This window comes from Flavobacterium piscisymbiosum, assembly GCF_020905295.1.
Classification (GTDB): Bacteria; Bacteroidota; Bacteroidia; order Flavobacteriales; family Flavobacteriaceae; genus Flavobacterium; species Flavobacterium piscisymbiosum.
The window spans coordinates 1,210,500-1,268,170 of the sequence record NZ_JAJJMM010000001.1 but is presented as its reverse complement, the minus strand read 5'-3'; the positions used below and the strand labels follow the sequence as shown (position 1 = coordinate 1,268,170).

The 57,671-nt window shown below is 31.1% G+C and carries 55 protein-coding genes and 1 tRNA gene (2 of these 56 cut by a window edge); 27 read left to right on the top strand and 29 right to left on the bottom strand.

Features of this window, described 5'->3' with window-relative positions; all coding sequences use genetic code 11:
* The 3 genes from porW to LNP81_RS05735 form a co-directional block, all read right to left on the bottom strand.
* Nucleotides 1-2,451, bottom strand: partial view of a type IX secretion system periplasmic lipoprotein PorW/SprE gene (gene porW / locus LNP81_RS05745; protein WP_230034120.1) — the 5' portion only. 162 nt of this gene lie to the left of the window's left edge; only the first 2,451 of its 2,613 coding nucleotides appear in the window; it begins with the start codon at nucleotides 2,449-2,451; its stop codon lies beyond the left edge, outside the window.
* A gap of 89 nt (nucleotides 2,452-2,540) precedes the next feature.
* Entirely contained in the window at nucleotides 2,541-3,236 is a 696-nt protein-coding gene (locus LNP81_RS05740) for an ABC transporter ATP-binding protein (RefSeq protein ID WP_065451766.1), read from the bottom strand.
* A 112-nt stretch (nucleotides 3,237-3,348) separates the two neighbouring features.
* Nucleotides 3,349-4,809, bottom strand: coding sequence for a DUF5687 family protein (locus LNP81_RS05735; protein WP_230034119.1), 1,461 nt, complete (start codon nucleotides 4,807-4,809; stop codon nucleotides 3,349-3,351).
* 128 nt (nucleotides 4,810-4,937) lie between these two features.
* On the opposite strand from LNP81_RS05735, the gene LNP81_RS05730 reads away from it, so the two are divergent.
* From LNP81_RS05730 to LNP81_RS05720, 3 genes are all read left to right on the top strand, one after another.
* Nucleotides 4,938-5,990 carry a ferredoxin--NADP reductase gene (locus LNP81_RS05730; protein ID WP_230034118.1) on the top strand — a complete coding sequence of 351 codons (1,053 nt, stop codon included), beginning with the start codon at nucleotides 4,938-4,940 and terminating at the stop codon, nucleotides 5,988-5,990.
* 358 nt (nucleotides 5,991-6,348) lie between these two features.
* Nucleotides 6,349-6,657: a hypothetical protein gene (locus LNP81_RS05725; RefSeq protein ID WP_230034117.1), complete on the top strand. Its 309-nt coding sequence runs from the start codon at nucleotides 6,349-6,351 to the stop codon at nucleotides 6,655-6,657.
* A gap of 146 nt (nucleotides 6,658-6,803) precedes the next feature.
* Nucleotides 6,804-7,199, top strand: a complete 396-nt coding sequence (locus tag LNP81_RS05720; RefSeq protein ID WP_230034116.1) for a hypothetical protein — start codon at nucleotides 6,804-6,806, stop codon at nucleotides 7,197-7,199.
* Nucleotides 7,200-7,281: 82 nt separating this feature from the next.
* Here LNP81_RS05720 and LNP81_RS05715 read toward each other — a convergent pair whose 3' ends face one another.
* Both LNP81_RS05715 and LNP81_RS05710 read right to left on the bottom strand, forming a co-directional pair.
* Nucleotides 7,282-8,289, bottom strand: a complete 1,008-nt coding sequence (locus tag LNP81_RS05715; protein ID WP_230034114.1) for a glycosyltransferase family 9 protein — start codon at nucleotides 8,287-8,289, stop codon at nucleotides 7,282-7,284.
* Between the two features lie 236 nt (nucleotides 8,290-8,525).
* Nucleotides 8,526-9,131, bottom strand: a complete 606-nt coding sequence (locus tag LNP81_RS05710) for a DUF4254 domain-containing protein (RefSeq protein ID WP_194615027.1) — start codon at nucleotides 9,129-9,131, stop codon at nucleotides 8,526-8,528.
* Nucleotides 9,132-9,242: 111 nt separating this feature from the next.
* Between LNP81_RS05710 and upp the strand changes: the two genes are divergently transcribed.
* Nucleotides 9,243-9,896: a uracil phosphoribosyltransferase gene (gene upp, locus LNP81_RS05705; protein ID WP_230034112.1), complete on the top strand. Its 654-nt coding sequence runs from the start codon at nucleotides 9,243-9,245 to the stop codon at nucleotides 9,894-9,896.
* Here upp and LNP81_RS05700 read toward each other — a convergent pair.
* The gene (locus tag LNP81_RS05700; protein WP_230034110.1) at nucleotides 9,891-10,820 is read right to left on the bottom strand and encodes a DUF6427 family protein; all 930 of its coding nucleotides are present in this window, start codon (nucleotides 10,818-10,820) and stop codon (nucleotides 9,891-9,893) included. The genes upp and LNP81_RS05700 overlap by 6 nt on opposite strands.
* A gap of 141 nt (nucleotides 10,821-10,961) precedes the next feature.
* Between LNP81_RS05700 and LNP81_RS05695 the strand changes: the two genes are divergently transcribed.
* A complete protein-coding gene (locus LNP81_RS05695) occupies nucleotides 10,962-11,192 on the top strand; it encodes a DUF6341 family protein (RefSeq protein WP_041519835.1) in 231 nt (76 codons plus the stop codon).
* Here the strand turns inward: LNP81_RS05695 and purD are convergent.
* Nucleotides 11,184-12,458: a phosphoribosylamine--glycine ligase gene (gene purD, locus LNP81_RS05690; RefSeq protein WP_173971312.1), complete on the bottom strand. Its 1,275-nt coding sequence runs from the start codon at nucleotides 12,456-12,458 to the stop codon at nucleotides 11,184-11,186. The two genes, LNP81_RS05695 and purD, sit on opposite strands and share 9 nt — an antisense overlap.
* Nucleotides 12,459-12,553: 95 nt before the next feature.
* Here purD and LNP81_RS05685 point away from each other — a divergent pair, with 95 nt between their 5' ends.
* The 6 genes from LNP81_RS05685 to LNP81_RS05660 all read left to right on the top strand — a co-directional run bounded on the left by LNP81_RS05685 (nucleotide 12,554) and on the right by LNP81_RS05660 (nucleotide 17,658).
* Nucleotides 12,554-12,835 carry a type II toxin-antitoxin system RelE/ParE family toxin gene (locus LNP81_RS05685; RefSeq protein ID WP_230034108.1) on the top strand — a complete coding sequence of 94 codons (282 nt, stop codon included), beginning with the start codon at nucleotides 12,554-12,556 and terminating at the stop codon, nucleotides 12,833-12,835.
* Nucleotides 12,836-12,845: 10 nt separating this feature from the next.
* The gene (locus LNP81_RS05680; RefSeq protein WP_230034106.1) at nucleotides 12,846-13,148 is read left to right on the top strand and encodes a HigA family addiction module antitoxin; all 303 of its coding nucleotides are present in this window, start codon (nucleotides 12,846-12,848) and stop codon (nucleotides 13,146-13,148) included.
* Nucleotides 13,148-14,458, top strand: coding sequence for a phenylacetate--CoA ligase family protein (locus LNP81_RS05675; protein ID WP_230034104.1), 1,311 nt, complete (start codon nucleotides 13,148-13,150; stop codon nucleotides 14,456-14,458). Before LNP81_RS05680 ends, LNP81_RS05675 begins: the two co-directional genes overlap by 1 nt.
* A 45-nt stretch (nucleotides 14,459-14,503) precedes the next feature.
* Complete coding sequence (locus LNP81_RS05670; RefSeq protein WP_230034102.1) at nucleotides 14,504-15,034, top strand: ORF6N domain-containing protein; 531 nt, start codon at nucleotides 14,504-14,506, stop codon at nucleotides 15,032-15,034.
* A 348-nt stretch (nucleotides 15,035-15,382) separates the two neighbouring features.
* A complete protein-coding gene (gene wecB / locus LNP81_RS05665; protein ID WP_230034100.1) occupies nucleotides 15,383-16,471 on the top strand; it encodes a non-hydrolyzing UDP-N-acetylglucosamine 2-epimerase in 1,089 nt (362 codons plus the stop codon).
* Nucleotides 16,471-17,658 carry a glycosyltransferase family 4 protein gene (locus LNP81_RS05660; protein WP_230034099.1) on the top strand — a complete coding sequence of 396 codons (1,188 nt, stop codon included), beginning with the start codon at nucleotides 16,471-16,473 and terminating at the stop codon, nucleotides 17,656-17,658. The genes wecB and LNP81_RS05660 overlap by 1 nt, the downstream gene beginning before the upstream one ends.
* Before the next feature lie 56 nt (nucleotides 17,659-17,714).
* Here the strand turns inward: LNP81_RS05660 and LNP81_RS05655 are convergent, their stop codons facing one another.
* The 3 genes from LNP81_RS05655 to LNP81_RS05645 all read right to left on the bottom strand — a co-directional run bounded on the left by LNP81_RS05655 (nucleotide 17,715) and on the right by LNP81_RS05645 (nucleotide 20,985).
* Entirely contained in the window at nucleotides 17,715-18,698 is a 984-nt protein-coding gene (locus tag LNP81_RS05655) for a UDP-glucuronic acid decarboxylase family protein (RefSeq protein ID WP_230034098.1), read from the bottom strand.
* Between the two features lie 74 nt (nucleotides 18,699-18,772).
* Entirely contained in the window at nucleotides 18,773-19,885 is a 1,113-nt protein-coding gene (locus LNP81_RS05650; protein ID WP_230034097.1) for a glycosyltransferase, read from the bottom strand.
* A complete protein-coding gene (locus LNP81_RS05645) occupies nucleotides 19,882-20,985 on the bottom strand; it encodes a glycosyltransferase family 4 protein (RefSeq protein ID WP_230034096.1) in 1,104 nt (367 codons plus the stop codon). Before LNP81_RS05645 ends, LNP81_RS05650 begins: the two co-directional genes overlap by 4 nt.
* Nucleotides 20,986-21,117: 132 nt before the next feature.
* On the opposite strand from LNP81_RS05645, the gene LNP81_RS05640 reads away from it, so the two are divergent.
* Genes LNP81_RS05640 through LNP81_RS05625 form a run of 4 tightly spaced genes read left to right on the top strand, consistent with a single transcriptional unit; the run spans nucleotide 21,118 to nucleotide 24,757 of the window.
* Nucleotides 21,118-21,366 (top strand): hypothetical protein, encoded by a 249-nt coding sequence (locus tag LNP81_RS05640; RefSeq protein ID WP_230034095.1) that lies wholly within the window; start codon nucleotides 21,118-21,120, stop codon nucleotides 21,364-21,366.
* An 18-nt stretch (nucleotides 21,367-21,384) separates the two neighbouring features.
* Entirely contained in the window at nucleotides 21,385-22,641 is a 1,257-nt protein-coding gene (locus LNP81_RS05635) for an oligosaccharide flippase family protein (RefSeq protein ID WP_230034094.1), read from the top strand.
* On the top strand, nucleotides 22,638-23,540 hold the full coding sequence (locus tag LNP81_RS05630) for a hypothetical protein (protein WP_230034092.1): 903 nt from the start codon (nucleotides 22,638-22,640) through the stop codon (nucleotides 23,538-23,540). Before LNP81_RS05635 ends, LNP81_RS05630 begins: the two co-directional genes overlap by 4 nt.
* Nucleotides 23,537-24,757 carry an O-antigen ligase family protein gene (locus tag LNP81_RS05625; RefSeq protein WP_230034090.1) on the top strand — a complete coding sequence of 407 codons (1,221 nt, stop codon included), beginning with the start codon at nucleotides 23,537-23,539 and terminating at the stop codon, nucleotides 24,755-24,757. Before LNP81_RS05630 ends, LNP81_RS05625 begins: the two co-directional genes overlap by 4 nt.
* Here LNP81_RS05625 and LNP81_RS05620 read toward each other — a convergent pair.
* The 6 genes from LNP81_RS05620 to LNP81_RS05595 form a co-directional block, all read right to left on the bottom strand.
* Nucleotides 24,701-25,891 (bottom strand): hypothetical protein, encoded by a 1,191-nt coding sequence (locus tag LNP81_RS05620; protein WP_230034088.1) that lies wholly within the window; start codon nucleotides 25,889-25,891, stop codon nucleotides 24,701-24,703. The genes LNP81_RS05625 and LNP81_RS05620 overlap by 57 nt on opposite strands.
* A 42-nt stretch (nucleotides 25,892-25,933) precedes the next feature.
* Nucleotides 25,934-26,905, bottom strand: a complete 972-nt coding sequence (locus tag LNP81_RS05615; protein WP_230034086.1) for a hypothetical protein — start codon at nucleotides 26,903-26,905, stop codon at nucleotides 25,934-25,936.
* A gap of 8 nt (nucleotides 26,906-26,913) precedes the next feature.
* Nucleotides 26,914-28,593, bottom strand: coding sequence for a DUF6909 family protein (locus tag LNP81_RS05610; RefSeq protein WP_230034084.1), 1,680 nt, complete (start codon nucleotides 28,591-28,593; stop codon nucleotides 26,914-26,916).
* Between the two features lie 121 nt (nucleotides 28,594-28,714).
* Nucleotides 28,715-29,104 (bottom strand): hypothetical protein, encoded by a 390-nt coding sequence (locus tag LNP81_RS05605; RefSeq protein WP_230034082.1) that lies wholly within the window; start codon nucleotides 29,102-29,104, stop codon nucleotides 28,715-28,717.
* A gap of 11 nt (nucleotides 29,105-29,115) precedes the next feature.
* Nucleotides 29,116-30,600, bottom strand: a complete 1,485-nt coding sequence (locus LNP81_RS05600) for a GH3 auxin-responsive promoter family protein (RefSeq protein WP_230034080.1) — start codon at nucleotides 30,598-30,600, stop codon at nucleotides 29,116-29,118.
* 11 nt (nucleotides 30,601-30,611) lie between these two features.
* On the bottom strand, nucleotides 30,612-31,112 hold the full coding sequence (locus LNP81_RS05595) for a peptidase (RefSeq protein ID WP_230034078.1): 501 nt from the start codon (nucleotides 31,110-31,112) through the stop codon (nucleotides 30,612-30,614).
* A gap of 211 nt (nucleotides 31,113-31,323) precedes the next feature.
* Between LNP81_RS05595 and LNP81_RS05590 the strand changes: the two genes are divergently transcribed.
* A complete protein-coding gene (locus tag LNP81_RS05590; RefSeq protein ID WP_055096778.1) occupies nucleotides 31,324-31,512 on the top strand; it encodes a Sec-independent protein translocase subunit TatA/TatB in 189 nt (62 codons plus the stop codon).
* 107 nt (nucleotides 31,513-31,619) lie between these two features.
* The gene (locus LNP81_RS05585; RefSeq protein ID WP_230034076.1) at nucleotides 31,620-33,017 is read left to right on the top strand and encodes a glycosyl hydrolase family 8; all 1,398 of its coding nucleotides are present in this window, start codon (nucleotides 31,620-31,622) and stop codon (nucleotides 33,015-33,017) included.
* A gap of 107 nt (nucleotides 33,018-33,124) precedes the next feature.
* Here LNP81_RS05585 and LNP81_RS05580 read toward each other — a convergent pair whose 3' ends face one another.
* The 6 genes from LNP81_RS05580 to LNP81_RS05555 form a co-directional block, all read right to left on the bottom strand.
* Nucleotides 33,125-33,955, bottom strand: coding sequence for an HNH endonuclease family protein (locus LNP81_RS05580; RefSeq protein WP_230034074.1), 831 nt, complete (start codon nucleotides 33,953-33,955; stop codon nucleotides 33,125-33,127).
* Nucleotides 33,956-33,963: 8 nt separating this feature from the next.
* Entirely contained in the window at nucleotides 33,964-35,292 is a 1,329-nt protein-coding gene (locus tag LNP81_RS05575; protein ID WP_230034072.1) for an AAA family ATPase, read from the bottom strand.
* A 40-nt stretch (nucleotides 35,293-35,332) separates the two neighbouring features.
* Complete coding sequence (locus LNP81_RS05570; protein ID WP_230034070.1) at nucleotides 35,333-37,456, bottom strand: Tex family protein; 2,124 nt, start codon at nucleotides 37,454-37,456, stop codon at nucleotides 35,333-35,335.
* 124 nt (nucleotides 37,457-37,580) lie between these two features.
* Nucleotides 37,581-38,399, bottom strand: a complete 819-nt coding sequence (locus tag LNP81_RS05565) for a BRO family protein (RefSeq protein WP_230034068.1) — start codon at nucleotides 38,397-38,399, stop codon at nucleotides 37,581-37,583.
* Between the two features lie 35 nt (nucleotides 38,400-38,434).
* Nucleotides 38,435-40,354, bottom strand: a complete 1,920-nt coding sequence (locus LNP81_RS05560; protein WP_230034066.1) for a DUF3857 domain-containing protein — start codon at nucleotides 40,352-40,354, stop codon at nucleotides 38,435-38,437.
* Entirely contained in the window at nucleotides 40,354-42,222 is a 1,869-nt protein-coding gene (locus LNP81_RS05555; RefSeq protein WP_230034064.1) for a DUF3858 domain-containing protein, read from the bottom strand. Before LNP81_RS05555 ends, LNP81_RS05560 begins: the two co-directional genes overlap by 1 nt.
* A 123-nt stretch (nucleotides 42,223-42,345) precedes the next feature.
* Between LNP81_RS05555 and LNP81_RS05550 the strand changes: the two genes are divergently transcribed.
* A complete protein-coding gene (locus tag LNP81_RS05550) occupies nucleotides 42,346-42,654 on the top strand; it encodes a DUF1294 domain-containing protein (RefSeq protein WP_230034062.1) in 309 nt (102 codons plus the stop codon).
* Nucleotides 42,655-42,782: 128 nt separating this feature from the next.
* Here LNP81_RS05550 and rpiB read toward each other — a convergent pair whose 3' ends face one another.
* Nucleotides 42,783-43,214 (bottom strand): ribose 5-phosphate isomerase B, encoded by a 432-nt coding sequence (rpiB, locus tag LNP81_RS05545; RefSeq protein WP_230034060.1) that lies wholly within the window; start codon nucleotides 43,212-43,214, stop codon nucleotides 42,783-42,785.
* Between the two features lie 212 nt (nucleotides 43,215-43,426).
* Here rpiB and LNP81_RS05540 point away from each other — a divergent pair, with 212 nt between their 5' ends.
* Nucleotides 43,427-44,029, top strand: a complete 603-nt coding sequence (locus tag LNP81_RS05540; protein WP_230034058.1) for a hypothetical protein — start codon at nucleotides 43,427-43,429, stop codon at nucleotides 44,027-44,029.
* Between the two features lie 630 nt (nucleotides 44,030-44,659).
* On the opposite strand, the gene LNP81_RS05535 is transcribed toward LNP81_RS05540, so the two are convergent.
* The gene (locus LNP81_RS05535) at nucleotides 44,660-44,893 is read right to left on the bottom strand and encodes a DUF2007 domain-containing protein (protein WP_072957625.1); all 234 of its coding nucleotides are present in this window, start codon (nucleotides 44,891-44,893) and stop codon (nucleotides 44,660-44,662) included.
* A 199-nt stretch (nucleotides 44,894-45,092) separates the two neighbouring features.
* Between LNP81_RS05535 and rnr the strand changes: the two genes are divergently transcribed.
* From rnr to LNP81_RS05520, 3 genes are read left to right on the top strand one after another with little or no spacing between them, the layout of a single operon-like run.
* Nucleotides 45,093-47,273, top strand: a complete 2,181-nt coding sequence (gene rnr, locus LNP81_RS05530; protein WP_131421900.1) for a ribonuclease R — start codon at nucleotides 45,093-45,095, stop codon at nucleotides 47,271-47,273.
* Nucleotides 47,274-47,297: 24 nt separating this feature from the next.
* Nucleotides 47,298-47,966 (top strand): head GIN domain-containing protein, encoded by a 669-nt coding sequence (locus tag LNP81_RS05525; RefSeq protein ID WP_230034056.1) that lies wholly within the window; start codon nucleotides 47,298-47,300, stop codon nucleotides 47,964-47,966.
* Between the two features lie 14 nt (nucleotides 47,967-47,980).
* Entirely contained in the window at nucleotides 47,981-48,658 is a 678-nt protein-coding gene (locus LNP81_RS05520; protein ID WP_230034053.1) for a LysE family translocator, read from the top strand.
* 61 nt (nucleotides 48,659-48,719) lie between these two features.
* Here the strand turns inward: LNP81_RS05520 and LNP81_RS05515 are convergent, their stop codons facing one another.
* The 3 genes from LNP81_RS05515 to folB form a co-directional block, all read right to left on the bottom strand.
* Nucleotides 48,720-49,256, bottom strand: a complete 537-nt coding sequence (locus LNP81_RS05515) for a hypothetical protein (RefSeq protein ID WP_230034051.1) — start codon at nucleotides 49,254-49,256, stop codon at nucleotides 48,720-48,722.
* 455 nt (nucleotides 49,257-49,711) lie between these two features.
* Nucleotides 49,712-49,782 (bottom strand) — tRNA-Cys (locus tag LNP81_RS05510).
* 93 nt (nucleotides 49,783-49,875) lie between these two features.
* The gene (folB, locus tag LNP81_RS05505) at nucleotides 49,876-50,235 is read right to left on the bottom strand and encodes a dihydroneopterin aldolase (protein ID WP_230034049.1); all 360 of its coding nucleotides are present in this window, start codon (nucleotides 50,233-50,235) and stop codon (nucleotides 49,876-49,878) included.
* Nucleotides 50,236-50,342: 107 nt separating this feature from the next.
* On the opposite strand from folB, the gene LNP81_RS05500 reads away from it, so the two are divergent.
* From LNP81_RS05500 to LNP81_RS05480, 5 genes are all read left to right on the top strand, one after another.
* Nucleotides 50,343-52,460: a glutamine--tRNA ligase/YqeY domain fusion protein gene (locus LNP81_RS05500; RefSeq protein ID WP_230034047.1), complete on the top strand. Its 2,118-nt coding sequence runs from the start codon at nucleotides 50,343-50,345 to the stop codon at nucleotides 52,458-52,460.
* A 1,225-nt stretch (nucleotides 52,461-53,685) separates the two neighbouring features.
* A complete protein-coding gene (locus tag LNP81_RS05495) occupies nucleotides 53,686-54,165 on the top strand; it encodes a hypothetical protein (protein WP_230034045.1) in 480 nt (159 codons plus the stop codon).
* 91 nt (nucleotides 54,166-54,256) lie between these two features.
* Nucleotides 54,257-54,583 carry a YtxH domain-containing protein gene (locus tag LNP81_RS05490; protein ID WP_173973362.1) on the top strand — a complete coding sequence of 109 codons (327 nt, stop codon included), beginning with the start codon at nucleotides 54,257-54,259 and terminating at the stop codon, nucleotides 54,581-54,583.
* 126 nt (nucleotides 54,584-54,709) lie between these two features.
* Nucleotides 54,710-55,060, top strand: a complete 351-nt coding sequence (locus LNP81_RS05485) for a competence protein (RefSeq protein WP_230034043.1) — start codon at nucleotides 54,710-54,712, stop codon at nucleotides 55,058-55,060.
* 2 nt (nucleotides 55,061-55,062) lie between these two features.
* Nucleotides 55,063-55,317 (top strand): DUF6327 family protein, encoded by a 255-nt coding sequence (locus LNP81_RS05480; RefSeq protein WP_121317973.1) that lies wholly within the window; start codon nucleotides 55,063-55,065, stop codon nucleotides 55,315-55,317.
* Between the two features lie 19 nt (nucleotides 55,318-55,336).
* On the opposite strand, the gene LNP81_RS05475 is transcribed toward LNP81_RS05480, so the two are convergent.
* A complete protein-coding gene (locus LNP81_RS05475; protein ID WP_230034041.1) occupies nucleotides 55,337-56,323 on the bottom strand; it encodes an SPFH domain-containing protein in 987 nt (328 codons plus the stop codon).
* Between the two features lie 189 nt (nucleotides 56,324-56,512).
* Nucleotides 56,513-57,671 carry the 3' portion of a glutamate--tRNA ligase gene (gene gltX / locus LNP81_RS05470; RefSeq protein WP_230034039.1) on the bottom strand. 347 nt of this gene lie beyond the right edge of the window, so 1,159 of the gene's 1,506 nt are visible here — the last part of the coding sequence; its start codon lies off the right edge, out of view — the gene reads right to left on this strand; its stop codon occupies nucleotides 56,513-56,515.

Here is a 57,671-nt window from a genome sequence, read left to right as displayed (position 1 = left end):
ATGAACAACTATAAAACTTTCTGTTTTGTTGTATCTGTCGAAAGAAGTGGTTAATCTCTCATAATTTTCAACTAACAAAAATACTTTAATTGCTTCTTCGATTTTTTTACGGGTTTTTGAATCGTTATTAGGAACTAAATATAAAATTTTCCAGTTTTTATTATCAACTGTTGTAAAATCCATTTTTTCTAAACCAGGAATTTGCTTCTCTAAAATTTCTCTTGCATTTTTCCCTTCATCACTATTTGGATAATTATCCGCAACGTTCTCTAAACCGCTTTTATATGCTGCAAGACCATTTACTTTTCCTAAAGTATTTGCTTTTAATAATTCATATTTAGAAACAATTTCATCACCAGAATATTGATTGATCAGATTGTCAATATTATCCAAAACGGTATCAAACTGTTCTTCCTGAAATAGTTTGTACCATTTTTGATACTCTTTATCTGCAGATGCTAAATCTTCTGAGTTGGTATTGTTTAAAATTTGTGCATATCTTGAATTTGGATATTTAGAACTAATATCCATTTTTATAGCTTCTGCTTTTGCCGGATTTGTAATCTGGTATATTTTATACAAATTATACATCGATGGCAAAATCAATTTTTCTTCCGGATTGTTTTTTAATAATTGCTCTAGTTTGGCACTTGCCAAATTATATTCCTTAAATTTCTCTTTATATATAAGTCCTAATTGGTAATATGCAAAATTACGTTCCACACCAATACTATCTATTGCTAACTGTGTTTTTGGAAGCTGTTTTTCGTAAAAATCTGTTGTATATTTTTCGACAACAATAGAATCTTTTAGTTTATCTGCCGCTTCCTGAGCAATACTTAATGAATCGTTCATTGCAGCATTATTAGCCGATTTTATTCCAGCCAATCTCCAGTTTCCGCCCAAAGTCCTGTTACCCCACAATTTCTTGAATTGCAATTTTCCGTAGGCAACTGTTGTTGGATTATAAAAATAAAAAGTACTTGCAGTATTGTTTCCTGACGGAGGTATAATTCCTTCAGGATCAGAAGGTGGTTTCCCAATCGAGTTTGGATTTACAGCTGTTGGCTCATTACCCAAATTTGTATTACGGTCTATATTGGCCAATCTTTCCTTTTCTTTTTCTTCTAAAATACGTTTTGCTTCATCTTTCTTTTTAAGCTCTGCAATGTAATTTTCAAAGTATAATTTTCTGTCGGGTGCCGGTAAACCGTATACTTTAATTATACTATCGTTACGTTTTGCAATTCCTTCGTACTTAATTACGTTATCCAGATTTTTTCTGTTTTTTTGGATAAACGCATATTCCCTGGTTTTAGGATCCAGTTTTACCAATGTACTGTCATAATATTTGGCAGCCATTGTATAATCTGTATTTTTAAAATACATGTTACCAATATTTCGATAAGTCGAAGCTACTAAATACGGATCTTTAGATTTCCTGAACAATGATTTATTATAAAATATCAGCGCACTATCCTGTATTTTATAGTTATCATAAAAAACACCCATTTGATAAAAAAGAATATCATAATAAGGTCGGTTTTCACGGTCTGTAACTAGATTATTAAATGCCTTAAGAAACAGTTGCTTATTATCCTTATTGTAATCAAACATTTCGGCTTTTTTAGCATAAGCATGCATCATATATTTACGATCGGCTTTTCGATTCATATCGATTACGCCATCATAAAAATAATTTGCACTGTCTTTTTTTCCGGAGTCCTGATACATTTGGCCTAAAATAAAGCGGTAACGCGCTCTGTCTTCGTTTACTTTTGTAAATTCTTCAGCGATTCTAAGTTTGGCAACGGCACTGTCTTTTTGTTCTAAATTTAAAAAAGCTTCCGATAATAAAGCATTTGCGTCTGAAAAAGTCTGTTTATCTAAATCTGTATTTTTTAATAAAAGTTTAATGTTCTTTAAAACAATAGCGTCATTTCCTAAACGCATATTTGTTTTTTCGCGCCAGATTTTTGCTGTATAAATATTACTGCTATTAGGATATTTATATAAGATATAATTGAATGCTTCAAGAGCCGGAATAAAGCGTTGATCATAATATCGCGCTTTTCCGAGCATTAAATAAGCTTCGTCGATTTGTGAATTTCGCTCTCTTCCTCCAATATTCATAGAGTGTTTCTGAATAGCTTTTGTTGCCTTGGTTTCTGCCCTTTCAAAATCAGGATTCTTAGCTTTTTCTTCTTCAGAAAAATTTTCATCAACCTGCATTTTTTCGATAGGCAAAGTCTTCCAGAAATTATCCTGATCATTGGCCTGTATGGATTTTAATCCTTTATCAAGGCCAATACCGCCGTTGTACAAAATATTATATTTTGTACTTAAGGCATGTGAGTTTCTGGCCAAAAAAGTGTTTTTCTTGGTAGAACAGGCTATCAAAAGAAACAAAAAGACCAGAAAAAAACTATATTTAAGAGTATTCTTTTTCAATAGAAAAGAGTTTAAATCAATTAACTTCTAAAATGTACTTTTAGTATATTGACTTGTAAAAATACGCTTCTTTTTGAAATATAGAATATTTAAACCGCAAAAAACGATTCCAGTTCTTGTAAGGTTTCTTTTGAAGTTTGAATATCCTTCACCACTTCGCCTTTATTAAGAGCCACAATTCTATCGCAAACCTCTACTGTATGCTGCAAATCATGACTGGAAACCAGCACTGTAACATTTGGATTATCGGCTAAATCTTTTATTATTTTTTTTAATCGGCTTACGGTTGTTGGATCTAAATTGGCAAAAGGTTCGTCTAAGATTACCACTTCAGGATTTCCTATAAGTGTGGCAATAATCCCCACTTTTTTCTGATTCCCTTTTGATAAATCTCTTAAATATTTTTTATTGTTCAGAATCTCTCCATTAAAAAATTCTTCATGTTGCTTTAATAAAGCATCAATATCGGCTTTATTTTGATGACGCAAATCTCCAATAAAATAAAAGTATTCCTCTGGTGTTAAGTAACCTATCAGAAAACTTTCATCAAGAAAAGATCCTGTAAAAGATTTCCAGTTTTCGCTCGTATTTACCTGAATAGAATTACTTGTAATATTTCCTGTCGAAGGCTGAATAAGATCTAATAACAAACTAAAGAAAGTTGTTTTTCCTGCACCGTTATTACCCACTAAGCCAAAGCTTTGTCCTTTTGGAATTTCAAGGTTGTTAATATTTAAAACTGTAGTTCCGTTATATTGTTTTGAAAGTTGATTTACTTGTATCATGGTGATTTTAGATTTTAGATGATTGATTTTAGATTAAAAAATCTCTTGCTTGTTGTTTAAGTTTGATGTCAATTGGATAAAATTTTCATTATCAAATTGGCACATTCTCTAATTAGTTCTTTTGTTTATAAGCACTTATCGTACTGTATTTCTCGATTTTATATCTTTTTTCGATTAATGAAAAAACTTTGTCTTTTAAGATAAAACCTAAAACTCCGGCTCCGGCAACTAACGCTAATCCGATGGTTTTGTTTCCTAAATAAAGACCGATTGCATAAAGTCCTAATGGCAATAATAGTTTTGGTAAAGTCAATAACATCGCACTAACATTAAAGGCTTTTTTATCTCCAAAAGCACCGCCGGCCGAACTTAAATCGATAGGAGTTTTGGTAAATGCTCCGCCTAAAAGTACTAAGTGCGAGTTTACTCCAATATTATAAATGGCTCCAATAACAATAGTTAAGTAAATTTCCCATCCGAAAAAAAGATAAAACGAAGCGATAATGGTTGAAATAATAGTACCAATAACAATAAGCCACCATTTTGAAGTAATATAACCGCGATACGGAATATTTTGTGTCATCATTAATTGATAATATGAGCTGTCCCAACTTGGTACAAACTGACCAAAGACGAATAGAAATCCTCCGGAAACAAAAATCCCTGCAAAAATATGCATTACCTCAGGCTGATGTGTGTTTCCGAAAAAGATGAATCCGTAGAACAAAAAGAAAACACTCATAAATATCGTCGTTTTTGATCTTTTGTTCCTCTTAATCAGTTTGATATCATTTTTTAGAAAGGTTCCTAAAGTTCCAAACTGATTGAGCCAGGAAAGATTTTCGGTTGTTGCGATATCTTCTTTTTTAGAAAGTCCGGCATCTAAAAACAGATTGTTTTTGAAATACTTAACCGTAAATACATACAGTCCGGCTAATGCCAAAATTGGAATTATAAACAATCCTTTTGTTTCATAGAATCCCTGAAAAACAGGCGTTGTAAAAGTCGTAATATCAAATACTTTATAATATTGTGCTGCTCCCAAAGCCATAATAACTCCAATAAAAACAACAAATAATTTATCGATATTACTTAAAATAATATTCAGGAAATTATTGATATAGACTAAAGAAAATGCCGCTAAAAGCCAAAAAATAATTCCTGTAACATCATAACCTTCCATGGCTAGCACAATCGAAAAAGGGATGAAGAAAAGGGCATGAACCCAATTAAAAAAAGACAAAGCTGTTTTGCCTAAAGAGAAATGAACAATGGTTGGTTTTTTGAAAGGTAAAACCAATAATGGTTTTATATTCAATACCGGAATTGCCTGCATTAACAAGCGCACTACAAGATCAAAAAGAAAATAATAAATTAAAAATTGATTGATAGTCGATAAGGGTTCGAGATTCATTTTTCGTAATACATAAAATGCTCCAACGCCCATCCCGATAAAAAGTACCGAGAAATAGACCATCAAAAAACCTATTAAAATTTTCATTGCCACATTTGCACCAAAGGATGCAGATCTGGTAAAGGCTTTCCATTCGAGATAAATAAACTTTTTAATCATGGTTATTTGGTTTTCAGTTTTGTAGTAAGAGATCAAATGTAGGGAAACGTTACAAAAAAAGTTAAAAATAATTATTTCGTGCCTGACATTTAATCTCCGTTTGCTACTTTTGCATAAAATATACAATCATGCCTTCATTCTTAAAACTTATAATTAAAGAGGTAAAACGCGAAACAAACGACGCGGTTTCTGTACTTTTTAATGTTCCCGAAGAACTAAAACCTGACTATAAATTTATAGCCGGGCAATACATAAATTTAAAATTAACTCTTGATAATCAAGAAATTCGTCGTGCATATTCTATTTGTTCTGCACCAGAAAGCGGCGAATTGCGAATTGCAGTAAAAGCAGTAAAAAACGGTTTGTTTTCTCAGTTTGCAAATACCAGACTTAAAGCAGGCGATGTTCTTGAAGTTGGTCATCCGGAAGGAGTTTTTACTTTTGAACCAGATGCTGAAAGACAAAAAAACTACGCAGCTTTTGTTGCCGGAAGCGGAATTACTCCTGTGCTTTCGATCATAAAATCGGTTTTGAAAAGTGAACCAAAAAGTTCATTTGTATTGGTTTACGGAAATAAAACTCCTGAAGAAACTATTTTTTACCAGGAATTGCATGATTTGCAATTGCAATATGTAGGTCGTTTTTTCGTGCATTATGTTTTTAGTCAGGCTAAAGCCGAAAATGCTTTGTTTGGGAGAATCGAGAAATCTTCAGTAAATTTTGTGCTGAACAACAAACACAAAGAATTACAATTTGATAAATTTTTCTTGTGCGGACCAGAAGAAATGATCAATACTGTTTCTGCAATTTTGAAGGAGAAAAACGTAAAAGAATCCGCTATTAAGTTTGAGCTTTTTACTTCTTCATCTCAGGAAAATGAAATAAAAGCTTCATTAGAAGGACATACAAAGATTACTGTTTTAGTAGATGATGACGAAGTTTCGTTCGAAATGTCTCAAAAACAAACGATATTAGATGCGGCTCTTAAACAAGGAATCGACGCTCCATATTCTTGTCAGGGCGGAATTTGCAGCAGCTGTCTTGCTCGTGTAACTTCAGGAAGTGCCGAAATGACCAAAAACTCAATTTTGACAGATAAAGAAATCGCTTCAGGTTTAATCTTAACGTGTCAGGCGCACCCAACATCAGAGTCTATTTATGTAGATTATGATGATGTTTAGTCGTTAAATTCCAAAAATATTCAAATTCCAAATTCCAAACTTACAATTGGGATTTGGAATTTTTTTTGTTTGAATATTACTTTTTTTAATCTTTGTCAAAGTTTAAAAATATTTCACACGAAATAGCCATAATTATTGTCATCCCGAGGAACGAGGGATCTCCGCAAGTAGCTCGACAAAGATTGGCGATTTTGATTGCGGAGTTTCTCGCGGAGATCCCTCGTTCCTCGGGATGACAAAAAATGCGCAGCTAGGTTTAACAAAGACGAAACCCAAATTTACACCTTCCAAAATTGGAATTTGTACCCAAGCGTTAGCGAACAGGCGAAGCAATTTTTAAAATTGTAATTTATTTTTTATGAAATCAGTACGAGAAATTTTTAAAAGCAAAGAATATCTTTTAGACGAACCTGAAGTTGAGAAACTTGTAGAATATTGCGAAGAATTGCAAGATGAAATTGTTGATCTTAAATTTCAGAAAACGAATAATAAGGAACTTGCGATGCTGGACATGCTCAAAGAAGTTATAAAAGGCTGCAATGCTATCGAAAAAGAACAAATGGAACACGAACGATTTGGTTACGAAGCGCCAAATTATGAAGCAACAATTTCGAATCTTAAAAATTATATTTACAGCAGATGTAGAGACGAGAAAATTTGGCTTTAATTGGTATTGAAATAAAACCAAAATATTGCTAAAATATTGCCGATTTTTTATTATATTAGAAGTGAAATTACAGTAATCGCAATCTCCCCTTTTGTGAAATTGTAGAGCTAAATAAGATTTGTCAACGCGTTTAAATATTAAATATCATGGCAATGCATCATTACCTCCGCCTCTCTTTTATCGTACTTTTTGTAATAACCTCTTGTTTTTGCATTTACTTTATAATTAAAAAAAGAAGAAACAGAAAAGCTCCTAAATTACTTTCGGCAGAAAAATATCGTTCATCAATGACTGATGGAATGAAAGAAATATCATCTAATGACAGTTTTTTTAATATTTGGCCTTACGTGAGTGAATTAAAAGCGGCTAAAATTTTATCAAAAAAAATTAAGGAATCTGAATTAGTACATAAAGTTTACAGAAACTCAACTGAAGATTTTGAACATATTTTACTCGCTACTGAAAAAGAAAATCATTTTGTAAAAGTGGTAGTTGATAGAAACAAAAAGAAAGCAATGGGCTATCTTTTTCTTGAGTTATAAAAAATTAAATTTCAATAAAAAAAAAATCCAAATTCCAACTTTTACAATTGGGATTTGGAATTTTTTTATTTTGGAATTTCTACTACAACTGCGACTGAATACTGAAAACTACTTTCTCCGGAGAAATACTTCTCATCGCATCTTCGTAACCTTCAATTATTTTATTCCCATAGACAGAGGTTGGTAATTGTGGATATTGATTTCTCTCTGAAGTTAAAGCATTTTCCATCGTTTGATTGAAAGGCAAAAATCCTGCGTACGGATGTGTTGCACCCCAAAGTGTAACAACTTTTACTCCTAACATTGCTGCAATATGTGCGTTTCCGGAATCCATAGAAAGCATTACATCGAGATTACTAATTAGTTGTAATTCCTGCTGAAACTTTATTTTCCCGGCCATATTGATTACATTTTCAAATGGTTGAGAAAGTGAATCCAAAATTTCGATTTCTTTCTTTCCTCCTCCAAAAAGTAATATTTTATACGACTTATTCTCAGCTAATTTTGTAATTACTTCCTGCATTAAATCCTGCGGATAAACCTTAGAATTGTATTGTGCAAAAGGCGCAATACCAATTAATTTTTGGTTTTGACTGCCAATAATTTCGAGGATTTCTGAGCTTAAAGTTGCCTTTTCAGGGAAATCAGAATTCGATAAATCTAAATAAAAACCAAGTTCCTGAAACACTTTTGCGTGTCTTTCGAACATTGTTGGCAATTGTTTGAAAATCTTGTTTTCTGATCTTGTCAATTCTTTTTTGCCTTCTCTTCCTTTATCAACCGTGGCTCTTTTTTTTCCGCTTAAAGCGAAAAGTAAACTCACGATTTTGGATCTTAAAACATTATGAAGATCTGCAAAAGCATCGATTTTGAGTTTTTTGACATCGCGGAATAATCTCAAAAGTCCTGAAAAACCTTTATGACGTTCTTTTTCATCAAAAGCAAAAAAATCAAGATTTGGGATTTCGTCAAAAAATGGCTTGAAAAACGGACGTGAAATGACGGTGATTTTTACCTCTGGATACTGTTTTACAAAGGCGCGTAAAACAGGAACCGTCATGGCGACATCTCCCATTGCAGAAAGTCTCATGACGGCTATATGTTTAATTTTATTGGACAATTTTTGACTTTTAAAAATTAAATTCTGCTCTTTTCTGGTCTGTTTTTTAGCCCAGATTGAAATGAAAATCCCGGAGCAAAAAAAATAAAGTTTCTTGTTTAAAAAAAGCGACCAACGGAAGCTCTTTTTTGAACAATAGAAACTCTATTTTTTTGTGTCCCGATAGCTATCGGGATGAAATGGAAAGCTGGAAATAGCTCCAGAAATTATTTCTTATTTTGGTATAAAACAGGATTCAATTCATCGTCATTGTACATTTTCATTTGTTTGTACACTTTCATGAATTTATCTCCGTTTTCGATATCAGCAAGCAAATCATCAATTGCTGTTGATAAGTCGCTTCTTTGTTCTAAAAGGATGTTTAGTTTCTCCTGACATTTATCTCTGTGCTCTTGCGAAGCCTCTGCACGAGTAGCTTCTTCATGCATATGATAAATTTTTAGAGCCAGGATAGACAATCTGTCAAAAGCCCAGGCTGGACTTTCAGAGTTGATTTTTGCACCGTCTTTTACTTTTACATCGCTGTATTTTTGTAAAAAATAGCTATCGATATATTCTACCATATCAGTACGTTCCTGATTTGATGCATCGATTCTTCTTTTTAAGGTAAGAGCTGCTACCGGATCAATTTGCGGATCACGAATAATATCTTCAAAATGCCATTGAACAGTGTCAATCCAGTTTTTTAGATATAATAAATGTTCGAATTTATCTTTAGGATAAGGATTGTTTATAGGCTGATCTACATTATCAAACTGGTGATAATCTTTGATGCTTTGTTCGAAAACAGAATATGCTAATTTTGAAAACATGTCTTTATTTGTTAGAGTTACAAAGATACTTTTTATACTTTTATCGTGCGAATAAAACGATGAAAAAATCGTTATCGTACTGTAACCCATTGATAATTCTAAATTTTTATTATGAAAATCCATTATATTTCTGAAAATAATAGCGTTTTAAATCACTTTTTAGGTCAAATCAGAAACATAAACGTTCAGAACGACAGTATGCGCTTTCGAAGAAATATTGAGCGAATTGGCGAAATTATGGCTTATGAACTGAGTAAAGATTTATCGTATAAAGAGGTTGAAATTGAGACTCCGCTTGGCATAAAAAAAACAACCGAAATTGAAAGTGATTTGGTTTTATGTTCGATTTTAAGAGCCGGATTACCGCTTCATAACGGCTTTTTGAACTACTTTGATCATGCTGAAAACAGCTTTGTTTCGGCTTGCAGATATCATCCTAATAATGATCATGAGTTCGAAATTCGGGTTGAATATCAGGCTGTTTCTAACATTAATGATAAAACCGTTTTATTGCTTGACCCCATGTTGGCAACCGGTCAGTCTATTGTGGCGGTGCATGAAAAATTAATTCAGAATGCAACTCCCAAAGAAATTCATATTGTGGTGGTGATCGCTGCTCCTGAAGGAATTGCTTTTCTTGAAAAAAGCCTTCCTGAAAACTGCCATTTATGGGTAGCTTCTCTCGACGAGAAACTAAATGATAAAAATTACATTATTCCCGGTCTTGGTGACGCAGGTGATCTTGCTTACGGAAGCAAATTATAGTTGAGAGAAAAACGTAAATAAACTACACAAAATTAGTACATAAAAAACAATTTCGTTGTTGAGTTTTTGCTGCATGTACTCTACGTGGCTTGCTGCCATAATAGTCAAAGGAGCAATGCTAAACAACAGTAAATCGTTGCTTTTATCTGGCGAAACAATGTAAACAAGTGCGGCTATAAAAAAACAGGCTACAACTTTTTTGTATGAAGAATGCACGATTTGAGGTCTGTTTGACAACGTTGTTAACATTGATGTTACAAAAAACAAAGCGACTGCAACATATATGGAAAGTGCTCCATTTTCGTAATTATTTTTGAAATAAGTAATATCAAAATCGATTACGGCACGTTTCTGAAAAAATTCTATTATATCGATATGAAAGATCAGGGAGATCAATAAAAAGATTATTGATACTGCAAAAAGCGCTATAAAAGGTAAAATCCAGTTTCTATAATCTCTCGAAGCATGAAAAACAATCGATATAAATACTACTATTAGGAAAAGAATACACCAAAATTGAAATAAAGCGGCTATTAAAATCCAAAAAGAAGCATCGAATATTTTTTCTTTTGACGCTTTTAAGGATTGTAGCGAAATTAATCTTCGAAGTGCTAACAGAATAAAAAAGTTAGCATATATGACATTCGCATTATTAAAAATTGTGGGGAAGAATAATATAAACAATAAGTAAAAAAATATCGCGTAACCATTGTCTTTACTGAGTCCGTTCTTTTTTACGATAAAATTAACCAGGAAAAAAGAGGCTAAAATAAAGAGCAATAAACTTACTTTTTGGAACGCCAAAAAATAAGAACTCACCCATGATGGATCTTTAATTTGAAAAATAAAAAAGAAAACCAGTATTAAAATTACGACCAATGAATAATTTAATGGCGTAGATTTTTTAAAAACACTTGTTATCATAAGGATATTTTATACTTTTGTGATTGTAAATATAATACTTGTTTAAAAAGGAAAACCCAACAAGTTGAAAAAAGATTCTATTATCTGAATTTTAACTTCAATGCGTTACACAACAATAAATAACATATAATTTTATAAATTATGACAGCTTTTTTCGAAGGAATACAATACTTATTCGTTAACATTTTATTTGCTCCACTTGACTTTTTACGTCACCTAGAACTTATTACTTGGTTTGGTGCTAATACTATTAACTGGATTTTTATGATCATCTGCGCATGCGCAATCGTTTATTGGATTAAACAATTACGCATTTTTGATGACGCCGGAACAGAAAATCAAGATACTACAGCTCACTCTTTCTTAAAGTAAGTCGAAGCCAATATCTTTTCTAAAATACATCTTATCAAAATTTAGTTTATCTATATTTTGGTAAGATTTTTTTATGGCCTGTTGAAAATCGTCTCCGTATGATGTTACTGTCAATACACGTCCTCCATTACTAACGACATTATTGCCATCTAATTTTGTTCCCGCGTGAAAAACTATCGAATCGGTAATATTTTCTAAACCTGTAATTACTTTTCCTTTTTCGAAATCTTCAGGATATCCTCCGGAAACTACCATAATTGTAGTTGCACTTCTTGGATCTACTTCTAACTCGAAAGTATCTAACTTTTGATCTGCTACCGATTGGAACAACGCAACTAAATCAGATTTTAATCTTGGTACTACAACTTCAGTTTCAGGATCTCCCATTCTCACGTTGTATTCAATAACGATTGGCTCGTTTTTTACATTGATTAAACCAATAAATACAAAACCTTTATATTCGATTCCGTCTTTCTGGAATCCTTCGATTGTTGGTTTTACAATACGAGTTTCGATTTTTTCCATCAAAACAGCGTCAACGTAAGGAACCGGAGAAACTGCTCCCATTCCGCCTGTATTTAATCCTGTATCTCCTTCTCCAATTCGTTTATAATCTTTCGCTGTTGGAAGAATTTTATAGCTTTTTCCGTCAGTTAAAACAAAACAGCTTAATTCTATTCCGTCCAGGAATTCTTCGATAACTACTTTTGAACTTGCTGCTCCAAATTTTTCGTGAACCAACATGTTTCTCAATTCGGTTTTCGCTTCTTCAAGATCCTGAATGATTAAAACTCCTTTTCCAGCAGCTAATCCATCAGCTTTTAAAACGTACGGAGGTTGTAATGTTTCTAAAAAATCACATCCTTTTTCAACTGTTTCGGCAGTAAAACTGTCGTAAGCAGCTGTCGGGATGTTGTGTTTCATCAGGAATTCTTTAGCAAACTCTTTACTTCCTTCAAGTTGAGCTCCTAATTTTGATGGTCCGATAACCGGAATATGCTGTAAACTTTCGTCGTTTTTAAAATAATCGTAAATCCCTTTTACCAAAGGATCTTCTGGCCCTACGACCACCATTTTTACATTTTCCTGAATTACAAATGCTTTTATGGCATCAAAATCGGTTGGAGACATTGCAACGTTTGTAGCAATTGCTGCCGTTCCCGCATTTCCTGGTGCAACAAAAAGTTTTTCGCAAAGCGGACTCTGAATCATTTTCCACGCAAAAGCATGTTCTCTTCCGCCTGATCCCAATAGTAAAATTGTCATGTGTTGTTGTATTTAGTTGTGGTGCAAAAATAGTGGGTTTTAACCTTAAATAATAATTTTTTTTACTTACTTTTGACGTTAGTAATGCGAAAGGTATGATAATCTCATTTGGATCTAAAGAAACTGAAAAAATTTGGAATGGTATTGTGGTCAAAAAACCTTCGATTGAGATACAGCAAATTGGCAGAAGAAAACTCAGAATGCTGCATAACTCTCAAAATTTAACCGATTTGAGAATTCCGCCTTCTAATTGTTTAGAAAAATTAGCAGGCAATTTAAAAGATTTTTACAGCATTAGAATTAATAATCAATGGCGAATAATTTTTATTTGGGAAAATGGAAATGCGTTAAATGTAGAAATTGTCGCTTATCATTAAAATATTAAAAATGGAAAAATTAAAAAACATACATCCCGGAGAAATTTTATCGGAAGAATTTTTAATTCCGTTAAATATTACACCTTATCGTTTATCTAAAGATTTGAAAATTCCGCAAACCAGAATTTCTGAAATCATTAAGGGAAACCGCAGAATTACTGCTGATACCGCTTTGCGATTAAGCCAATATTTTGGAAATTCAGCTAAATTTTGGTTGGGACTTCAGGACGATTTTGATATTGAAGAAGAAGAATCAAATAAAAGCGACGAACTAAAATCGATTAAACGTTACGATTTAAAAGAAGCTGTTTAATGATTTCTATTTTTGATATTTCGCTCAAATTAAATGGTTTTCCTATAAAGAAAGCCAAAGCTGAATTGAATGAAATCGTGAATTTATCTCAAGAAGAATATGCTGTTTTTCTTGAGAATAAAAAAGAAGAAATTGTTGATTTTCATCTTCAAAACAACTCATTTTATGCCAATTTAGTTGGGAATAAAACGGATTTGAAATGGGAAGACTTACCTATTCTGAACAAACAAAATCTACAAAAACCTCTTGAAGAAAGACTGTCAAAAGGCTACTCGCGGAAAAATATTTATGTCAACAAAACGTCCGGATCCAGCGGAACTCCGTTTGTTTTTGCCAAAGATAAGTATTGTCATGCCTTGACCTGGACTTCGATTTTTATGCGTTTTGGCTGGTATAAAATAGATTTTAATCATTCGTATCAGGCTCGTTTTTATGGTATTCCTATGGATTTTATTGGATACAAAAAAGAACGTTTTAAAGATTTTTTAACGCATCGTTTTCGTTTTCCGGTTTTCGATTTATCTGATGAAATTCTGGAGCAATTCCTTCAAAAATTTAAAACTAAAAAATTCGATTATATTAATGGCTATACAAGTTCGATTGTTTTATTTGCTAAATATTTAGAACAGAAAAACATTCTTTTAAATGAAATTTGTCCCACTTTGAAAGCTTGTTTTGTGACATCTGAAATGCTTTTTCAATCGGATAAAAAATTGTTAGAAAAGCAATTCGGAATTCCGATTATCAATGAATACGGCGCTTCGGAACTCGATTTGATAGCTTTTGAAAATCCAAATGGAGAATGGCAAATCAATGCAGAAACACTTTTTGTCGAAATTTTAGATGAAAATAATAAAGTGCTCCCTTACGGGGAAGAAGGCCAGATTGTGATTACTTCTCTTTTCAATAAAGCGCATCCGTTTATAAGATATGAAATTGGCGATATTGGTATTTTAGACGAAAAAAGTACTCCTCAAAAGCCAATCTTAAAAAAACTAATTGGCAGAACTAATGATATTGCAATTCTCCCAAGTGGAAAAAAATCGCCTGGATTAACCTTTTATTACGTTACCAAAAGCATTGTTGAAGATGACGGAAATGTAAAAGAATTTATTATTAAACAAACGCAATTAGATCGCTTTGAAATTGAATATGTTTCTGATAAAGCATTAGATAATGGCCAAATTCAAAAAATAGAAAAGGCTATTTCTTTATATTTAGAATCTAATTTAAACTTTAGTTTTACCCGAAAAACAGTTCTAGAAAGAAGTAAAAGTGGAAAGCTAAAACAATTCAAGTCTTATTTATAATATAAATAAAATCTTACATTTGTTTTTTTTTAAAATTAAAAACTTATGGACGACCAATCTTTACTTTCTGAAGAAACTATTTCAGACAAAATATATTTTATACGTGGCCAAAAAGTGATGCTTGATCGTGATTTGGCTTCACTTTATGAAGTTGAAACTAAAAGGTTAAATGAACAAGTAAAAAGAAATTTATCGCGTTTTCCAGAAGATTTTATGTTTCAACTAACTGAAATTGAGTATAATTCTTCAAGGTCGCAAATTGCGACCTTGAAGAATGCTAGAGGATCAAACCTAAAATATTTACCTTTTGCGTTTACTGAACATGGCATTTTAATGTTATCGAGCATTCTAAAAAGTGATAAAGCAATTCAAACCAATATTCAAATTATGCGAATTTTCACAAAAGTGAGACAAATGCTTTTGGATACAACAGAAATTAAAGTTGATATTCTTCAGATTCAAAAGAAGTTAGAGAATCACGATAAGAATATTGAACTAGTTTTTTCTTATTTAGATGAATTGACTGAAAAGAAAAAAGATGAAAATGAAAGAGTGAAAATTGGATATAAAAAATAGTATTTGATTTTCAAGGTCACAAATTGTGAGCTTGAAACTTGAAGTCGCAAATTGCGACTTCAAGTTTTAACTTGTTGAAAATGAATACAATTATTTAAGGTCATCTTAGAGAATTGCAAAAAACAATCTTGATGTCACAAATTGTGACCTCAAGTTTCCTAAAGCTTCCTCTTTAAATATTAAGAAATAATTGGAGGTCACAAATTGTGATCTCCAATTCTGACAAGATAAGTTTTGATATACTCAAAAATCATTTAAACATTCAAGAAAGTATCTCAATTTATCCAGATTCCAATTTAAACTTTACTTTTGCCAAAAGAAAGTTTTTAGACAGAATCCAATCTACTTATGAAAATCACCATAATCGCGGGTGCGAGACCTAATTTTATAAAAATTGCCCCCATTATTAATGCTATAAAAAACAAGCAAAATCAAGGTTTTGATGTTTCATTTCGATTGGTTCACACGGGTCAGCATTATGATAAAAACCTCAGCGATACTTTTTTTGAAGAATTAAATATTCCGAAGCCAAACGTAAATCTCGAAGTAAAAAGTGGTTCTCAAGCCGAACAAACTGCTGCGATCATGATTGCCTTTGAGAAAGAACTGCTTCAAAATCCTTGTGATTTGGTTTTGGTTGTTGGCGATGTCAATTCGACTATGGCGTGTTCGATTGTGGCCAAAAAATGTAACACAAAAGTAGCGCATGTCGAAGCCGGAATACGTTCAGGCGATTTAACAATGCCTGAAGAAATCAATAGAATGCTAACGGATAGTATTACCGATTACTTTTTTACCACCTCAACTTCGGCTTCAGAAAATTTACTGAAATTAGGTTCAAATCCTGAAAACGTACATTTTGTGGGAAATGTGATGATCGATACTTTATACCAAAATATCGATAGAATTGCTGCACCAGATTTTTGGCAAGAACATCAATTAAACGAAAAAAATTATATTATTCTAACCTTACATCGTCCCGGAAATGTTGACGAAGTTTCTTCTTTGATCGAGCTTCTGCACGGAATCGATACTTTGGTTGACAACAAAAAAATACTGTTTCCGATTCATCCGAGAACTCAGGCAATTTTAGGCGAAAGCGAAATTAAATTCAAAAACATCATTTTTGTTGCTCCTCAAGGTTATTTAAATTTCATGTATTTAATCAAAAATAGTTTTGCTGTTATTACAGATAGTGGAGGAATCTCTGAAGAAACAACTGTTCTTGGAATTCCTTGTTTTACCATGCGAAATAATACCGAACGCCCTGAAACAGAAACTATAGGATCGAATACTATTGTGGGAACCTCTTTAGAAAATTTACAGAACGTATTTGGTGAGTTCCTGAAAAATGGTGCAAGAAAAAGTGGTATTCCGGAATTATGGGACGGAAAAGCATCTGAAAGAATTATTTCAATTTTATTGGATAAAAAATAATGAAGGACATTTTAATCATATCCAATTATTATCCGCCCGAAAAAGGTGCTGCAGCCAATAGAATTGAACAACTGGCCTTGAAATTAAATAAAAACGGATATGAAGTTTCGGTGATTTCTCCGTTGCCCAATTATCCAAAAGGAGAGTTATTTCCGGAATATAAAGGCAAATTCTCTGTTACCGAAAAGGTTCAGAATATTACACTAAAACGCCTTTGGATTTACCCGAGTAATAGTTCGAATATTTTTAAACGAATTGTTTCGACGCTTTCGTTTTCATCCACTTTGTTTTTCTATTTATTATTTGTCAAAACGCCCCAAAAAGTAATTGTGCAATCGCCTCCATTATTGCTTTCTTTTGTTTCTGTTTTTACACTTTGGCTCAAACGAAAAACAATAATTCTAAATGTTTCAGACCTTTGGCCAACAGCTGCCATTGAACTTGAAGTGTTAAAGAAAAATAGTATTTCGCATAAAATTTTACTTTTTATAGAACGTTTTATCTATAAAAAAGCAGCGCATATTTTTGGTCAGTCTAATGAAATTATTGCACATATTCATTCGATTTTTCCTGAAAAGAAATACTTTTTGTATCGCAATTATCCAGATCATTTTGTGGAAGATTTTCCGGAAGAAAAAGAAAACTCCGGCGAACCAATAAAACTATTTTACGCAGGATTATTGGGCGTTGCGCAAGGCGTTTTTGAACTTATTCAACAATTGAATTTAGAGAATCTAGATATTGAACTGCATATTTTTGGAGATGGTGCCGAGAAAACTCAAATTGTGAATTATCTCAATCAAAATCCAAATAAAAAAATTATATTTCACGGCATGTTGGAACGTAATGTTCTGCATGAGAAATTGAAGGATTTAGATATTGCTCTTGTTCCGCTTAAAACGAGAATTTACGGTTCTGTGCCTTCAAAAATATTCGAATATAGTGCTTTGGGTTTTCCTGTTTTTTATTTTGGAGGAGGTGAAGGTGAAAATATTGTCGAGGAAAATAATTTGGGTTGGGTTGTTCCTGTAGAAGATTTTCAGCAATTAAATTCAACTTTAATACAAATTTCAAAATTAGGTAAAGGTGAAATTCAAAAAATGAAAAAAGATATTTTTCTTCATGCAAAAGAAAACTTTAACCTTGATCGACAAATGAAAGAATTAATCGAAAATAATGCTTTTTAAGCAACTTCAATAAAATGAAAACGGGCAAATATCTAATTGAATATTTGCCCGTTTTTTTATTTTATATAACTCGAAAAATCTTTGTGTTCTTCTTTTGAAAGTTCTTCTTTTGAAAGTGACCTGAAATAATCATATGTAATTTTCATTCCTTCAGAGCGACTCACTTTTGCTTCCCAACCTAACAACTCTTTTGCTTTTGTGGTATCTGGCTGGCGTTGTAACGGATCGTTTATCGGTAATGGATGATAGACTACCTTTTGGTTCGTTCCTGTTAGTTTAATGATCTCTTCTGCAAAATCTTTAATGGTGATTTCATCCGGATTTCCAATATTTACCGGATATACATAATCTGAATGTAATAGCCTGAAAATACCTTCGACCTGATCATCTACATAACAAAAAGAACGTGTTTGCATTCCGTCTCCAAAAATTGTTAAATCTTCTCCGCGTAAAGCCTGACCAATAAAAGCCGGAATTACACGTCCGTCGTTTAAGCGCATTCTTGGTCCGTAAGTATTAAAAATACGCACGATTCTGGTTTCTACTCCATGAAAAGTATGATACGCCATTGTTATGGATTCCTGAAAACGTTTTGCTTCGTCATAAACACCACGCGGTCCTATTGTGTTTACGTTTCCGTAATATTCTTCGGTTTGTGGGTGAACCAATGGATCTCCGTAAACCTCGGATGTTGAAGCTATCAAAATTCTGGCATTTTTAACTCTCGCTAACCCTAACAAATTATGTGTTCCTAAAGATCCTACTTTAAGAGTCTGAATTGGAATTTTTAAATAATCGATCGGGCTTGCCGGTGAAGCAAAATGTAAAATATAATCTAAATCACCAGGAACATGAACAAACTTGGTGATATCATGATGGTAAAACTCAAAATGTTCTAACTTAAATAAATGTTCTATGTTTTTAAGATCTCCCGTAATCAGATTATCCATCCCGATAACATAATATCCTTCTTTGATAAAACGATCACACAAATGCGATCCTAAAAATCCTGCAGCTCCGGTAATAAGTATTCTTTTCATAGTAATTATTTATACATCGCAAATGTAACTTATTTGAAAATTATAAAAATATATTTGAGTTGATCTTTTCGAAATTATAATGCTTTAAAAATTTTAAATTTTTCTTCCACAAAAGCTTTCATTTCATTTTCAAAACGTTGCTTCGAAAATTTCATAGCATGCTCCTGAATTGTTTTTGGATCAAATTGTATCTTTTCGAATCTTATTACAGCTTCTTTTATATTTTGAGAGGTTTGTTCCTGAAAAAAAATGCCGGTCTTGTTTTCAACAATGGTTTCTAAAGTTCCTCCTTTTCCAAAGGCAATAACCGGTGTTCCGCAGGCTTGCGCTTCGACAGGAATAATGCCGAAATCTTCTTCGGCAGCAAAGACAAATCCTTTGGCTTTTTGCATGTATTTCTTTAAGCTTAAAACGTCTACAAAACCAACAAATTCTATATTGCTTTTGGCTATTTTTTGAAGTTTTTCAAATTCGGGTCCATTTCCGGCAACAATCAGCTTTAAGTGGGGTAATTCATTAAAAGCTTCGACAATTAGTTGTGTTTTTTTATATGAGACTAATCGAGAGGCAGTGAAGTAATAATCTTCTTTTTGTTCTTCTAAAGTAAAAAAATCAATATCAACGGGAGGGTAAATAACCGTTGATTCACGATTGTAAATTTTCTTGATTCTTTGGGCGATATGATTGGAATTAGCAATAAAATAATTGACATTTTCTGAATTTTGAACATCCCATTTTCTGATTTTATTTAAAACATATTTTGCGTAAAATCCCTTTAAACCTTTATCTAATCCCGAATCTTTTAGATATTGATCCTGCAAATCCCAGGCATATCGCATTGGAGAATGACAGTAACAAATATGTAATTGATCTTTTCGTGTTTTAACTCCTTTTGCTACTGCAGATGAAGAACTAATAATTAATTCGTAATTGCTTAGATCAAATTGTTCAATTGCAATTGGAAATAATTGCAAAAACTTTCTATGATTTTGCTTTGCGGTTGGTAGTTTTTGAATGAAACTTGTATTAGCTTTTTTACCGTTTAAAATATAGGCCCGATCTTCATCATTCAAAAAATCGATTAATGCAAAATGATCAAAATCATCCCAAATAGAATTTATAGAATGAATGACTTTCTCAGCACCTCCATTTACATAATACCAATCGCTAATTAGGGCTTTTTTCATTGTGTATTGGGCAAATTTAGAATTTTACCAAATCCTTCTAAATGATTTTTAATAGATTTTTCCCAAGTAAATTTATCCAGTTGGATTCTTCTTTTTTGTTTTTTTGCTTCATCAATTACTTTACTTTCTAAACATTCTTTTATTTTTTTAGATAATTCGGCAGCATTTCTTGGATTGAAGTAAATAACAGCATCTCCGCCTATTTCTTGCAAACTTGCAGCATTAGAACTAATCACTAATGTTTTTGCAGCTAATGCTTCTAAAATTGGTAATCCAAAACCTTCATATAGAGACGGAAACACAAACAAAGAAGCTTTTTGATAATAAAAAGGTAAATCAGAATCACTTACGTATCCTGAAAATATTAAAAATTTTTCTAAATTATTTTTTTTGATATAAGTATCAATTGAATTGTCCTTTGTAATAAAACCTTCTTTTTTACCAACAATTAAAAGTTTAAATTGAGATTTAAATTCGTTCGAAAAAGTATTATATGCTTTTAATAGTACAATTAAATTTTTATGAGGCTTTATATTTCCAACGTATAAAATATAATCTTGGGGAAGTTTCAAATTTTCATTATTTTTTTCTTCCTCGAATAAAGAAGAATTTATACCGCAATAAACTACTTTAATTTTTTCTGACTTCGCAGATGTATATTTTATAAGCTCCGTTTTTGAAAATTCTGAAACTGTGAAAATTATATCTGCTTTTCTAACGGCATTTTTAAACAACAAATAAGCATACTGTTTTTTAATTTTTGAAATAGGAGAAACTCCAGTTAAATGATTTACATCATGAATGGTTACTGTTTTTTTTGTGGCACGAACTGGTAAAATAGGAAAATTAAAATGTGGACACCAAAAAACATCACATTTCGGAATAATAAATGGATATAAAAATTGCTCTTTTATTGAATAAATTTTAGAATTAAATTGAATAATATCGACTTGTTTACTCCACTCAAATTCTAAAATCTCTTTTTTGTTTCCCATTACAACAACCTCATCAAATGCAATGATTATTTCTGGTAATATATTTTTTAAATATGTACCAATACCAGAAGCATTTATCATACGAACATCAATGACCAATTTCATATATTTCTATATTTTAAACTTTTAAACCTTCTTCAAAAATAGTTTTTTAAAATTTATCTTATTTGATTTTTTTTTTTAGATAATACCAATATATCTTTAACAAAAATTTCAAATTTGAAAAATCATTAACAAATGAAAAAAATCGCTTTTATAATTGCTATTTCTTTATTAATTATCTCTTGTCAAGAGCCTCAAAAAACAACAGAGGAAAAAAACCAAATAGGAAAATACCAAATGACTGTTATTCAAAGAGCTGATACAGGTGAGGTTTGTTTATTTGTATTAGATACCGAAACTGGTTCTGTTACTATGAGAAATGATAAATCAGGTTCTTGGGCACCTCAAGGTAATCCTGAAGATTCTGTTGATAAATCACTCTAAAAACTTGGCTCCAAATGTATGGAGCCTTTATTTTACATAATTGTGATTAAAAATATTTTTTTAAGCTTCGGAATTAATTTTATTAATTTTTTATTTCCTGTAATTTTAATTCCATTTTACATTCAGGTATTTGGAATTACTAACTATGGCTTAATTGCTATTTCACTAGCTTTAATTAATTACATTTCTGTTATTAATGATTATTCCTGGAATGCTCTTGGACCTATTAAAATAGGCAAGTTACAATATAATTCTACAGCCATTAGTCATTATATTTCTACAGTAATAAACACTAAGTTGTTACTAACTATTCCTTCTTTTTTGCTTCTTTTTTTACTTGTACACTTATACAATGATATTAGTAATAATTCTTTGCTATTTGCTTCTCTTTTTGTTATGCTATTTTCACGTACACAAAATGCGCATTGGATTTTTATTGGTTTAAATAAAGTAAATATCTATTTTATTATTAATTCAATATTCAAAATAGCTTGTTTGTTAACAATATTATTGTTTGTAAAAAGCAAAAATTCTTTTCAGATTTTATTTTTTATACTTGGCGTATTTGATAGTCTGATTTTTATTGTTTCCTATTTCTATCTAGCCATAAAAGAAAATTTTACTTATTCACGAACTTCATTCAAAGAGATTTATTCAGAATTACAATATGGTTTTAAAATGTTTCTAACCAATTTAACAATTTGTTCTATATTAAACTCTGGTACTTTGATTTTAGGTGTGTTTTTTGAATCTAAAGTTGTAGGTATGTACAGTGTTGCTGAGAAAGTTATTATGTTAGGAAAACATTGTATAGGTGTTTTATTTCAAGGTGTGTTCCCTAAAATATGCAAAATTGGTGTTTCATCTCTATTAGAATTAAACAAAAATTTACGATTAATTTTCAAATCCTATTTAGTACTTTTTTCTGTCGGGACAATAATTCTAATTCTTTTTTCAGAGCAAATTATCTCAGTCTTAAGTAGCGTTTACATCTTAGAATCAAGTAGATATTTAATTTTACTTTCGCCAATTCCTTTAATTGCTTCTTTAAATCAATCTGCATACATGTCTTTACTTTTACATGAAAAGAAAAACATTTACTTTTCTGGTTATTTTATAGGATTAGTTATAAATATTATACTTTCGTTTCTTTTATCTTTTTTGTTTAAAGTTGAAGGAATGATTGCAACCCTCATAATAACCGAATTATTTATTACTTTGTATCTTAATTATAAAGTTCAAAGTAACAAAGATTTAAATTTCTTTAGTAAATGATTAAAGTTGGATTTCTTGTTTCTTATGATTTTAAGTATTTATACAAATCGATTCCGTTAGTATATGATGCTTCAGATTTGATTGTTCTTGCAGTAGATAAAGATCGTTTGACCTGGAGTGGAAATCCATTATTTATAGATCCTCTTTTTTTTGAGTGGATTAAAGAATTTGATACTTTAAATAAAATTACTATTTACGAAGATACTTTTTACATTGCTGAAAATTCTCCTGCTGAAAATGATACCAGAGAGCGTAATTTACTAGCAAAAGCAATGGGCGATGGAGGCTGGCATATTCAAATTGACAGCGATGAATATTTTAATGATTTTAAAAACTTTACTTCTTTTTTAAAAGAAAAAAATCATTTTTTGATAAATCCAAAAACAAAACCCGTTGAGATTCATGTACAATGGATTACATTATTTAAAAAAGTACAGGGTGGTTTTTTATACATAAAGGATTCATTTGATGCCATAGAAGTTGCTACTAATTACCCTAAATATAAATACATGAGGGCAACAAGGCACTCAAAAAAAATAATAACCAAATTTGTTTTATTACATCAATCCTGGGCAAGAGACGAGGACGAAATCTACACTAAAATAACCAATTGGTCTCATAGAGATGATTCTGATAATATCGCTTTTTATCAATTTTGGAAAAATATAAATTTAAATAATTATACTGAGTTTAAAAATTTTCATGAAAATGACCCAACAAAATGGAAATCTTTGGGTTTTATCTCCGAAAATGAAATTGATTCTCTAAAAATAGATATTAGTAATTTTCAGTTATTTAAATTAAAAAGCAAAAAAAAAATAATTCAATTTATAAGAGAAAAATTACCTGACTCTTTACAGGATAAAATTAAATTTGTTTTTAAAAAGCTTACTAAATGATAATAGAAACTAAAAAAAATAAAGCAACAATCGTTTCATTATATCTTTTAGCTTTTGCTTCAGCTTTATATATGTTTGAAGCAGTACAAGTTATTATAATGGCTATTGCTAGTTTATTTTTACTACTTCAATATCGTTCTGCGAAAAATTTTTTTTCAATAAAAAAAGTTCCGTTTCTACTTTCGTTTTTTGTTTTACTTTGCTTTAATCTTTTTTATTTTAATAATAAGAGCATTCAGGTTATTGCTAATAGTTTTCTTTTGTTTATTGTGCCTTTGTTTAGCTCATTTTTATACGAATCAGATTTTTTTATAAAAAACAAGCAACGAATACTTTTGACCTATTGTTTTTCTATTACTTTAATAAGTATTTTTATTGTTTGCTTCTATATCAACGACATTCCTAACCACCATTTTAACTGGTATTTTGCCCGATTTAATTTAGAGAATACCATACATATTCACGGTACTTATATTAGTCTTTGGGTAGGAATAGCAATCCTTTTAGTTTCTGATTTTTTAATTCATGATAAGACCTTAAATACTAAAATTAAAACCTGTCTTATACTTGTAATCGCACTATTACTGCTAAGTTTAATAGTAATAAATACGCGAATCATTCTTTATTCTATTATTTTTTTAAGTGCTTTAAACTATTATTTTTTTGCTTTTAAAAGCAAAAAAATGAACTCAAAGGTTGTTGTAATTATGTTACTTTTAATATCTCTTGTAGTGCTTTTTTTATCACAGCGTTTTCAGGATGACATTCAATTTTTGAATAAAAACAACATTAAAAATTCATCTCGTTATACGATTTGTTATTGTTCTTTACAAACCATAGCTGAATCAAATTTTTTAGGAATGGACAATCATTTAATCCAATCTAAACTAAATAATTGTTATGATAAATATGGTTTTAGTGACCTTTCTAAAGACAATTTAAATGCACATAATCAATATTTGGATTTTTTTTTAAAAGGCGGATTTGTTCTCTTTATTCTATTTGTTTTAATGCTTTTTATAAAACTAAAAACTGCTCTAAAGAGTAAAAATTACCTCTATTTTTTAATAACCTTATTATTTACTTTTTCTTTTTTAACTGAAAACATTCTAGTACGTCAGTATGGAATCTATATTTATATGTTTTGTGACATTCTCTTTTTAGGTTCTGTCCTGCCTAATAAAAGTCATTGTACAAATAAAATAGAAAAAAGCTAAAGTAGGTATTAGCAACATACAACCATCGCTAAAGCATACAAACAAATAAGTTATGACTCCTAGAAAATAAATAAAGTTGTTGTTTTTGGTTTGAAGAAATAAATAAACCGGTGCAAAAAATGAAATACAAAATAGTAATAAACCTATGACTCCAAACTGTCTAAAAATTGATAAATAAACTATTTCATCAATTATAGTGTATGCTTTACTCCCAAAAAATGTTATTTCATTTACTTTTCTAATTTGTAAAATTCTGCCTCCTAAATTAGAATCAAGAATAAATCCTTGTAAGGATCCATATTGAAAATAACGCGTCATAACTATCGATCCTATAATAAATAGCAATAAAGCTCCTAATAAATACACTTTGGCAAGTTGTAATAACTTGTTTCTGTAAAGGATTAAAAAATAAAAAATTAATCCTATCCAAACTGTTCGGGATAAAGTAAGAATTAAAGCTAAAATTACAATGAAGATCTTAAATTTTGATGCAGTTTTATTATAAAAAACGGGAAATAACATTAGCGTGCAAACTCCAAAAATATTACCATTATTGTAGGTAGATATTAATTTAGCAACAGATCCTCTTTGATTAAATTTAGATCTCGCTAACTCTCCTAAATCTGCAGCGTTTACTGTAATATAAGGTATTTCTAAAAAATGTCCTGTTATTTGTTTGTAAATAAATAAGAAGATCCCGTAAATAGCAATCCAAAAAACTGATTTAGCAATTAAATTCTGAATATAATCACCATTTATCTTAGTTAAAAAATTACCTAAAATAATGTAAAATAAAAAGGGCAAAAAAACAAAACTAATATAAAAAGCAATTAGATTTCCCAGGCTGCCTTCATATCCAAAAATTAAAAGGTGAATTGTAAAAAAAAGCACAAAAGGCAATGTAGCTAGATAACACATGTAATGCTTACTATTAACGGTAAATTTGTATTTATTAACAATTATAATTATTGATAAAATAAATAATAATCCTAAATACAAATAGCCCCATGTGATAGGCACGCCAGCAATTTTAAAACCTCCTTTGGGTATGATAACCAATAAAAGAACAGCTATAAAAAAAAGAATTTCTCTTAGTCTTTCATTGTTTAATTTAAGCAGTAAAATATTCTTCATCTTAAAATAAGAAATGACTAATGAATTAAAAAAACAATTTTATTATACTTGTAATGCTTGCTGTTTTTTATAAAATCGTTTGATAAAAACAATGAAAATAAAGACAAACACCAACAATATTGGCAATATAATTTTAAGTTTTCCTTTAACAGATTCCGTATTCTCCATATTAGTTGTAACTGAACTCTCTTTTACAATTTTATCAGATGTTATAAGGTCTATTTTATAATTTGCATTTTCTCTTATTAAACCGTCTTTCGTTTTAACCAAATCATTTAATTGTGTGTTTTCATTGTAATAAACCAATTTATCATGGCTTGAACTACCCGAAACTGGAACTTTGTTTAAAACAGCGTCTATCTGCGAAATAATCTCTTCATTCTTTTTTATTTTTTCTTTGATGTTTAATACCGAAACTTTTTGAATATCTATATAATATTTACTTGAATTGATATAATTCAATAATGCATTTGCATAAATTCCGTCTTTTGATAGGCTTTTTGTTGAAAAATTAATAACATAAAATGGATAATTTTTACTTGTAGTTGTCTCCTTAATAACAGATTTTAAATCGCCATTATTGGTTATTAACTTTAATACTTCGAGATTTTGCTCGTTGTTATTAACAAACTTAAATACATCTACTATGGGTTCAATCGAAATCTTGCTTAGTGTCGGTTTTTGTGAAATACCAATTGATTTAAAAAATGCTGTATCATTCGTTAGTATCTTAGATTGAATTAAATCGACCTTAGCATACAAATAATCAACACTTCCAAAATTAGGTTGAACAATTATCTGATTGTCATATGTTTTTTGAGTCTTATCTAAAAACCACCCCAAACCAAATCCCGCCAAAATTAAGATCAAAACAATGATCCAGTTTCGAATAAAAAACTGAATTGCTCTAAAAATAGAAGTATTAATTCCGTTGAAAAAATTACTTATTTTTTTAGAAATCACGACTAAATCAATTTCTTGATCTTCATTGTTTTGGGGTACTTTTGTACTCATTTATCCTTTTATTTTACGTTGAAAATTTGTTCCAGAATTTTAATAGTAATCAAATATGTTGGTTTTACACCTGTTGTTCCTAATCCGCCTGAAGCTAATGTACTTCCGGTTTCAAGAGGATTATCTGAGGCATAATAGGCATAACGAACTTTGATATCGTGCGGAACACTTTTTCTAATTTTTGATGCCGATTGAATGGCTTTCTGATAGTAAGATCCTTCCATTTCAAGACCAATTACTCCCCAGGTCGATTCGTGAAAGAATTTCAGTAAATCTCTATTTTGTAATGATGTTCCTAAAACGGTAACCATTGCACCTTCAAAAACAGCAATGTCGTTTCCTTCGAACATTGCGCCAGTTAATTCATTTTCGAAGAAATAATTATCCGCCGTTCCTTCGTTTATATGCGCTGTAGGAATCATGATATCGCCTTTTCCGCCTTCCAGAATTCCGGCTTTACCCATTATCGAAACTGATCTTACATTTAGTAAAGTTTCTTTTTTATATGGTTTTAAAAGTTCGTCGATCGTTTCGTAAGCTTGTTCTCCAAAAGCATAATCCATTACAATAATAACCGGAGCCGCTTGGTCAACAACTGTTTTTGGAAATGCAGTTTTTGCCCAGTCAATTTTGGCAGTATCAAAAATTTGAACGTCGATATTCGTTCCTGAACTATCAGGCAGTGAAATCATACCATTTTTTAAGGCTAATTCTTCGACAATACTTCTGGTTTCTTTTGCACCTGATTTACTTAATTCTTCATAAATATAAAAATCAGACTTGTCCTTGAATTTTGTTTTCAACAACGGAGTTACAAAAATAGAATTCATCACACTGTGCATGTTTGCACTTATTACATGAATTGGACGCTTTAAAAGATTGTTTGCCTTAAGCACTTCCTTAATGTTGGTTGCCCAGATTTCACCGTGAATATGGTGTCCTAAACGTTCTCTTAATACAGGACTAAAAGTTATGGTACGTTTATTATTATCGATCACTTCTTCGATTGCTAATTTTCCTAACCAATAAATAACATGCAGGAAACGATCCGGAGCATTTTCTGATCCAAAAGCGTCATAGATATCCAAAACTTCTTCGAAAGTTCTTGCTAAAATATTGGCAACATGCGAAATTGCTTTTTCTTTTTCTATTTGAGAAAGCTTTTTGGTTTGTAAAACGGCTTGCTCTAATTTTAACCAATCGCGCGAAACTTCGCCTCCATCGTCTAATAAAACCCTGTTTTTGATTTTATGAGATTCAATAAAAATAAAAGTCAAATGCGTCAGGATATCATAAATATCTGATCTCCCGCGAGTGATTTCAACATTCATTTGTTCTTCGTCGATTCTGTAACAATTACGTCGCCTTTTTGGAGGAACAATGGCCTGAAAATGCGATTTAGAATATCCTTCGTCTGAAGTTAAATTGATGAATCTACATTGTTCGATTCCTATTGGCAAACGTTCTATAACGTACAAAAGTCCGTTAAGTTCTACTTTTTCTTCGCCTATATTTCCGTAAATTTCCGGACGTAATGCCAGTAATGATTCGCGTAAACTATCGCCCGAAACCCCCATAGGTTTATAAAACCCACGGTTGAATAAGTGGCGCATTGTAATGTACATTTTTTCGATTGCGGCAGATGATTCCTGCGCTCTTGATCTTGATATATGTTTGGTTTCTTTCATGCTATTTTATTTTAAAAAATCTTCTGTTTGAGAAGATGTAATATTTGTATTTATTAAACGAAATTAGGAATTAAAAATGTTAATTCAACTGAAATCTGCTCATGTCATTATTTAATAACATTTATTTTAAACTAAGATTAACAATTTGAATTACCTCACATTCCGCCACTTTATGGGGTCCCTCCATAAAAAAACCTTTTAATCCCATTTTAACTCTATCTTTATGTAATTCAAATAATGTTTCATTTAATATCCACATTTTTGCCTTACCTGAAGTCGAAACACGTATAGATTTATCTAAAATGACATTGTTTTCATTATCTAAAAACTCAGGCCAAATCATCCATAATTGTTTTAAATTTTCATCACCTGAATACATAAAGTCGGAACGATAACCTTGCACAGGATTTCCTGTTTTTCTTCCTCCTTCTTCTTCAGAAAAAAAACGATATTGAACTATAAAATCGCATTCTCGATTTTTAGTTTGTTCATATGAGGTATGTTGATCCATTTTGTTCTTTCCTACTTCAAATTATCTGCAATCTTTCTGTCATTCGACAATCTCGGAATTTTATTCTGTCCGCCTAATTTTCCTTGTGATTTCATATAATCCTGAAAACCGTTTTTCGAAACTTTGGTTACCACCACTTTCCTTAAAACATTTCCGGTGATTAAATCGTCGTAATAAATGTTTTGTTTTCGCATCGAATCGTCTATTGTTTCGGCGAAAGCTTCTATATTTTCAGGCTCATTTTCGAATTCTATCAGCCATTCGTGATATGGTAATCCGCTTGAAGGGTTTATTTGTGGCGCAACGGTAAATTCGTTAATTACAATTTTGGTTCCTGCTGTGGCTTCTTTCATGGCGCTTTCGACTTCGTTGGCAATAACGTGTTCTCCAAAAGCAGAAATATAATGCTTGATTCGGCCGGAAACGATAACTCTGTGCGGAAACAACGAAGTAAACTGAACTGTATCGCCAATATTATAACGCCAAAGTCCCGCATTTGTAGAAACAATCAAAGCATAATTTACACCCATTTCTACTTCGCCAATGGTGTAGCTTTTTGGATTTTCTGTAAAGAATTCATCTGCTTTTATAAATTCATAGAAAATTCCTGAATTCAGCAACAATAGCATTCCTTTTGATTTTTGAGAATCCTGATAGGCAAAAAAACCTTCTGAAGCTGGAAACAACTCAATACTATCTACTTTTCGGCCAATCATTTTTTCGAACTTGGCGCGATATGGTTCATAATTGACTCCTCCGTAAATGAATAGATTGAAGTTTTTAAACAAATCTCCAATTTTCTTCCCTCCGCTTTTTTCCTGTAAACGTTCAAAATACATTTGAACCCAGGACGGAATTCCCGAAATTATGGTCATATCCTGCTCGATTGTTTCCTCTACAATGGCATTTACTTTGGTATCCCAATCTTCGATACAATTGGTTTCCCACGAAGGCATTCTGTTTTTTTGAAGATATTTGGGTACAAAATGCGCTCCGATTCCGGATAATCTTCCAAATTTGATTCCGTATTTTTCAATTAAAATTGGACTTCCCTGCAGGAAAATCATTTTTCCATCAACAAAATCAGCATTTCCGGTTTCATATATATAATGAAGAATTGCATTTCTTGAAGCTTCAATATGATATGGCATTGATTCTTTGGTCAGCGGAATATATTTTGCCCCTGAGGTTGTTCCTGAGGTTTTAGCAAAATAGAGCGGTTTTCCTTTCCAGAGAATATTTTTTTCGCCCATTCGAACTTTGTCGATATAGGATTTTAAATCTTCGTAGTCACGAATCGGGACACGCTTCCTGAAATCATGAACCGTTTTTATTTTATCAAAATGATGATCTGTACCAAACTGGGTTTCCTTGGCACTATTTATTAAATTCTTAAATACCGCTTGTTGAGTTTCGACCGGTTTATTGGCCCAAGCCTGTGTTTTATAGTATATTTTGGTGGCAAATAATTTTGCTGCTACTGATTTAATAGACATTTTTTATGGTATTATTTCTTGTCACTTTTGTTTTTACTTCGAGTTTTTTCGCCCGGCTCCTTCTCCATCTTTGCCACTTCTTCTCTTAATTTAATTTCTTCTTCAGAGGCTTTCATATTTACTTGCGAAGGCTCATCAGCATCAGCTAAAATAGAATCTTTACTGAATTTTGCATATTCTAATTCGCCCGTTAGTACTTTCTGAATCCCTTTTATATAGGCTTCATTTTTCTTTAAAGCGGTTTCTAACGAATCTGATTTAATAGCCAGTTCAGTTGCATTCTTTTTTAATTCTGTCGAAGAATATCCGGGAATTAGTTCGCGCAAAGGAGTAAAAGCAATGATAAAAGTAGTAATTAAAATTAAAAAAATTCCTCCTAACATGAACGTTACGAAAACATTCATTAAAGTTAGTTTGAATGAAAAAATTTCTTCGAAATTGTCCTCATTCAAAATCACCAATCGGTTTTTGATGAATAAATTTTTTCTGAAATTGAATTTTTTCTTAGTCATTATGGTTGTTTATACGAGCAAATATAATAATTAATCGCCTTGTTGATGCCCGACAAAAAGGAACGAATACAGTTATTTCAGGATTTTATAAAATATTTAACGCTACAATAAACAAATATTTTAAACCAAATCCTGTTGTTCTTCGTATATTCTATATACATTTGCGAAACAATTAGAACAACAATTTGCTACGGCATTAAATATACAAACCATGGGAAGATTAGGTCTTACAGAAATCCTCGTAATAGTAGGTATCGTGATATTACTTTTTGGAGGTAAAAAAATACCGGAATTAATGAAAGGTTTAGGAAGCGGAATTAAGGAATTTAAAAACGCTGCTAAAGACGATCAAACCCCTCCTGCACCTTCTGTTAAAAAAGAAGAGGAAGAAATTAAATAAGAATTTAAATACTTATTATAAACCCCAAATTACAATTGTAGTTTGGGGTTTTTATTTTTATCTAAAAAAACTTACTTTTAGAGTCCCTAAATCAAATAACAATAATTATGAAAAACCTACTTCTGATTACTGTTGCTTTTTTGTGTCTCAAAAGTTACGCACAAAAGCAGCCGTTTCCTGCCAATGTTGTATTTGCAAATGGTTTAATGCCAACGAATAAAAACAGTCAGGATGCTAAAAACAACTACGATATCTGGAAGGCCAATTTTGTTGAAGCCTGCTCGAATGAAAGATACCGTGTAAAATTCGACAATTCCTGGGAAACTGTTTCTGAAGGAATTGGTTACGGAATGCTCCTAAGCGTTTATATGGCCGATAAAACATTATTTGATGGACTCTGGCTGTATTACAAAGACAATGTAAACGGCAACAAAGTAATGAACTGGAAAATAAACGGCTGTTCTGGTACTATTGGACAAAACGGAGCAACCGATGCTGAACTTGATGCTGCCTTAGCGCTTATCGTTGCCGATTATCAATGGGGAAGCACTGGAAATATTAATTATAAAAGTGATGCGACTGCTTTAATTTCTGCCATTAAAAATTATGAAATCGAAGCCAATACTTTTGTTTTAAAACCCGGAGATCAATTCGGCGGAAGCCAAATTACAAATCCGTCTTACTTCTCTCCTGCTTATTACAGAGTTTTTGGAACTTTTACGAATGATGTAACTTTTTGGAATCAGGTTGCAGCAAAATCGTACACTATTATCAACAACAATTTAATACAAAACAATGCCGTTGGCGGATTAGTTTCTGACTGGTGCGAAGCTTCTGGCGCTTATTCTTCTCAAGCCGGTGGTTATAATAATGGAGGAAAAACATATACTTACGATGCTGCAAGAACGCCCTGGAGAATCGCCGTTGACTATTTATGGTTTGGAAATGTCGATGCGAAAGCTTACACAAAAAAATCCTCAGATTTTGTTCGCGTAAATCTAGGCGGATCTTCTAACATTAAAGATGGTTATAACCAAAACGGAACTGCAATAGGTCAATGGCACAACGGAACATTTGTGGGTGCATTTGCCTGTGCGGCCATGGGAGGCGATAACCAAATGCATCTTGATACTTCTTACGCCGACTTAAAAAATCTCAGTGAACCTGGCAGTTATTTCAATCATACCTTAAAAACATTATATTCTTTTTTATTAACAGGTAATTTTTATTTTCCGCCAACTACCACTTTATCTACTGGTGATTTTGATATTGAAAAATCTACTGTTACGCTTTTCCCAAACCCAAGTGCTAATCGATTTACTGTGAATGCACCTCAGCAATCTACTATTTCAGTAATTTCTCCTTCCGGGATTGTTATTCATCAACAAAAAACAACTGCGGAAAATACCGAGATTAATTTAGCAAATCAATCGTCTGGAGTTTATTTGATAAAGATTTCGAATGATGATTTTAAAAGTATTACTAAAAAAGTGATTTTGAAATAATTTATAAAAACTAAAAACTCCCAAATTACGATTGTAATTTGGGAGTTTTTGTTTTTTTTGATTTGCAATTTTTAAACTATCATTAAATGTAACATGTTCTGATAATTTTAATATTCTTTAAATTCATTTTTAACTGCACATTTTATCATAGATGACCATTCTGAATCTAAATTTTGTGCATTATCAATAATATGCTTAAGTCCATTTAAAACTTGCAATCCTTCAGAATCTAATTCTTTTGTTTCTAACAGTTTTATTGTTCTATAAATCTTTGCCTTTTCTTGATAAAAGATTTCTCTTTCTTCAAAAAGTCTATTAATTCTAATTTTATGCTTTTTAGAATATTCTAGACCAAATTCTTTTCCATGTTCAAGTGAACCAAAACCAAGGTAAGCAATAGTAATTTTACCTTTTTTCGTTTTTCCAAATGGTATACTTTCTCTATATTCTATTTCATCTTCCGGTTCATCATGCGAAGGATGAACAAATAATGAAACCTCATTCTCTATTTCAAAATTATTAAACTGTGCTCTTGTTGATTCTGTTTCAATAGGAAAAAAATCATTTTTAAAAATCTGATTACAAACTTGACAAGCTAAAAATACATTATCCCAATCATAAGCTAACCAAAAATATCCAGGATATAAACTGTTTCCTTTAAAACTGGATGAATATGCGGCTTTGGGTCTAAAATGCTCTACATCACTATTACTTCTAGTACTTTTGGTCTCACAGTAACAACATTTGTTTTTTTGAATACTTTCTAAAGTATCTCGTACTATATCAGAATTATATATTGTACTAAAAGCTTCAAATTTTGATTCGCCAGAATTATATTTTGTTTTATTATTCGAATATTCTTCTAAATCAATTTTAGTTTGTGCCGAACCATTTTTGATTAATTTTTCAGGAGCTTCATCCTTAACTATCTTTATCATAATAGAAACTATTTTTTTAATAGTTCAGCTGCTTTTTTAATCAATTCTTCTGCATCGATAGCTTCTTTAGACGAAAAAACAGGAGTATCATTAAGTTTTTGATTTAAAAAATTTAATCTTTTCTTATCAGAATCAGATAATTCATTCTTTAAAAGGATACTTGTTTTCTCATTTCTTATTTCTTCAAAATCAATTGATTTTGAACTACTTACTTCAAATAAATCAGAGGTTAAAATTTGATCTATTCTCCATCCTTTTACACTTTCAGGATCATTATCAATAATTACTCTATCCCCTTCTTTTCTACAAACAACGATATTAGCGTCTTTATCTTGTGCTGACTGAACAATTAAAGGACTATGTGCAGTAACTATAAATTGAGCTTGTGGAAAATGGTATGATAACTTATCAACTACGGTTCTTTGCCATTTTGGGTGTAAATGTAAATCGATTTCATCAATTAAAATGATGACGGGTTCTGCCAATGGATTTTCAGAATTTAAATATTTATCCATCATATTTGCAGCAATATCAACAATTAATGCGGTTAAGGTTTGATATCCAAAACTTAAATCTCGTAAATTAACTAATCCATAAGAAGTTTGAACTTCTATTAAGAGGTTTGGATTTTTTTCATTTACCGGCTTAATTCCAATATTACTTACGTCTGGTAAAACATCTTTTAGTAAATTTTTTACCAATTCTAAATCTCTTTTAAATTTAATTTTCGAATGTGGCTCGGCTAAGTCTGATAAAGTTTCCTTCTGTAATAACCATTCTTCTGCATTAATCAATTCTATCTTATCATCAAATAGAGATGTAAATTTAGAACTAACGCTTGTTTTTAAGCTGGTTGATTTACTCATTCTTCTTGATGCACCATATGAAATTAGAAAAGAATTACTGAAACGTTCATCATATAAAGAATCTAAGTTATCAATATTTGAACTAACCTCAACTTTTCTAAATTCACCATTGTTTATTAATTTTAATAAAACTGAAATGCTTTTTTCTTTCAATTCACTTAACATATTTTTAAAAGTACCTTCAATCCCACTAATAAAATATTGAGGTAAAAATATTTTACCTTGAGAATCTATTTTTAGCTTTTTGAGATCTACTGCCGCAGAATCTGGTTGCATTCTATCTAAAACTTTTAATAAGGTTGTTTTCCCAGTACCATTATCTCCCAAAATAATTGTCCAAGGAGAATAATTGCCTTTCCCATCAGATAAGTCTAATGTTTGCTTGTCTTTAAAACAATTAACCCCTTCTAATTCTAAAGAATAGAAATAAGAATGATCCTTATTATCTACAATATCTTTTTTATTTTCCATTTCAAGTTTCAATTATTAACAAAAATACGAAGATTTTATTCTACAATACCATCGTCAACTGAATTCTCTTTCTATCTTCATCAACTTCTGTAACCTTTACATCAACATGCTGATGCAATTTTACCACTTCATTTACATCGCTTACAAATCCTGCTTTCAATTGCGAAATATGAACCAATCCGCTTTCTTTGATTCCGATGTCGACAAAACAACCGAAATTGGTAATGTTATTCACAATTCCCGGTAAAATCATTCCGGTTTTCAAATCTTTGATTGATTTTACGTTTGCATCAAATTCAAAAACCTTAGCTGACTTTCTTGGGTCTAATCCGGGTTTTTCAAGCTCTTTTATGATGTCTTTCAGTGTAAGTAAACCTACTTCAGGCGTAATATAGTTTTCGGCTTTAATAAGGGCTGTTTTCTCTTTGTTGGCAATTAAGTCGTTTACAGAAAGTTTTAAATCTTTTGCCATTTTCTCCACGACAGGATAAGCTTCAGGATGCACTGCCGAATTATCCAATGGATTTTTAGCATTCGAAATTCTAATAAAAGCTGCACCTTGCTGATACGCTTTCTCGCCTAAGCGAGGCACTTTTTTCAGCTGTTTTCTATCCTCAAACGGACCATTTTCTGAACGATATTGTACAATGTTTTCAGCAAGCTTCTCTCCTATTCCACTTACATAACTTAGTAAATGTTTACTCGCCGTGTTGATATTGATTCCAACCGAGTTCACGCAACGAATTACAGTGTTATCTAATTCTTCTTTTAGCTTGGTTTGGTCAACATCGTGTTGATATTGGCCTACGCCAATGGCTTTCGGGTCGATTTTTACCAATTCGGCCAAAGGATCTGAAAGTCGTCTGCCAATAGAAACCGATCCACGAACGGTAACATCATAATTAGGGAATTCTTCTCTTGCAATTTTTGATGCCGAATATACCGAAGCTCCAGCCTCAGAAACAATAAAAACCTGCAACGGTTTGTCGAACGCAATTTTTTTGATGAAAAATTCGGTTTCTCTCGAAGCCGTTCCGTTTCCTATAGAAATCGCATCAATTTGATACGCATTTACCATCGAACGGATTTTCTTGATCGCCATTGTTTCCTCATTTTGAGGTGCGTGCGGATAAATCGTTTCGTTATACAATAAATCGCCTTTTTCATCCAGACAAACTACTTTACAACCGCTCCTGAATCCTGGATCGATTGCCAGAATACGTTTTTCGCCCAAAGGCGGCGCCAATAAAAGTTGTCCTAAATTGTTGGCAAAAACCTGAATAGAATTGGCATCAGCCTTGGCTTTTGCTTCTTGCAAAGTTTCGTTTCCAATTGCCGGATTCAACAATCTTTTGTAACTATCTTCTATCGCCAATTGCAAATGAGCTGTTGTACTATTTTGTTTTTTAATGACAATTTCATCAATAATATCATAAGCTTCGTCGATATCAACATCTACTTTCATCTTGACAAAACCTTCATTTTCTGCACGAAGCATGGCCAATAATCTGTGCGAAGGTGCTTTTGTCAAAGGTTCTTCCCAATCAAAATACTGACTGAATTTTTGCGCTCCTTCTTCTTCAGCTTTCTTTTTTACGACTTTGGTTCCAATCGTTGCTTTTCTATTAAATAATCTTCGCAATTGCTTACGAACATAAATATTCTCGTTGATCCATTCGGCAACAATATCTCTGGCGCCTTGCATCGCAGCTTCTTCATTAATTACATTTTCATTCAGATATTGCGTCGAAATAAAATCGATATCAACATCATTTTCAGACATGATTATTTTTGCCAATGGTTCAAGGCCAAACTCGCGGGCAACATCGGCTTTTGTTTTTTTCTTCTTTTTGTACGGAAGGTAAAAATCTTCAATTTCTTGTAAGTCAAAACTTTGCTCAATTTTTTGTTTCAATTCAGGCGTAAGCGCTTTTTGTTCTTCGATCGATTTTAAAACCGCTTCTTTACGTTTTACAATTGCTTCATAATCTTTCTGAAGTTTTGCAATTTGCTCAATTTGAACTTCATCAAGATTTCCGGTTGTATCTTTTCGGTAACGCGAAATAAACGGAATCGTACAATCTTCCTCTAATAATTTTACCGTGTTTTGAATGTTAATTGCTGCTGTTTGAACAGTCTTGGCAATGAATTGAATATTAGTCATTCTTATTTATTTTAACCGCAAAGGCTGCAAAATGTTTCGCAAAGTTCGCAATGGTTTTTTATTTTATTGTTTTAAAAATATCAAAATTAATACAAATCCGGGAATCGTTTTAATTCTATTTTACTCAAGTTTGTTTTTTTGTTGGAGGTAAAAAATTTTCTCCAGTTACAACACTTTTTCCCGTTTTATCTTCCAGAGCTATTCGGGCATTTTTTGCAATTGCTCCACCTTTTTTACTTGCTTTTGCATTTTCTAACAGACCTTTTGCTTCATCACTTTCGGCAATTTGTCGGGTCGAAAGTTCGGCTAAAGCAGTAAAAATTAGTTCCGCTTCAGACATATGATCTCTTAAGTTTTGAGATTTTAATCCCTTTACTTCTTTATGCTTTTTTACAGATAATCCCGTCCATTCCTGATGAATAATATTGGTAAGCATTGCAAATTCGTCCTTTTTTTCTACTCCGGATTCTTTCCAATAATCAGTCAGTTTATTACGAGTTTCCTGGCCTGTCATTCGCTGCTGAATCCATTTTTCGCTTCGACCTAAGTTTTGCCAATTTTCACGAGCGCGATCTAAACTTTGAGAAGGATCTCCCAATTCTTGGATTCTTTCATAACCAACTTTAGCTAGCCATTGTTTAAAAGGTTCTGCTTTGGGAGATGGAATAGATTGAATTAAACGTAACAAAGTTTCAGTATCCGCAGTGTCAGTCAATCTGTTTTTTCCATCATCAGCAAGCATTTTGAACTGTCGACAAACTGTCGACAGTTCAAATCCATCATCAGTTTTAACTCTAATTTTCATTTTATACCAATAATCTCTTGGATTAAGACTATTTGTTAAAATCTCAATCACATCAATTACCGAGAAATACCAAATTTCTTTTTCAGCATCATAGTGACTTCTTACTTTTTTTTGCTCAAATAATTGTATTGGACTCATTTCGATATCTGTTAGAGTATTTATTAATTGTATTTTTATTTCTTCTTAATTGGCTTTAACACAATGCTTGCTTTGCTAAAATCTGCAGATGCATTATATACTTTTCTATATTCCTGATAAATCTCTTTTGGATAATTTATTGCTTTGTATTTTTCATCAATTGTGATGATAACCTGATTTCCATCTACTTTTACAGTCGATTTAAACGAACAGTTTTTGCTTTCATCAAATTTCATTTCTTTGTCTATCACTAAATCATTGTAATGATCTACCTGATATCCTTTCGGGATGTTAAAGACAATACTATGATGGTATTCTTTTGTGTATTTTAAATCAATATCTGTTTTTCTGGTATTTTCCTGATAAAGATTAGCCTGTTTTCCGATGATCTTTCCCAGATTCACTAAAAGTAAATTTCCGGCTTTTTCAGTAAATGATTCTACCGATTCCAGTTTTGAATTAATAATAAACGGCGTATTTGTATAATTATTTTTAAACTCTAAATTTTCGGCTTTTTGTTCTAAAACCTTTACATCAACTTCATCAAGTAACACATCTTTTACAAAATCTGTAAGCTCCTTTTTTTCTTCGTTATTAGACAAATCATTATACGAATAACGCAGCATTTGACCTGTATAACCGGTACTTGACATTTTTTTATCTATCGTTACTTTTGATAAATCAGGGCTCAAAGTTACAACTGATTCCGTTGCTATTTTAGTAAAATCTGATGAAACTACCGGAGCATAAACATAACTTTCCTGTTTCTTTTGTACATTATATCCTTTTGCCTTTGTGTCCTGATAATCATAGCTTGGATTTCCGTAAGCAAGATAGACCACATTTGGTGAGATAAATTTATTTAAATCCCTAAAATAGAAATTAATATCTGTAAACTCATAAAACGTTACAATCTCATCGTCAAGATCTCCTATAAAACGATCTTCGGTAGCAATGATTTCGTATGGAATTTTAAGAATATCAAAAGCATATTTATACAGAAAAATAAAATCCCTACTCGCTAATTTCGAATTTCCTTCTGTTATCTTAATTTTAGTATTAATTGTTTCTCCTTCGGCATAAGGTTCAAAATGGGTTCTGATGTATTCGTCCAGAATGGTTAATTTTTCATCGTTAGATTTATCTTTTATATCCAATTTCTGAACAAGCTTTTTAACATCGCCATTCGAAAAAGCATAAGGTTTGTTTCTAATGTAATTTTTAAAATACGTTTCCCATTTTTTATTACTCATTTCGGCAGGAGATCCGGTAATTAAATACAATACCTTAACCAGATTTCTAAATTTCTTTGAGCTTTTTTCGTTTACAAGCGGCTGGATATTATCTGCAGTAAAAAATGTCTTGCCTTTTACTTTATTATAATGAAATTCACCCGAAGTATATACTCTCGACATAGCCGATCCAGATTCTGTAAGTGTGAACTCAGCATGCAATACCGGCGCATCTTTTTGATAAATTTCGATTCCGTTTGATGTTGGATTCTCTTTTACAATAAAATAATACTCCAGAATATCGCCTTTTTCAACTCCTTCAAAAACAATCGATTTTACATTTTTTAAATCCGAATTTACAATCTGACTTTCAGATAAAACCCTAACATCGCCGTTAGGTTTAATAACCCTGGCGTGAAAATCTTTTGTATCACGAATCGTTGTATTATCATCTGCAGTAACTTTATTGTATTTGCTGATTTCTGAAGACTCATTTATTTTTACTGCAAAATGTTCCATTTTAAATTTTGCAAAACCATACAAATTGGGATTAATTCTGGTATGAACCCATCTTTTATCAAATAAAATTACAGCGGGTTCTTTTTTATATTCTTCTGGAATGGCCTGAAATGCCGGAACTGCATCCCAGGAGTAACTTTTAATTTCTTGTGCGTGTGCTTTTATTAAAAAAGTGAATAGTAGGATTAGTAATGTTTTTTTCATTATTTTTTTATTAATATGATGGATTGGTTGTATTGGTTGTTTAATTCGTTTACTAATGCATTCCAGTTGTCAAAATCTTTGGTTTCGATAACTAATTTTTTAAGTGCAATTTTTTGAGATACGATCAGGTTTTTTTTATCTTTTTTATACGATATATCATAACTTAAAACTTCATTTTCTTTCTTACTGTTCTCCGGAATAAAGTCAAGCTGATAATTTTCGGGAATTTCATAGACATAAGTAAAGTCATTTGTAAACAAATTGTCGTTTTCTATAGAAAGTTTTCTTTCTTTAGTGTCAATAATATACCCTTTAAAAGGAGCTAATAAAATAGGTTTTACAATCATCTTATCCCCTATTTTCTTCGTCCAGGATTCCAGTTTAAAATTGTACAAAAGCTCTGCATCTTTGTTGTCATACTCATTCTTTTTAACTTCGGTGTTTTCTATTTCGAGTTTTTGATTGTATCGGGTCAGACCACTTTTTAAGATTTCGTCCTGCTTTTGTTTATTAGAAGCTAAAACATTTAAAAAATCACTTTTCTCATAACCGGAAAGTAATAATTTTGCTGCGCCCTGAACTCCATCATCATTGATTTTCAACTTCATATCAACTTTTAGATGGTTCTCTTTTTTATCTATTACAGGAACTTTTTCAATAACAAATTCAGTTTCAGATATTCCTATAAGTCCTTCTTTGCCCTGAATCATTGCAGAAGGAAATGTAAACGGACAAAAAGAATCGGTCCCGTCAACAAAATAGCGCTGTTTATCGATTTTTACAGACGCGATCATGTGATTGCTTACCAAAGGCGTTGGAACATCTACAAAACTATACGGCTTATCTCTTGTACCAATCCAGACTAGGTTTGACTCTAATCCGGCAGTTTTAAACATTTCATTTAGTAAGTTCGAAATGTCTTTGCAATCCCCGTATTTTTTATCAAAAACTGATGCCGCATCACGCGGAATAAAACCTCCCATTTCGTACTCAAAAGCTACATAATGAATGTTTTCCTGAACCCAATTGTAAATTGCTTTTGCCTTGTCTTTAGGATTTGTTTTGTCTTTTATTAATTCTGAAGTTTTAGTTTTAAGAGCCGTTTGGTCTAATTTGTTAATATCTTTTACCAACGAATAATACCATTTGTACAAATGCTCAACATCCGGAAAAAGCGCTTCTTTCTTGTTATCCTTAGTATAACTTTTGATGTAATAAACAATATGAGGCAGGAAATAAGTAAAATTTGGTGCCCTGTTTTCCTCTTCAAAAGAGGGCATATCTGTAACTTTCCAGGTATAAACATCGAGGTTTTCTTCTTTCGTTTTTTCGAAAACAATTTTATCCTGATGATCTCCAAAAAGTTTATAACCAATTTCGATAGATGGATCTGATTTTATCTGAAATTGTGAAGCAACAGTTTGTAGTTCGTGCTGAAAAGCAAAAAAAGATAATAATCGTGGTTCGTTTTGCTTTACTTTATACGAGAATTCAACCTTCGATTTATCTTCAACATTATTAAAATCAAAGTGTTTGTATTTATTATCGCTATAAAAAATATCCCTTTGTTTCAACTCATTTGTACTAATGTCATACTGCGAAAGTTTACTTTTCTTGTTGGTTTTTGCATTTATTGCAGCACCTTTTATGTTCGAAATTTCACTAAAATTATCGTACGGAATGTTTATCGAGTATTCATTTACATTTTTACTTTTGGCAATTTCTCTTTGTTCTTCGATAAAAGATTCAATTTCTAATTTGCTTTTATTCGATAAATAAACAATTTCATTACGATAAAGTACTTTTGATTTTTCTTGCGCGCACAAAAAATGACACGCGAAAAATGCCAGATAAAATATTCTTTTCATTAGGTTTTTGATATAATATTTGGGGAGTTAAATTTTAACAAAAATAAACTTATTTGCGAAAATAACCAGATTTACTGCATTAGCTTCTTAAAATAATATCTTTGCTCTTTATTTTTTAAACCAATGAATATTCTAGCATTTTATTTTCTACTTATAAATAGTATTGCCTTTATCTTTGCCGGTTATGATAAGTATTTAGTAATCAATCATAAAAGAAGAATTCCCGAAAATTCACTTTTTGCACTTGCAGCTTTTGGAGGTTCTGTAGGTTTGTTATTAGCAATGATCATCTTTAGACATAAAACCAGTAAAGCTTCTTTTATTTTAAAATTTTCGGCAATTGTTTTTATTCAGATCTTGATTGCTGTTCTTTTGTTTGTTTATAATGTAGATGTTTTTAATATTGCTTTATTTTTGACTAATTATAAATAATCAACAATGTTAATAACCTTATAATTATCTGAATGTAAGTTATTTGAATAAAAAAAACCGGGGGAATTTTAAAAATCCGCCCGGCTTGATATTTATATTAGTGCGAAGCACCCAATTTTTTTGACTTTTTATTGACAAGCAATTTTGTTCACTCTGTTTTGGTGTCTTCCACCCTCAAAAGCAGTTGTCAGGAACGTTTCAACAATTTCTACCGCTTGAGGGATAGATGTAAAACGTGCCGGAATACTCACAATATTAGCATCATTATGCAAACGCGTTAAATAAGCAATTTCTTTAGTCCAGCACAAGCCAGCTCTTACTTTAGGATGTTTATTAACAGTCATTGCAATTCCGTTTCCGCTTCCGCAGATCACGATTCCAAAATCAGCTTTACCTTCAGATACATCATTGGCAACCGGATGTCCAAAATCAGGATAATCAACAGAATCTTCAGAATCTGTACCATAATTGGTTACTTCATATCTTTTTGCTTTAAGCATTGCAACGATTGCTTTTTTATAATCTGGTCCTGCGTGGTCGTTTCCTATCGAAATTTTCATTTTAAATACTATTAAGTTGTGTTTTGCAAATTTACTTAAAGTATATGATATATACTTTACTATAGATTTGTTTATTTTTTACTTAAAATTAAAAGTAATGAAAGTAAAATAATTTAGAATGTCTAAATCTTTTTTTACTATTTTTAAAAAATATAATATTTTGATTTTCAAAAACATATAATAAGTATAACCCTATTTTAAAAATATTAAAAATGAAATATATCATCTTTATTTTATTTAGTTTAAATTGTTTTTCACAAGAGAATTCTAAACCGCAGTTTCTATTTGATGAAAATGATCAATCAATCACGCAAGACCAATTCAATAATAAATTAAAGGATAAAAAATTAGAAATAATTACTTATCAGGTTGATACTGCTTATATAGGAAGATTTTTAAGAAAAGATGATTTTGGTGTTTTATCGCCATCTGAAAAAGTAAAAATTCAAACCGAACTGGAAAAACTAACGGCTAAAAAAATTGATACTTCAAAAACTATAATCATTAATTTTTTTTACAAAGATAATCCGGAACCAAACGGAAGCTGTATTGACTATTATGTTAATGATAAAACCTATAAAAAATTCTTAGACAAAAATAATACTATAAATCAGTTTTTTATCACCCAGAAAGATTATAAATATAAAGACAAACAGGTTTACCAGGATAAAAATGATTTAATAAGAAAGACTCTTTTTAAATATCACTTTGATTGTGGAAATTACATTATTCTAAAACCTAATGGAAAATTTTACCGAAAACTAGGAGAGTATAAGCAAAATGAAATTCCTCAAAATTTAAATAGAATCGAATAAAAAACAAACTCAATAAGAACTTACATAATATCAGAAACTTAACACTTATCAACATTATTAACAACTATGTAAGTATCTCATAATCAATAAATAATATTCATGTATTTTGTTAATTTTTTATAATGTTAATAGCAAAACCTAATTCATTGATATTCAGATAACTTTAAATTAACATTATTTGTTAATAAGTTCGGATAGAAAATTAGAAGTTTTTTTTGGTTGTGTCGAAAAAAAACCTAATCCAAAACTGCAATGAAATAACCTAATAAAGTTTGATGAATTTTTAGAAAAGTTATCAATATCAAAAATGCCATTTTCAACAAATATCAACATGTGAACTTATCTACAAAATGAATCTATTTTAGGTTGTCAACCGTTGTTAATTAAAATACAAAAAGTCTTATAAATGAATCCTTTAACAAAATATAAGTATGTTGATAACTCAAGATAACTAAGAGAAACTTCATTTCAATGCTTTTAAAAATAAATTTATAGCACATATTAACAAGCTATAATAACAAACAAAAATTAATTTAATTTAAATTTTTCTTTTTGTTGTATTTAATATATGTTGACAACTTTGAAAATTTTGAAAGAAAAAAAAATCTGAAATTGAAAAATTAGATGAGTTTAAACAATTTTAAGTGGGTTATTAAGATTGTCAAGAATTTGCTGAACTTCGTCGAAATCGTTGGGATGAACTTTCAGTTTGATTCCGCCCAACGCTGTGGTGTACATTGGGACGACAGATAAGGTCATTTCGTTCTCAAAGTAATACGGAATCTGTTCTTGCTCTAATAAGTGCTTTAGAACGATTGTTTCGTGCTGATAATTGAATATGGCAATGGTTTTAAAGCTTTCCATAAAGGGTCTTTTTGTAAATATACGAAATGAGCATTACTAAAAATTTGTCGTTCGCCATAATTTTGAATATACGAGTTACAAATGACCTTTAAAAATCAATATAAGATCTCCCTTTGAAAGTTATATTTTTAATAATTTATTTGTTAAAATCTATAATCTGATATCTTATTTGTAATTTTAACTTTTTAAGAAAAGATATATGAGTAAGAAAATTAGAAAGCCGATAAAAAATGAGAAAGATTTCTCTAGTAAAATAATAAAAATTTTATCGCAAAGTCCTAATAAAGCATTTAATTACAAACAGATAGGAGCAAAGCTCGAACTTGATGATACAAAAAGCAGAAACCAGATTATAAAAGATTTAAAAATTCTGGCCGCTTCAAAAAAAATTATAGAATCTGAACCTGGTAAATATTTAGTAAAAGCAGAGAGTCAGGATTATTACGAAGGAACTATAGACATGACCAGTAGAAAAACTGCTTATTTTGTTTGTCCTGATTTTAGTGAAGATGTTTTTATCCCAACAAATAATTTGAATCGTGCTTTAGACAAAGACAAAGTAAAAGTTTATGTTTATAACCGAAGAAAAGGTAAAAGACCTGAAGGTGAAGTAATTGAAGTTGTAGAAAGAAATAAAACAGAGTTTGTTGGAGTTATTGATATTCAGGCCAATTTTGCCTTTGTATCTACTGCAAACCCAAAAATGTATACCGATATTTTTATTCCAAAAGATAAAATTGGAGAAGCAGAAAACGGTGATGTTGTTTTGGTTACGATTGAAGACTGGCCAAAAAGAGCCGATAGTCCGTTTGGATCTGTGATTAGAGTTTTAGGAAAACCGGGAGAACACAATACTGAGATTCACGCTATTTTGGCTGAATATGGTTTACCATCAGATTTTCCGGTAGAAGTAGAGGTTTATGCACAAAAAATTGACACATCCATTCAGGAATCTGAAATTGCAAAACGTCGTGATATGCGTGATACGCTTACGTTTACGATTGACCCGAAAGATGCAAAAGATTTTGATGATGCCTTGTCTTTCAAAAAGTTAGAAAACGGAAATTTCGAAATTGGTATTCACATTGCTGATGTTTCATATTATCTTGAAGAAGGAACAATCCTGGATGATGAAGCTTATCAAAGAGCAACATCGGTTTATTTGGTAGATAGAGTAGTGCCAATGCTTCCTGAAGTTTTATCTAATTTTGCGTGTTCTTTGAGACCGAATGAAGAGAAATATACATTTTCAGCAATATTTGAAGTTTCTCCAACTGCACAAGTTATCAACCAATGGTTTGGAAGAACAGTAATTTATTCAGATCAGCGTTTTGCTTACGAAGAAGCACAATATATCATTGAAACAAAAGACAATACAATTCCTGTTGATATTTCGATCACTGGAGAATCTTATGTTGTTTCTGATGAAATTACCGAAGCTACTTTAAAATTAGATGAATTAGCTAAGATTTTAAGAAAGAAAAGAATGCAAAATGGTGCTATTTCTTTTGATAAAGTCGAAGTAAAATTCAACCTAGATGAGCAAGGAGAACCTGAAGGAGTTTATTTTAAAGTTTCAAAAGATGCCAATCATCTGATTGAAGAATTCATGCTTTTGGCCAATAGAAAAGTAGCTGAATACATTGGTAAACAAAAGAAAACATTTATTTACAGGATTCACGATGAACCAAATGAAGACAAGCTTATTGCGATGCAAACCGTAATTGCTAAATTTGGTTATAAAATAGATTTCCGTAACAAAGGAGATATTTCGAAGTCTTTGAATGCATTGATGGAAGAAGTAAACGGTAAAAAAGAACAAAACTTGATTGATACTCTTGCGATTAGAAGTATGAGTAAAGCCAAATATTCGACAGAAAATATTGGTCACTATGGTTTAGCTTTTGATTATTATAGCCATTTTACTTCGCCAATTCGTCGTTATCCTGACGTTATGGTACATCGTTTGCTGCAATATTATCTGGATAATGGAGCATCTGTAGACGAAGAAGTTTACGAAACGAAATGTTTACATTGTTCGAATATGGAAAGTTTAGCAACAAATGCTGAACGTGATAGTATCAAATACATGCAGGTTAAATACATGCAGGATCACCAGGACGAAGAATTTCTTGGAGTTATTTCCGGTGTTACTGAATGGGGAATTTATGTTGAAATTGTGTCTAACAAATGCGAAGGAATGGTAAGAATCAGAGAAATAAAAGATGATTATTATACTTTCGATGAAAAGCAATATGCTTTGGTAGGAGCAACTTCAAATAGTATTTTACAACTTGGAGATGAAATATATGTAAAAGTTAAAAATGCCGATCTGGTTAAAAAACAACTGGATTTTCATTTTTTAAGAAGAGCAGAATAGAGGTTTAATTAAAAAAATAAAAGTATGAAAAAGTTAATTATAGGAGCGGCAATTTTATTTGTTCAAATGTCTTTTGGTCAGGTTACCAAAGAATTAGGTGAATTCGATACTGTAAAAGTTTACGATAAATTAAGTGTAAAATTAGTTCAGTCATCTGAAAATAAAGTTGTTATAAAAGGAACGAGAGAAGCAGAATTGGAAGCTGTAAACAAAAACGGAATATTAAAATTAAGAATGCCTTTTCCAAAGCTTTTATCAGGAAATGATCTTCAGGTAACGCTGTATTATAAACATATAGAATTGATTGATGCTAATGAAGGTGCAGCTGTAACAAGTGACGGAACAATAAAAGCGACTTCGTTTAAAGTAAGTGCACAAGAAGGCGCTAAAATTAATGTAGATTTGGATGTTGATAAACTTAAAGTAAGTTCAGTTTCCGGAGGAGAAATCACCGCAACTGGTAAAGCAGCCAACCTTGATGCAAGCTTAGGAGCTGGGGGATATTTCCTTGGAAGTAAATTAGCCACGTCTCAGACTAAAGTAAGCGTTTCTGCGGGCGGAAAAGCAGATGTTAATGCATCAACCCTTGTCGACGCAAAAGTAAGCGCAGGAGGCTCTATTTACATTTATGGAAAACCGAAACAAATTAATCAAAAAACGGTTTTTGGAGGTAAAATAGAAGAAGTAAAATAAGAAATCGTATTTGAATGATAAATGATATTTTGGCTGGACTGCCATGGGGACTTTTTTTAAGTTTTATGGTAGGTCCAGTATTTTTTATACTACTGGAAACCAGTATTACAAAAGGATTTAGAGCTGCTATAGTTTTTGATCTTGGTGTAGTATTAGGTGATATTTTTTTTATAGGAATTGCGTACTTAGGAAGTTACAGATTGATTCAGAGTTTAAAAGATAAACCGGCACTCTTTATTTTTGGCGGAATCATTATGCTGGCTTACGGCATAATCTCTTTCATAAGATTAAAAAATGAAGAAAAAATTGATGATGAAGAAATCGATCGTGATATCATCAAAAGAAACTACGGTAGTTTGTTTGTAAAAGGCTTTTTACTCAACGTTATCAACATTGGTGTATTAGGTTTCTGGTTGGCAGTAATCATTTCTGTAGGACCAAAATTAGAAATGCAAAACTCACGAATGTTTACTTTTTTTACTTCGGTAATTATCACTTATTTGGCAGTTGATTGTCTTAAAATATTATTAGCCAAGCAATTAAAATCAAAAATGACTCCAACCAATATTCTAAAAATTAAAAAAGCTATTAGTATTGTTTTAATGGTTTTCGGATTGGTGTTAATAACTCAGGGTTGGTTTCCAAAAGAAAAAGAAATGGTTCGAAATGCTTTTGAGAAGATTGATAAGTAGTTGTTAATAACTCAAAAATATAAAATTAAACCTCTGAATTTCAGAGGTTTTTTTATGTTTTTTATATTTTTCGATTTTGATAATAGTTTTCTAAAACTATAAATCCATTTTTAATAATGTCTGTAATAGCTTCATATTTTTCATCTGCGTCTTTGTCGTCAAGATAATTAACCCATAGATTCATATTTATAAAACGATCAGAAAGCGGATATGTAACATTTAGTCCTAATCTCTTTTCTGTTGTAAGCTTAATGGTGCTTATAAAAATATTTGTTTCTCCAGATTCAATAATTTCCTTATGAATTTGTCCCTTTACATCTTTCTCATCTAAAAAAAGGTATTTTATTAGTTCATTAGTATCTCCTGAGTATTTTTTATCAATAGCAATTGTAACATAAGGAACACCTTTAGAAATAAAACTACCATCTTTTTGTAGTACATAGGGTGTTTGTTTATCCTTATTTTGAACAATATAAATTTTTGTTTTCCCTATTTTTAAAATACTTGCAGGTTGGTTTGCACTTAGCAAGGTATCTTTAGCAAAATTTTGCGCAGATGCAAAACTTGAAATCAAAAGTATAAATAATAATTTTCTCATAAATTTTTATTGTAAATCTAATAAAAATACGGAATACTTTTATTTAAAAGTTAAGCATAAAAAAAAACTCTAAAGTAATTTAGAGGTTTTAGAGTCATCGTCTGGATTCGAACGTAAATCTTTATCTATTTTTTTCTAAAAATTAAGCATAAAAAAAACTTCAAATTGCTTTGAAGGTTTTGAGGTATAGTCTGGATTCGAACGTAAATCTTTATCTAATTTTTGCTAAAAATTAAACATAAAAAAAACCTTCAAATTGCTTTGAAGGTTTTGAGGTATCGTCCGGATTCGAACATAAATCTTTATCTAATTTTTTCTAAAAATTAAACATAAAAAAACCTTCAAATTGCTTTGAAGGTTTTAGAGGCATCGTCCGGATTCGAACGTAAATCTTTATCTAATTTTTTCTAAAAATTAAACATAAAAAAACCTTCAAATTGCTTTGAAGGTTTTAGAGGCATCGTCCGGATTCGAACCGGAGTAGGAGCTTTTGCAGAGCCCAGCCTAGCCGCTCGGCCACGACGCCGTAGTTGAACGGATGGCAAAAGTAACTAAAATCTTTAAATTTCAAAAGTTTAAAATGAAGTATTTTAAAAAATTACTTTTTTTCTTGAAAGAATTACTTTCTAATTTCCGTCATTTTTATAGTAACTGATTCAACATCACCACCAATAGGGGGATTTATTTTAGAAACCCAAACTGTAGTTTTTTTTGCAGTTTCTATTTCAGCAAGTACTCGAATATTGATTCTTTTGGCTACATGCTCTAATAAATGCGAACGAATGGCCATTTCTTCGGTAACAATTTTGTTCAAATGTACATAATCAACAGTGTCGGCAAGATGATCTGTGTCGGCTGATTTCTGTAAATTAGTTTTAATTTTTAGATCGACAGTGTAGTCAGATCCAATTTTTCCTTCTTCAATCATGCATCCGTGGTACGAAAAAGTACGGATGTTTTTTAATTTTATAACTCCCATTTTCTTGTTGTTTCAAGTTTAAAGTTTCAGGTTTTCCGCCACTTAAATAACTTTAAACCTGAAACCTGAAACCTTTTTTTTATCTTTGCTAAAATTACTATAAAATAATGGCATCAGAAGAGAAATCACTCAATTTTATTGAACAAATCATAGAAGAAGATCTTAAATCAGGTCTTTCGCAAAGTAAACTTCATTTTCGTTTTCCACCAGAACCAAATGGTTATTTACATATTGGTCATGCAAGTTCTATTGCATTAAATTTTGGTTTAGGAATTGATTATCAATCTCCTGTAAATTTACGTTTTGATGATACTAATCCAGAGAAAGAAGAACAAGAGTTTGTTGACGCCATTAAAAAAGATGTTGAATGGCTAGGATATACCTGGGCAGAAGAACGTTATGCTTCAGATTATTTTCAACAATTATATGATTGGGCTGTTTTATTAATTAAAAAAGATAAAGCATATGTTGATAGTCAGTCTTCTGAAGATATGGCGATTCAAAAAGGAACTCCGTCTACAATTGGAACAGATAGTCCGTACAGAAATCGTTCTGTTGAAGAAAATTTAGGTTTATTCGAAAGAATGAAAAATGGTGAATTTGAGGCTGGAACTCATATTCTTCGTGCAAAAATAGACATGAAATCTACTAATATGCTGATGCGTGATCCTATCATGTACAGGATTTTACATAAAGATCATCACAGAACCGGAGATGCCTGGAAAATATATCCAATGTACGATTGGGCACACGGACAAAGTGATTATTTAGAAGGTATTTCACACTCATTTTGTACACTCGAATTTTTGCCTCACCGCGAATTATACGATTGGTTTTTAGACCAGATTATTGATGAAAATCAAATTCGTCCAAAGCAAAGAGAATTTGCAAGACGTAACTTATCACATACCGTTGTTAGTAAAAGAAAATTACAGCAACTTGTTAAGGAAAAGCATGTTAACGGTTGGGATGATCCAAGAATGTCTACTATTTCAGGATTAAGAAGACGTGGTTATACGGCTGCTTCCTTACGTAATTTTGCCAATACAACCGGAATTGCAAAACGTGATAATTTGATCAATGTATCGGTTTTAGAGTTTTGTATTCGTGAAGATTTAAACAAAATTGCACCTCGTGTAATGGCTGTTTTAGATCCTGTAAAATTGGTGATTACAAATTATCCTGAAGGAAAAGAGGAGTGGCTTGAAGCCGAAAATAATCAGGAAGATGAGAATGCAGGTTTTAGAAAAGTACCTTTTTCTCGTGAATTATACATCGAAAGAGAAGACTTTCTTGAAGAAGCTCCCGCGAAGTTTTTCCGTTTGACTTTAGGAAAAGAAGTACGTCTTAAAAACGCTTATATCATTAAAGGTGAAAGTGTTATAAAAGATTCAGAAGGCAATATTACAGAGATTCATGTAACTTATGATACTGATTCTTTGAGCGGAAGTGGGACAGAAGCAAGCCAAAGAAAAGTATCCGGAACTTTACATTGGGTTTCTATTTCGCATGCCGTTGAAGCAGAAGTTCGTATGTACGATCGTTTGTTTACAGATGAAGCTCCGGACAGTTATAAAGACAAAAACTTCTTAGATTTTGTGAATCCAAAATCATTGGAAATTATCACAGGATTTGTTGAACCAAGTTTATCAACAGCTCAAAATGAAGATAAATTTCAGTTTCAACGTTTGGGTTATTTTACTGTTGATAAAGATTCAACTGCTTCAAAATTAGTATTTAACAAGACTGTTGGATTGAAAGATGCCTGGGAAGAAAAAGGTAAAAAAGAAGAAAACAGCATCAATAATTCTTTAAAAGATATAAACAAATATTTTAAAGTTGAGACTAAACCAGAACGTATTGCAATCGAAAGCGCAATAGGGGAGAGCATCAAAAATGTTTCAAGTTTCTCTTTATTGCAAAATTCATTAAAGAAAAACATCAACAATAATAAAGGTTCATTGTTGTTTGCTCAGTTTATTTTGAAATATTCAATTTTGAAATCTAAGGATTTTGAAGAAGATGATATTAAAAAATTATATACAATGTCTTTAAGAAGTGAGTCAACTTATGTTCGATCTAAAGCACTTTTGAATTTAAGAGATATTGAAGATTCAAGTTTAAGAAATCAGTTTCAAGACGAAATTTTGAAATCTTTTTCAAATCCTCCAAAAAATGCATCCGAGAGAGAAATTGAAATTCTTAAGGAAATGGTGAAGATATAATATCATTATAATCTATTGAAAAGCGCTTTTTATAAGCGCTTTTTTTATTATTTAGATTTTCTATTTAAAATTGATAAATAATAGTTTTAGTAGATTAAAAACAGCTTCCATAAATTGATTTTAAGCGAATTATTTAATTCTTCCACCTCATTAATCATCTTTTGAAAAATGATTAAATATAAGCTCTTATTTTAATTTTAGAGCTAGTTTTACCTAGTTTTTCGGGTTGTTAACATCTAATTGTTTATAAAGTTGTAGATTGATTATAATTTAGTCCCATCTCATATCTTTTAAAATTTTATTTGTTAATTTTCTTCTACTAGATTTATAAAATCAATTTTTATTATAATAATTTGTATTTTTTAAGTTTTTTACTATAATATATTATAGTTATTGTTTTTGAAATTTATATAGTTTTTAATGATTAAAAATGGCTTTCATAAATTAATTTTAAGCTAGTTTTTTAATTCTTTTAGCTCATTAATCATCTTGTAAAAAATCATTTAACAGTGATCCTTATTTTAATTTTCGATTTCATTTCTGCTATTTTACGGCTTTTTAATCTAAAATTGTTGGTCAAGATCAATGTCATGATTATTCTGTTATCAATTTCAAATTTTATTTTCATCGAGCAATTTTTAAAATTATTCTGTTTTTATAGAATCGTTAAAATTGATTGTATTTGATTTATTAATGTTTTTTAATTATTATTCATTAAAACTATATAAAATCTATTTTTAATAGATGTATCTAATTAAAAACAGCCTTCATAAATTGATTTTAAGCTATTTTTTAATTTCTTCCATGTCATTAATCATCTTTTGAATTATTGTCGTTTTTTAAGCTTTATTTAAGTTTTTGAGCTCTATTTTCTTAGTTTAACGGGTTGTTAACATACAATTGTTTATAAAGTTGGTATTTTTATCCAAAGGTCAAATCTAAAGTGTAAAATTTTTAATATCACTTAAGAATCGAATCTGAATTTTTCTAAAATTTAAAAATGCATAATTTTTGGTTTTAGGGTTAATTCTAAATCTGAATTCTAAAGATTGGTTTTATGGTCGATTGTAATTGTGATTGTATTTTGATAATACTTCTAGCGTAAAAGTATTTTTCAGAGGGTAGTTCATAATTTGAAAATTTCATGAAATTAATTTTAACGGCTTATTTTAAATTTTGTCTTTCGTTTTGACAGAAACAATTTTAATCCTTAAATTTTAATATTATGAAAATTCTATTTTTTACGCTATCGATTTTATTTGCAAATATTGCAATTTCTCAAACACACCAAATTACAAAACACAATGGTGAAGAACTGGATGTTAATTTTATAAAAGCCGAAAATGATTTGGTTTATTATTCCCTGAACGGAAGTGCCGAAGAACATAAAATTAGCAAATATGCAGTTTCAAAAATTACCAATAAACAATCTAATCAAACTCAGAAAGTTTCTGATAAAGTAATAGTAGATTCAAAATCAGATTATAAATTCGTAACGGTTTTATCTCAGGACAAGACAATAGGTTTAAAACAAGTGGCTAATTTTTCAGGAGTCTCGACAAAGACAAAAGGAGAACCGCCAATTGCAAATAAAAACCAGACTGCTATGAGAATCAAGACACAATCTGCTTCAAACGGATATCCGTTTGTGAGTATTGTTGAAAAGGCAGATGGTAAGTATGAAGCTGTAGCTTATGTGTATTAAATTTAGTGTTAATTTTTATTAAATTACAATTAACCAATATTTTATAACTCAAAAAAAGAGTACCTTTATTATTCATTTAAATTTTAATATTATGTCAAAAAACGTAAATACAGTTGCAGCAATTTTAGCTGGTGCTGCGGTAGGAGCAGCAATCGGAATTTTATTTGCTCCGGATAAAGGATCAAAAACCCGTGCTAAACTTAAAGAAGGTTTAGATGATGCAAAACATAATTTGCAAGATTCACTTTCGGCAAGTTCTGAAGTGCTACGTGAAAAATTTACAAAAGCAAAAGAAAATTTAGACGGAACTTATGGAGAGTTACTTTCGAATATGAGTTATAAAACTGAAGAGGTAATTGGTTTTTTGGAATCTAAATTAGCTGACTTAAAAGCGCAAAACGCTAAGCTTCAAAAATAATAATCCAGGAAGCACAAAGCTCAATGTGATTTTGATGATTGTTTTGGTTATTTTAATTTTAGAATAATCGAGTGCAGTTATTAAGTCATGAGTTTTGTGCTTCTTTTTTTAATTAAAATTACAATTATGGCATTTGAAGAATTAAAAGAAAACACCGAGAATATTCAGGATCAGGCTAAAGTTTATATGGAAAGTCATTTAGCTTATTATAAACTTTGGGGTTTTAAAGTAGCCATGAAATCAACAACTTTAATTTTAAAGTTTACTTTGATTTTATTGTGTTTTAGTATGGTAATGATTTTTGGATCTTTTGCTGCAGCATATGCTTTTGGAGATTTGTTCGAAAGTAACGCACTTGGTTTCTTGGCAGTAGGAGGGATCTATTTAATCTTTACAATTTTACTTTTCTTCCTGAAAGATAAAGTTGTTGAAGGTCCGATATTAGAGAAATTTTCAGAAATCTTTTTTAATGACTAATTATGGAAAATAAAAAATACTCATCATACGCAGAAATCGAAAGAGATCTTGAAATTTTGAAACTGGAGAAAGAGATTAATTACCAGAAATTGGTTTTAAGTTTTCAAAGAACAAAGGAATCTATTACACCACAAAGTATAGTTGGCGGAGTTTTTTCTTCTTACAAAGAATATTTCACCAGATCATACCCACAGATTTTGCAATCAATTTTACCCTATATTATCAATTGGTTTATCAATAAAAAAAGAGGCAATTAAGCCTCTTTTTTGTTTTATGTTATTGTTCTGTTTCTGGTAAGATATCATCTTCATAACCAGATTGAGGTTGAATTGGTTTTGGTTTCTTCTCTATTTTCTTGTTGTTTTTCTTCATCATTTCACCAACCTGATTTGATGCTGAGAATGATGCAACCATATTGTTTAGCATATCACTTCCGGCTTGTGGTGAGTTTGGCAACAAGATTAAGTTCGAATTGGCATCAGCACCAATTGCTTGCAAAGTATCATAATGTTGAGTTACAACAATTAGGGCAGAAGCTTCCTGAGAATTGATACCAACGCTGTTCAAAACTTCAACACTTTCTACAAGACCTCTTGCAATTTCACGACGCTGATCTGCAATACCTTGACCTTGTAAACGTTTACTTTCTGCTTCAGCTTTTGCTTTTGCAACGATTCTGATTCTTGAACTTTCAGCTTCAAATTCAGCAGCGGTTTTCTCTCTGTCGGCAGCATTAATTCTGTTCATGGCATTCTTAACCTGAATGTCCGGATCAATATCTGTTACCAAAGTATTGATAATATCATATCCGTAAGTAGTCATGGCTTCATTCAATTCTCTTTTTACTGCAATGGCGATATCATCTTTTCTTTCAAAAACATCATCCAGTTTTAGTTTTGGAACTTCGGCACGAACGACATCAAATACATAAGCGGTAATTTGATCGTGTGGATATTCAAGTTTATAAAAAGCATCATATACTTTTTCCTGAATAACTTTAAACTGAACCGAAACTTTCATTTTGATAAAAACGTTGTCTTTGGTTTTGGTTTCGATGATAACATCTAACTGTTGAATTTTAAGATTTACACGTCCTGCAATTCTGTCGACTATTGGAATTTTAAGTTGTAAACCCGAATTTCTCACGCTTAAAAATTTACCAAATCTTTCGATTACAACAGAAGATTGTTGCTTTACGGTAAAAAAAGAAGACATGAAAATAAAGAAAGCAAGGACTAAAAAGATAATAAGTGCTGGATTCATGATGATATTGATTTAGTTTTTATGATCTGGTAAATTACGAATAATCTGCCAAATTCAATTTTTTTTAGCGTAAAAAAAACGCTAAGTACATTTTAATAATGTTCTTAGCGCTTAGATTATTTTACCATTAAGATATTAAGTTCATAAAGCCTGACTTAATTTTTCTTAATTTCTTAATGGTAAAAAAAATTATAAAGTTGCAATTGCTTTCTGAATTCTCGCAATAGTTTCTTCTTTTCCGATGATTTCAACAATGTCAAATAGGTGAGGGCCTTTAAGAGCTCCAACCAAACTTAGACGGAAAGGCTGCATTACTTTACCCATTCCAATTTCGTTTTTAGTCAACCAGTCTTTTACAATTGCTTCGATGTTTGCCGAATCAAATCCATCAATATATTCAAGAGTCGAAATCAATTCCTGCATTAAAGCCGGTGTTGCTGAATTCCAGTTTTTACTTGCTTTTTCATCATACGATGTTGGCGCCTGGAAAAAGAAATCAGTCAAATCCCAAAATTCAGAAACAAAATGTGCTCTTTCTTTAATCAAAGAAACAATTCTTGTAACGTCATATTTAGAAACATCAACGCCTTTTTCTACCAAAATAGGAGTGAAGCTTTTCGCTAAGTCTTCATTATTTTGTTTGATTAGATATTGATGATTGAACCATTTGTTTTTCTCCGGATCAAATTTAGCCCCAGATTTATGAACTCTGTTCAAGTCGAAAGACTCAACCAATTCTTCTAATGAAAATAATTCTTTATCAGTTCCATCATTCCAACCTAATAAGGCAAGGAAATTTATAACTGCTTCCGGGAAAAATCCTTTCTCTCTGTAACCTGATGAAATACCTTCTTCGGTTTTCCATTCTAATGGGAACACAGGAAATCCTAATTTATCACCATCTCTTTTTGATAATTTTCCGTTTCCAACCGGTTTCAAAATCAAAGGTAAATGTGCAAATTCCGGAGCATCCCAACCAAAAGCTCTGTACAATAAAACGTGAAGCGGCATCGATGGCAACCATTCTTCACCACGAATTACATGTGAAGTTTCCATCGAATGGTCATCAACAATATTCGCTAAATGGTACGTTGGCATTCCGTCACTTTTAAACAATACTTTGTCATCAAGTAAACTCGTTTCAAATTTTACATCACCACGAATAATATCTTTTAAGTGTAAAGTTTCATCAACCGGAGTTTTAAAACGGATTACATAATGTTCTCCATTTGCAATTCTTTTAGCAACTTCATCTGCAGAAATTACTAAAGATGTATCCAGCTTTTCACGGATCGTATGATTGTAAATAAATGTTTTTCCTTCAGCTTCTTGTTCTTTTCTTAAAGTA

Excerpts from the sequence above, each read along its gene's own strand:
- LNP81_RS05525 (WP_230034056.1), top strand. The coding sequence starts at position 47,298 with ATGAAAAAGTTAATTATAGGAGCGGCAATTTTATTTGTTCAAATGTCT.
- LNP81_RS05605 (WP_230034082.1), bottom strand. The coding sequence starts at position 29,104 with ATGGATCAACATACCTCATATGAACAAACTAAAAATCGAGAATGCGAT.
- LNP81_RS05650 (WP_230034097.1), bottom strand. The coding sequence starts at position 19,885 with ATGAAAAAAGCCCTAATTAGCGATTGGTATTATGTAAATGGAGGTGCT.
- LNP81_RS05655 (WP_230034098.1), bottom strand. The coding sequence starts at position 18,698 with ATGAAAAGAATACTTATTACCGGAGCTGCAGGATTTTTAGGATCGCAT.
- LNP81_RS05575 (WP_230034072.1), bottom strand. The coding sequence starts at position 35,292 with ATGGAAAATAAAAAAGATATTGTAGATAATAAGGATCATTCTTATTTC.
- purD (WP_173971312.1), bottom strand. The coding sequence starts at position 12,458 with ATGACAATTTTACTATTGGGATCAGGCGGAAGAGAACATGCTTTTGCG.
- LNP81_RS05550 (WP_230034062.1), top strand. The coding sequence starts at position 42,346 with ATGAATATTCTAGCATTTTATTTTCTACTTATAAATAGTATTGCCTTT.
- LNP81_RS05675 (WP_230034104.1), top strand. The coding sequence starts at position 13,148 with ATGATTTCTATTTTTGATATTTCGCTCAAATTAAATGGTTTTCCTATA.
- LNP81_RS05640 (WP_230034095.1), top strand. The coding sequence starts at position 21,118 with ATGAAAAAAATCGCTTTTATAATTGCTATTTCTTTATTAATTATCTCT.
- LNP81_RS05730 (WP_230034118.1), top strand. The coding sequence starts at position 4,938 with ATGCCTTCATTCTTAAAACTTATAATTAAAGAGGTAAAACGCGAAACA.
- LNP81_RS05495 (WP_230034045.1), top strand. The coding sequence starts at position 53,686 with ATGAAAATTCTATTTTTTACGCTATCGATTTTATTTGCAAATATTGCA.
- LNP81_RS05490 (WP_173973362.1), top strand. The coding sequence starts at position 54,257 with ATGTCAAAAAACGTAAATACAGTTGCAGCAATTTTAGCTGGTGCTGCG.
- LNP81_RS05610 (WP_230034084.1), bottom strand. The coding sequence starts at position 28,593 with ATGAAAGAAACCAAACATATATCAAGATCAAGAGCGCAGGAATCATCT.
- LNP81_RS05565 (WP_230034068.1), bottom strand. The coding sequence starts at position 38,399 with ATGAGTCCAATACAATTATTTGAGCAAAAAAAAGTAAGAAGTCACTAT.
- LNP81_RS05615 (WP_230034086.1), bottom strand. The coding sequence starts at position 26,905 with ATGAGTACAAAAGTACCCCAAAACAATGAAGATCAAGAAATTGATTTA.
- LNP81_RS05600 (WP_230034080.1), bottom strand. The coding sequence starts at position 30,600 with ATGTCTATTAAATCAGTAGCAGCAAAATTATTTGCCACCAAAATATAC.
- LNP81_RS05645 (WP_230034096.1), bottom strand. The coding sequence starts at position 20,985 with ATGAAATTGGTCATTGATGTTCGTATGATAAATGCTTCTGGTATTGGT.
- LNP81_RS05620 (WP_230034088.1), bottom strand. The coding sequence starts at position 25,891 with ATGAAGAATATTTTACTGCTTAAATTAAACAATGAAAGACTAAGAGAA.
- LNP81_RS05660 (WP_230034099.1), top strand. The coding sequence starts at position 16,471 with ATGAAGGACATTTTAATCATATCCAATTATTATCCGCCCGAAAAAGGT.
- LNP81_RS05635 (WP_230034094.1), top strand. The coding sequence starts at position 21,385 with ATGGAGCCTTTATTTTACATAATTGTGATTAAAAATATTTTTTTAAGC.
- LNP81_RS05700 (WP_230034110.1), bottom strand. The coding sequence starts at position 10,820 with ATGATAACAAGTGTTTTTAAAAAATCTACGCCATTAAATTATTCATTG.
- LNP81_RS05515 (WP_230034051.1), bottom strand. The coding sequence starts at position 49,256 with ATGAGAAAATTATTATTTATACTTTTGATTTCAAGTTTTGCATCTGCG.
- rnr (WP_131421900.1), top strand. The coding sequence starts at position 45,093 with ATGAGTAAGAAAATTAGAAAGCCGATAAAAAATGAGAAAGATTTCTCT.
- folB (WP_230034049.1), bottom strand. The coding sequence starts at position 50,235 with ATGGGAGTTATAAAATTAAAAAACATCCGTACTTTTTCGTACCACGGA.
- LNP81_RS05630 (WP_230034092.1), top strand. The coding sequence starts at position 22,638 with ATGATTAAAGTTGGATTTCTTGTTTCTTATGATTTTAAGTATTTATAC.
- LNP81_RS05740 (WP_065451766.1), bottom strand. The coding sequence starts at position 3,236 with ATGATACAAGTAAATCAACTTTCAAAACAATATAACGGAACTACAGTT.
- LNP81_RS05725 (WP_230034117.1), top strand. The coding sequence starts at position 6,349 with ATGAAATCAGTACGAGAAATTTTTAAAAGCAAAGAATATCTTTTAGAC.
- LNP81_RS05555 (WP_230034064.1), bottom strand. The coding sequence starts at position 42,222 with ATGAAAAGAATATTTTATCTGGCATTTTTCGCGTGTCATTTTTTGTGC.
- LNP81_RS05500 (WP_230034047.1), top strand. The coding sequence starts at position 50,343 with ATGGCATCAGAAGAGAAATCACTCAATTTTATTGAACAAATCATAGAA.
- LNP81_RS05590 (WP_055096778.1), top strand. The coding sequence starts at position 31,324 with ATGGGAAGATTAGGTCTTACAGAAATCCTCGTAATAGTAGGTATCGTG.
- LNP81_RS05595 (WP_230034078.1), bottom strand. The coding sequence starts at position 31,112 with ATGACTAAGAAAAAATTCAATTTCAGAAAAAATTTATTCATCAAAAAC.
- LNP81_RS05680 (WP_230034106.1), top strand. The coding sequence starts at position 12,846 with ATGGAAAAATTAAAAAACATACATCCCGGAGAAATTTTATCGGAAGAA.
- LNP81_RS05685 (WP_230034108.1), top strand. The coding sequence starts at position 12,554 with ATGATAATCTCATTTGGATCTAAAGAAACTGAAAAAATTTGGAATGGT.
- upp (WP_230034112.1), top strand. The coding sequence starts at position 9,243 with ATGAAAATCCATTATATTTCTGAAAATAATAGCGTTTTAAATCACTTT.
- wecB (WP_230034100.1), top strand. The coding sequence starts at position 15,383 with ATGAAAATCACCATAATCGCGGGTGCGAGACCTAATTTTATAAAAATT.
- LNP81_RS05560 (WP_230034066.1), bottom strand. The coding sequence starts at position 40,354 with ATGAAAAAAACATTACTAATCCTACTATTCACTTTTTTAATAAAAGCA.
- LNP81_RS05540 (WP_230034058.1), top strand. The coding sequence starts at position 43,427 with ATGAAATATATCATCTTTATTTTATTTAGTTTAAATTGTTTTTCACAA.
- rpiB (WP_230034060.1), bottom strand. The coding sequence starts at position 43,214 with ATGAAAATTTCGATAGGAAACGACCACGCAGGACCAGATTATAAAAAA.
- LNP81_RS05670 (WP_230034102.1), top strand. The coding sequence starts at position 14,504 with ATGGACGACCAATCTTTACTTTCTGAAGAAACTATTTCAGACAAAATA.
- LNP81_RS05715 (WP_230034114.1), bottom strand. The coding sequence starts at position 8,289 with ATGAGACTTTCTGCAATGGGAGATGTCGCCATGACGGTTCCTGTTTTA.
- LNP81_RS05480 (WP_121317973.1), top strand. The coding sequence starts at position 55,063 with ATGGAAAATAAAAAATACTCATCATACGCAGAAATCGAAAGAGATCTT.
- LNP81_RS05720 (WP_230034116.1), top strand. The coding sequence starts at position 6,804 with ATGGCAATGCATCATTACCTCCGCCTCTCTTTTATCGTACTTTTTGTA.
- LNP81_RS05475 (WP_230034041.1), bottom strand. The coding sequence starts at position 56,323 with ATGAATCCAGCACTTATTATCTTTTTAGTCCTTGCTTTCTTTATTTTC.
- LNP81_RS05570 (WP_230034070.1), bottom strand. The coding sequence starts at position 37,456 with ATGACTAATATTCAATTCATTGCCAAGACTGTTCAAACAGCAGCAATT.
- LNP81_RS05710 (WP_194615027.1), bottom strand. The coding sequence starts at position 9,131 with ATGTTTTCAAAATTAGCATATTCTGTTTTCGAACAAAGCATCAAAGAT.
- LNP81_RS05520 (WP_230034053.1), top strand. The coding sequence starts at position 47,981 with ATGATAAATGATATTTTGGCTGGACTGCCATGGGGACTTTTTTTAAGT.
- LNP81_RS05625 (WP_230034090.1), top strand. The coding sequence starts at position 23,537 with ATGATAATAGAAACTAAAAAAAATAAAGCAACAATCGTTTCATTATAT.
- LNP81_RS05580 (WP_230034074.1), bottom strand. The coding sequence starts at position 33,955 with ATGATAAAGATAGTTAAGGATGAAGCTCCTGAAAAATTAATCAAAAAT.
- LNP81_RS05485 (WP_230034043.1), top strand. The coding sequence starts at position 54,710 with ATGGCATTTGAAGAATTAAAAGAAAACACCGAGAATATTCAGGATCAG.
- LNP81_RS05735 (WP_230034119.1), bottom strand. The coding sequence starts at position 4,809 with ATGATTAAAAAGTTTATTTATCTCGAATGGAAAGCCTTTACCAGATCT.
- LNP81_RS05695 (WP_041519835.1), top strand. The coding sequence starts at position 10,962 with ATGACAGCTTTTTTCGAAGGAATACAATACTTATTCGTTAACATTTTA.
- LNP81_RS05535 (WP_072957625.1), bottom strand. The coding sequence starts at position 44,893 with ATGGAAAGCTTTAAAACCATTGCCATATTCAATTATCAGCACGAAACA.
- LNP81_RS05585 (WP_230034076.1), top strand. The coding sequence starts at position 31,620 with ATGAAAAACCTACTTCTGATTACTGTTGCTTTTTTGTGTCTCAAAAGT.